Origin of the sequence: Kribbella catacumbae DSM 19601 (assembly GCF_000372465.1) — a bacterium.
Lineage (GTDB): Bacteria > Actinomycetota > Actinomycetes > Propionibacteriales > Kribbellaceae > Kribbella > Kribbella catacumbae.
Genome location: NZ_AQUZ01000012.1, coordinates 1 through 57,198 on the forward strand (window position 1 = coordinate 1; position 57,198 = coordinate 57,198).

Consider the following 57,198-nt stretch of genomic DNA (forward strand, 5'->3'; position numbering starts at 1 on the left):
GGGGCGTTGGTGCGGTCGGTGTCGGGGGTGCTGCTGCGGTTGGTGTCTGGGGCGGTGCCTGGGTTGCTGGTGCGTTGGTTGGGTGGGGTTAGGTGGGTGGCGAGGGTGAGGAGGAGTTCTTGGGTGAGGGTGGGGTCGNAGATGATGCCGACGGCCATGGCCATGCGTTGGCCGAGGGTGCCGGGGTGGCCCAGTTCGGCGAGGGCGTCGGCGAGTTGGCGCAGGGTGGCTTTGAAGCGGATCACGTCGCCGGTGGAGGCGCGGATGGTCAAGGTGGTGGAGCCGTGTTCGTCGACTCGGCCGGCCCAGACTCCGCGTTCTTTGGCGTTCTGTTCGGCGGTGGCGCGGGCGCCNTCGGGGTCGGCTTGCTGGATGGCGGCTTTGACGATCTTGTCGAGCTGGATTGGGGTGACGGTGTCGATGATGCGGGCGACGCGGCGGTCGACGATCGCGGCGGCCTCGACTGACAGGGCCAGGCAGGCGGTGGCGATGGTGCGGGCCTTCCAGGGCTCGCCGTGACCGGATCTGACCATGGCCAGGATCAGGGGGAGGCGGTGGCGCAGGGCCAGGGATTGGCCGATGAAGGCGGCTGCTGATCCGGCGGAGCGGCCGATCGCGGCACCGAATTCGGCGGCGGCGAACTCGGCGAAGCCGGGGCAGCCGGGGCCGCCGCAGACCCAGCCGCGTTCTCCGCCGGGGAGTGATACGTGGCCGGGGATGGTGGCGGGGTCGGGGTGGAGGTCGGCGAAGCGCAGGGACAGTTCGAGCAGGTCGAGGTCGGCGCGGGTCAGGTCGGCCTGCGCGTCGGTGGCCGCGGCGAGGGTCTCGGCCGCGTCCAGCTCATCAGCATCACGTTCGAACATGTCTTCGAATTTACGCCTCCAAGGGGCGGCAAGCAAATCGTGCGGTGGCTTGATTCGCCTTATCCACAAGGGGAAACGTCACAGTGGGCTCGGTGCAGGAAACGGATATGCAGTAGCCGCATCCGAACCGTCACCAGCGCCGTCCGCTGGGAGAGGATTGCTGGCAGCAGGTCTGCCGCGTGGGGCCTCGGCGAGTCCGGGGTTGGACGGAGTGGTCGCCGCGCTCCACCGGTGTGGTGAACCCGGACAAGCTCAGCCATCCGCAGCCGTCAGGGGACGCGGACCAGCAAGGCTGACGGATCCACCTTCGCGCTGAGCGTGGTTCCCTCGGAGATCTCGTCGCCGTCCAGCTGACGGCGTACGGTCGCTGCCGCTGTCACCTGGATGGTGCGGCCGGTGAAGCGTTCGATGTGGCGGCCTTCCTGCATCGACTTGATCACCAGGCTCAGCGCCAGCCGGGGCCAATGGCTGATCCGGCGCGGGGCGAGCACGACCACATCGATCACGCCGTCGTCCGGCCGCGCGTCGGGCAGCAGCGGGATGTTCGCCTGCAAGGTGCCGACGTTGCCGATCACCACGGTCCGCGCGCGGCGGCGTACCGGCGGGCGGTCGTCGACGGTTAGCTCGACCCGGACGAACGGGTGGTTCAGGTTCTTCAGCGCCGAGATCACGTACGCCGCCCAGCCGACGCGCTTCTTCAGCCCGTCGCGCGCGTCCGCGATGATCGCGGCGTCCAGCCCGAGCCCGGCCATCACCACGAACCGGTCGGTCTCGAGCTGGTCACCCTCGACCTGGACACTGTCGATCCGCTGCTCGTTGCCGGCCAGCAACTCGGTCAGGGCGATGTCGAGATCGAGGGAGATGCCGAGGTTGCGGGCGAGCAGGTTGCCGGTACCGGCCGGCAGTACGGCGACCGGGATGCCGGACCGGGCAAGCTCGGCGCACACCACCCGTACGGTCCCGTCGCCACCAGCCACCACGACCAGATCGACCGTCTCGTCGATCGCCCGCTTGGCCATCTCCGACCCCGCGTCGTCCTCGGTCGTCTCCAGCCACAAGGGCTCGCCGAACCCGTGTTCGGTCAGGGCGTCGGCGACCTTGCCGCGGAACTCGTCGAGGTCGGGAACCTTGATCGGATTGAGGATCACGGCAGCGCGGAGAAACACGGTGTCTTTTTGTCCGTTCGACGAGTTAGCGTGCTCGGGGTGAGCAGCCTTCCACGGAGTACCCCAGAAGCCCAGGACCTATCCGCCGCCGCGCTGGACGCTTTCGTCGCCGCACTCGACGCCTCCGAACAAGAGATCCACACGCTGATGCTGGTGCGGCACGGCCAGGTCGTGCTCGAGGAGGAGTGGGCGCCGTACCGGATCCAGGACCCGCACCTGCTGTTCTCGATCTCGAAGAGCTTGACCTCGATGGCCATCGGCCTGCTGATCGAGGACGGCAAGCTGTCGCTCGACGACAAGGTCGTGGCCTTCTTCGGCGACGACGACCTGCCGGACAAGCTCGGCGACAACCTGGCCGCGATGGAGGTCCGGCATCTGCTCACGATGACCACCGGCCATGCGAAGGACACCGTCGAGGCGCTCGGCCGGGACCGCCGGGCGATCCGGATCTTCCTCGGCCTCGAGGTGGAGCACGAGCCTGGCACAGAGTTCGTCTACAACACCGGCGCGACCTACATGCTGTCGGCGATCCTGCAGCGGATCACCGGCGAAACGCTGCTCGACTACCTGCGGCCGCGGCTGTTCGAGCCGCTCGGCGCCGATGAGGCGACTTGGCCGCTGTCGAAGGAAGGCGTCACTGTCGGCGGCTGGGGGCTGAGCATCAGTACGGAGTCGCTGGCGAAGTTCAGCAAGCTCCTGCTGCAGCGCGGTGAGTGGGACGGCAAGCAACTCGTGCCGGCCGCTTGGATCGACGAGGCGACGAAGAAGCAGGTGCCGAACGACAGCGAGGACAACCTCGACTGGAAGCAGGGTTACGGCTTCCAGTTCTGGCGCGGGCGGCACAACTCGTACCGGGGCGACGGTGCCTTCGGCCAGTTCTGCCTGGTCTTCCCCGACCACGACGCGACTCTCGTCGTCACCAGTGCCACGCCGGACATGCAAGCCGTCCTGGAAGTCGTCTGGGAGCACCTTCTCCCTGCCCTGCAAGGCGAATCAGGCAGCGGTACGCCGCGCCCGCCGAAGCTGGAGTTGCTGCCACTCACGGGTCCCGGGCCGCGGGGGAACGGACGGACGTACGAGTTCGAGCCCAACCACACCGGCATCACCGCGATCAAGCTGGCCGAGGACGGCGTGGTCACCCTGACCATGGTGGCCGGCGCAGAAGCGGAGTACCTGGGTGCCACGGCAGGAGCGACGATGGACATCGTCTGTACGCCCGGAGACTGGCACGAGCTCGCCGACGTCCTGCAGGATCCGCCGCAGCGGTTGGCGACCAGTGCGTACGGTGACGGCGACACCATCGTGGCGACGATCCGCTACCTCGAGACCCCGTTTGTCGTCACGCTGCGCTGCCGGCCTGAGGGTGACGGTCTCACCGTCGACATCGTTTTCAACGTCTCCTTCGGCCCGCTGCGGTCGACGCTGACATCGAAGTGACGCAGGTCACTGTCACGAATGCCGCCGGTCGAGGTGTCCCCCGGGATGAAGAACGAGACCACGGAGGATGACATGAAGGTATTGGTGGCAGGCGCGACCGGCGGGCTGGGACGTTCGCTGGTGCCGAAGCTGATCGCGGCCGGGCACGAGGTGACCGGGATGATCCGGTCCGAGTCGGGCGCGGCCGGAGTCCGGGCGCAGGGTGCCGGTGTGGTGTTCGCGGACGGACTGAACGCCGACGCGGTGAAGGCGGCCGTGGTCTCGGTGCAGCCCGAGGTGGTCGTGCACCAGATGACGGCGCTGAAGGCCGGGATCAACTTCAAGAAGTTCGACGAGAGCTTCGCGGTGACCAACCGGCTGCGCACCGAGGGCACGCAGAACCTGCTGGCCGCCTCGCACGCGGCCGGCGTACGGCGGATCGTCGCGCAGAGCTATGCCGGCTGGAACCTGCAGCAGGGTGGCTCGGCGACCAAGACCGAGGACGACCCGCTGATCGAGAACCCGATCCCGGCGAGTCGCGAGACGCTGAGCGCCATCCAAAAGCTCGAAGCAGACGTCACCGGCGACAAGACGATCGAAGGCCTCGTACTGCGGTATGCGAGCTTCTACGGCCCGACCGGCTCCATCGGCAAGGGCGGTGAGATGGTCGGGCTGGTCCAGAAGCGCAGGCTCCCCCTGGTCGGCGACGGAGCCGGTATCTGGTCGTTCATCCACTACGACGACGCGGCCGACGCGACGGTCCGGGCCATCACGACGGGCGACCCCGGGATCTACCAGATCGCCGACGACGACCCGGCCTCGGTTGCGGTCTGGCTCCCCGAGTTCGCCCGCATCCTCGGCGCGAAACCCCCTCGCCACCTCCCCGCCTGGCTGGCGAAGCTGGCCATCGGCGAGCTGGGTGTCTCAGCCTTTACCCAACAGCGCGGCGCTGACAACGCCAAGGCGAAGGACACCTTCAGCTGGCAGCCCGGGTACGCGAGCTGGCGCCAGGGTTTCCGGCACGGACTGTAGGTCAGCTCAGTCCCGGCGGGCGAACGTGAGGGTTTCGTCGCGGGCGCCGCCCATCCAGACGTCCTGGCAGGCGGCAGCCATCGCGTCGAAGCCCTCCACGATCGTGCCGAAGACATTGCCGGGGACCCAGCCCTGGTCGCCGTTGATGAGCAGGTTGTTGCGGCCGTAGAAGAGAGCGAGGTCGACGATGGCGCCCGTCGTACCGGTGCCGGTGGCGTTCTCGTAGCCGTACGCCGGGTTGCCCAGGTCGTCGGAGTCGAAGGAGAACCAGCACAGGTCGCCCGGGATCGGCGTGATGGTGGTGTTTTCCTTGCCGGGGGCAACAGACGCGAAAGCCGGCAACAGGGTGTAGATCTCGTTACGCGCGTACTTGCCGTGGAAGACCGGCGCCGACAGCGGCAACGCGTCCCAGACCGCCGCACAGGTTCTTGGCGCTTCGTCGTCGAGCAGCCGGGCGACGCAGCTGACGCCGCGCTTGTCGAGAGTGACGGTGACAAACCTGCTCATTAGACCTCCAGGGTCGGAGTATGAAGATGCCAGTCGGTCACGGATTGGTAGGCCTGGCCGACCCGCAGGACAAGCGCGTCTGCATGCCGAGCGCCGACTACCTGTAGCCCAACCGGCAGACCGGCCGAGGTCAGGCCGCACGGCACACTCAACGCCGGCTGCTGCGTGAGATTGAACGGGTACGTGTACGGCGTCCAGCTCGTCCACTCCGGCGACGGCCAGCCGTCCGGAACGTCCTGCCCGACCGGGAAGGCAGTCAGCGGCAATGTGGGCGTCACCAGTACGTCGTAGCGACGGTGGAACTCCCCCATCAACCGCCCCAGCTCCATCCGGACCGCGGTCGCGTCGAGATAGTCCGAGGCCGTGTACGCCGACCCGGCGGCCGCAGTACGCCGAAGCCCTGGATCAACCCGATCGTCGACAGCATCGCCATAAGCCGCGAGCACCTTGGCCGCACCCGAGAACCACAGCACGTTGAACGCCTCCAGCGGATCACTGAAGCCGGGATCCACCTCGGTCACCTCAGCGCCCGCGTCGGCCAACCTCTCGACAGCGGCGCGCACCAACGCATCCACTTCCCCGTCGTTGGAGACAAACCCCAGATCGGGCGAGTAGGCGATCCGCAGGCCCGCGACCCCATCGTCCAGCCCTTCGAGGAAGGATCGCGCAGGCGTCGGCATCGCCGACCAGTCGCGCGCGTCGAAACCGCTGATCACATCGAGCAGCGCCGCGTTGTCCCGCACGGTCCGCGTCATCGGTCCAGCGTGCGACAACGTCCCGAACGCACTCGCCGGGAACAGCGGAATCAGCCCGTACGTCGGCTTGAGCGCGACCGTCCCGGTGAAGGCCGCCGGGATCCGGACCGACCCGCCACCGTCGGTGCCGACAGACCACGCCCCCATCCCCAGGCCGACCGCCGTCGCCGAACCACCACTCGATCCACCCGACGTCTTCGACGCATCCCACGGATTGCCGGTGGCGCCGAACTTCGACGAGTCGGTGACGCCCTTCCACGAGTACTCCGGCGTCGTCGTCTTCCCGAGGATCACCGCCCCCGTCTCCCGCAGCCGCGCCACTGCCGGAGCGTCTTCCTCCCACGGCTGCGACTCGTCGATCAAGGTGCTGCCCCGCAAGGTCGGCCAGCCCCGCGTCCACAGCGCATCCTTGATCGAGGTCGGTACGCCGTCGCCAGGGCCCAGTGGCTCCCCTGTATGCCATCGGGCCTCCGACTCCTTCGCGGCGGCGAGCGCCCCTTCGGCATCCACCAGCACGAAGGCGTTCACCTTCTCGTCGTACCGCTCGATCGCGTCCAGCGCGGCCTGCGTCGCCTCGACCGGTGAGATCGCGCCGGTGCGGTAGCCCTCGACGAGTTCGACTGCCTGCGTGGTCATGCGTCTCCCCGGGGGACGTAGCCGAGCTTCTTGTCAACGACGTTCAGCAATGGCTCGCCCGTCAGCCAGAGCTGCACGTTGGTGGCGAACTGCCGAGCCAGCGTGTCGCGCCAGCCGACCACGTCGCCCGACATGTGCGCGGTGACCGTCACGCCCGGCGCGGTCCAGAGCGGATGGTCCGTCGGCAGTGGCTCGGTGGCGAAGACGTCCAGTGTGGCCGCGCCGATTCGTCTGTGCAGCAAGGCATCCAGCAATGCTGGCTCATCGACGATGGGGCCGCGGGCAACATTCACCAGGTGTGCATCCGACTTCATTGCCGACAGCACCCGTTCGTCCACCAGGCCACGCGTTGCCTCGGTCAACGGAGCGGCCAGCACGAGGTGATCCGCCCAGCCCACCTCCGACGCCAAATCCTTGCTAGCGGCAACAGCTCCGAAGTCCGGATCGTCCTCGCTGGCCACTCGACCGATACCACGCACCTCGAGTCCCGCGGCCCGGAGCAGGCGGGCGATCTCCCGCCCGATTCCCCCAGTGCCGACGACCAGGGCGGTGGCGCCGAGGATGCTGCGCGTCTCGCGATGCCGCCACTCGTGCTGACGCTGCAGGTCGAAGCTCACCTGCGAGTCCTTGGCGTGGGCGAGCACCGCACCGAGCACGTACTCAGCGATCGGCCGGTCGAACACCCCGCGGGCATTCGTGACGACCACATCGGAGTCACGAAGCTCATCGAAGAGCAGCGTGTCAACGCCGGCCGCCGTCACGTGGATCCACTCCAGCGATCCGGCTCGCGACCACACGTCCCGGACTGCCGTGGAGAAGAAGTCCCACAGCAGCAGCGCGCGGGCCCCGTCGACCGCGTCGGCCAGCCCGGTGGCATCGCAGTACCGGAACTCGACGTCCAGCCCGTCCAGTCCCGGCGGCCGATCGGTGGAACGCTCGCAGAGCACAGCGACCACTGGGCGTTCTCGGGGTTCCGGCACGTGTCGAGGCTAGGAACCGCTCAGTAGGATTGTCAACAATCAGGCCGAACCGCACACTGATCGCATGGCCAGTCCTCCGCTGCTGCAGACCGGTATCGGCATCGTCGCGCCCTACGACTTCGCCCTCGATCGCGAGCTGTGGCGCTGGACGCCCGACGACGTCAGCCTCTACCTCACCCGGATGCCCTACGTGCCGCTCGCGGCGACGATCGAGATGGCCATGCACATCTCGGAGCCTCCGCTGGTCGCCCGCAGCGCGATCGACGTGCTGGCCGTCTCTCCCTTGGTCACCGCCTACGCCTGTACGTCGGGCAGCTTCATCGGCGGACTCATCGGCGAGGCGGCTCTGGTCGCCGCGATGGAGGACGCCGGCGCGCCCGCGGCCGTGACGACCAGCGGGGCGCTGCTGATCGCACTCCGGGAACTCGGCATCACCCGGATCGCGGCCATAACGCCGTACACGGAGGATCTGACCAAAGGGCTCAGCTCCTTCCTCGGCGAGGCCGGCGTCGACGTAGTGGCGACGGCTGGGCTCGGGCTGACCTCGGAGATCTGGACGGTGCCGTACGAGACGACCGCCGACCTGGTCCGCGCCACCGACTCCCCCGACGCCGAGGCGGTCTTCATCAGCTGCACCAATCTGCCGACGTACGACCTGATCGCCCCGCTCGAGCAGGAACTCGGCAAACCGGTGCTGACCGCGAACCAGGTGACGATGTGGGCCGCGCTGACGATCGCGGGCCGGCCGACGGTGGGTCCAGGGCAACGGCTGCCGGCCTGAGCGGCCCCATCGCGGCTTTCGCTTGTGCTCGGTGGGTGGTGACGCTTACGCTCGCGGCATTGTCGACAATCTGCAATGGCTTGTGATGGAGGCGCCTTGTCCGACGTACTGGTGCAGGCAGTCGAACCGGACGAGTACGCCGGCCGGTTGCGCCGGGTCCAGTCGTCGATGGCCGATCGCGGGCTCGGCGCCCTCGTGGTCACCGACCCGGCGAACCTCTTCTATCTGACCGGGTACGACGCCTGGTCGTTCTACATGCCGCAGTGCCTCGTCGTACCGGCCGATGGCGAGCCGCAGTTCTTCGCGCGGGCCATGGATGCGGCCGGCGCCCAGTTCACCAGCAATCTGCCCGCCGAGCAGATCCACGGCTATCCCGAAGACCTCGTGCACCGCCCCGACGCGCATCCCTTCGACTGGATCGCCGCGCAGGCCCGCCCGCTTATTCCCAGCGATGCCGACGTCGGGTTCGAGGGCGACTCGCACTTCTTCTCCGCGCGCTCCTACCTGGCGCTCGCCGCCGGTTTACCAACCAACCGGTTGGTCAACGCCGAGCTGGTCAACTGGGTCCGGCTGGTCAAGTCGCCGTACGAGCTCGGCCAGCTGAGGATCGCCGGGCGGATCGCCGAGCAGACGATGCGGACCGCGCTCGACCAGCTCTGCCCGGGCCGGCGGCAATGCGATGTGGTCGCGGAGATCCTCGCGGCTCAGGCGATCGGTACGCCCGAGCACGGCGGCACTTACCCGGCCGTCGTACCGATGTTGCCCAGCGGTGACGCGGCCGGGACCCCGCATCTCACCTGGAGCGACCGGCCGTTCCAGTCCGGCGAAGCGACCACGATCGAACTGGCCGGTGTCTTCGGCCGATATCACGCACCGCTGGCCCGCACCGTGATGCTCGGCGAACCACCCCGCCGCTTGGCCGAGACGGCAAAGATAGTTGCCGAGGGCATGCAAGCCACGCTGGCCGCGATCCGACCGGGCGTCAGCGGTCATGCGGTCCACGCGGCCTTCAACGCTGTGATCACGGCGTACGGGCTGACCAAGGAATCGCGCATCGGGTATTCGATCGGCATCGGCTACCCACCCGACTGGGGCGAGCGCACGGTCAGCCTGCGGCCGGGCGAGCAGACCGAGCTGGCCGCCGGGATGGCCTTCCACGTGATCCTCGGGATGTGGATGGACGGCTGGGGTTACGAGCTGTCCGAGTCCGTGGTGGTCACCCCGACGGGCGCCGAACGCCTGACCGGACTGCCCCAGGAACTGACGATCAGGAGGTAACAGGATGCAGCTCCCGTACGCCGAACGCGCGGCCGGCCTGGTCGGCTCGGTGATCGACTCGAGCACCTCGCTGCTGCACAAGCAGACGCACGACATCGTCCGGTTCGCGATGGGCAGCCCCGCCGCCGAGGCCGTACCGGCCGCGATCCTGGCCGGCATCGCGGCGGTGGAACTCGGCCGGCCGGATGCCTACGACTACGCCGCGACCGAGGGTGATCCGCCGCTGCACGCCGCGCTGCTGGAGATGTTGCGGGGGACCAGTGACGAGACGACGGCCGACCGGCTGACGATTACGGCGGGCGGAATGCAGGGGCTCGACCTGTTCTGCAAGATCTTCGTGGACCCCGGCGATCTGGTCGTGGTCGAGTCGCCGACGTACACGAACGGCAGCGCGACCGCCCTCTCGTACGGCGCTCAGTTGCTGGAGGTTCCGGTCGACGCCGACGGGCTCGACACCGATGCGCTCGAAGAGCTGGTCGCCGCGACGGGCCGGACGCCGAAGGCGATCTACACGATCCCGACCTTCCAGAATCCTTCCGGTGCGACCTTGTCGCTGGCGCGGCGGCATCGGCTGCTCGAGCTGGCCAGGTCGTGGGGATCGATGGTGATCGACGACGATCCCTACGGGTTGCTTCGCTTCGCCGGCGATCCGCTGCCGACGCTGCGTGAGCTGGGTGCCGGCGATCCGTTGGTGTTTGCCGTCCGCACCTTTTCGAAGATCGTTGCCCCCGGCCTCCGGGTCGGCTGGGTCGACACCGCCCCGGAACTGCAGCCGTTGCTTATCAACGCCAAGCAGGCGATGGACACCTGCACGAATCTCCCGGCCCAGCGATTGCTGACGGGCTTCCTCACCGGGGGGCATCTGGAGGACCACCTGGTCGTGCAGCGGGCGGAGTACCGGCGGCGTAAGGAGGCGATGCATGCTGCGCTCGCAGAACACTTCGGGGACATCGCTCGCTGGACCGATCCCGAGGGCGGGTTCTTCCTTTGGATGACGCTGGAGAACGGGGTGAACACGGCGGACCTGTTCGAGGTGGCGCTGGCCGAGGGAGTTGCCTTCATCCCAGGGTCGGCCTTCTCGCCGTCCGGGCGCTTCACCGACGCGCTACGGCTGTGCTTCGCGTCGACCGCGCCGGACCGGATCCACGAAGGAATCGCCCGGCTGCGTCTGGCAGTTGCAAAACTGGGCTCATGATCACTGCCGCCGAACAAGCCGTCCTCGATCGCGTCGACGAAGAACTCCTCGTCCGGATCACCCAGAAATTGCTGCAGGCAACCGGCCAGAACCCGCCGGGTGAGGAAGCCGCTACGGTTGCCGCGTTGAGTGCCGCTGCGACGGACCTCGACCTGGACGTCGTCGCCACCTGGGTCGAGCCAGGCCGGGACAACGTCAGCATCACCCTTGCCGGCGGCAACGGACCGGGACTGCTCCTGCTCGGCCACACCGACGTCGTACCGATCGGTGACGGGTGGACGAAAGATCCGTTCGGCGGCGAACTCGTCGACGGCCGCATCTACGGACGTGGCGCTTCGGACATGAAAGGCGGACTCGCCGCCGGACTGGCCGCCCTGGCCGCCTTGCGTGGCGTCGAGCTGAGCGGCCCGGTCGAACTGGCCGCCTTGATGGACGAGGAGGAAACCGGCAAAGGCATCCGCGCGTACGTCGAAACGGCGGACAGCTCTTGGCTCGGCTGCATCACCGCCGAGCCGACGGATCTCCAGACCATCATCGGCGCGCGAGGCGACTCGTACCTCCGGGTCGCTGTGCACGGAAAGGCTTGCCACGCAGGCAACCCGGCCGATGGCGCGAACGCGATCTACGGCGCCGCCGCGGTAGTCGCCGAGATCGAGCGCCTTAACGCCGAGCTCGCCGCTGCCCCGCACCCGTTGCTGGGGGCGGCGACCTGGAGTGTCGGCCAGATCCAGGGCGGTACCGGCGGCTCGATCGTCCCGGCCGAGTGCGTCCTCGTCGCCGATCGTCGGCTGCTCCCGGGCGAGTCACCCGAAGGCGTGCTCGACGACCTCCGCGCTCGGGTCGCCGCGCTGAGGCTGGAGGATCGCGGACTCTCCGTCGAGCTGGAGATGCCGATGGAGATGCCCGCCTTCCTGACCTCCGCCGACACCGACCTGGTGACCGTGACCGATGCGGCCCTGACCGATGCGGGTGGACCGGGTCTCCCGTTGGGTGGCTGGACAGCGGCGTGCGACGGCGGCTTCGTCGCGCGCGACCTCGGCGTACCGGTGGTGGTGCTTGGTCCTGGCTCGGTGACGAACCAAGCTCACCGGGCCGACGAGTCGGTCGGCGTCAATGAACTGGTGATCGCCGCGAAGGCTTACGCACTGACCGCGTTGCGTCTGCTGGGATAGCGGCAAAGGCGACCAATCGGTGTGCTTCGCCCCTCCCCGCGGGCATCACCCACTGGTAGACCACTGGGCGAACCCCACACCGAGGGGCGAACCCCTCCGGAGCACGGCTAACCCCACTCAGCCCACGCACCGCAGACCTAGGCCCATGGAAAGAGGGGGCGAATGAACAGGTGGTGGGGGAGGGCGAGCGGTCGCGGACCGCCAGCACTACCGAACCCGGCCCTACGCCTCAACACGCCGAGGGAAACCGTTTGCTCGCGAGGTTCGGTAGTGCTGGCCGTCCGCCCACCCCGGCGCCTAGCGGGTGGTGCCGAAGAAGTCGGCGCCTTGGACGTACTCCATCGCCTTGGTGAACTCGGGGTCGGTCCAACGCTCCGCCAGCTCCTCCTCCGTCAGGTCCTCGATCCTGGTCATGATCCAGAAGAGGTTGCCGAACGGGTCTCGGACGCGGCCGATCAGGTCACCGAAGGCGAGATGGGTCACCTCGGTGACCGAAGTGCCGCCCGCCTCGACCGCCTGACGGTGCACGGCGCGCGCGTCCTCGACGTACAGGCGCAGGAAGGCCGGCGTCGGCGGCCAGTCGGGGCGGGCGTCGAACATCATCACCTTCGCGTCGCCGATCTGCATCTCGGCGTGGCCGATGACGCCGTTCTCGTCCGTTACGCGGAAGAGTTCCTCGGCACCGAAAGCGCGGGTCAGGTAGTCCATCAGCGCGTCCGTGTCCTTCGAGATCATCCACGGCGTGATGGTCGTGTAGCCCTCGGGGATCGCCTTGACGGTCATGTCGTTCCTCCTGCGTCGTGGTCTGATGACTCAGACGCTACGCGGAGTACCGGCCAGGTTTTGTCCTCTACTTCTTGGATTGGAGGGCAGCGGCCAAGACCTGGGCCAGGTGGAGTGGGTGACGCGAGGTGCCGTGGGTGATCTGGGTCCGGCAACTGAAGCCGTCGGCGAGGATTGCGGTCTCCGGGTCTGCCTCGCGGACGGCAGGCAGGAGAACGCGCTCTCCGACAGCCTTGGAGACCTCGTAGTGGTCCTGCTCGAAGCCGAAGTTGCCGGCCAGGCCGCAGCAGCCTGCGTCGGGGACGACGGCCTTGATGCCGGCGGCTGCCATCAGCGCCTTGTCGGCGTCGAAGCCGAGCACGGCGTGCTGGTGACAATGCGGTTGGACCAGCGCCTCTCCCCCGACCTGCGGCGGTTCCCAGCCTTGCTGGGTGAGGAATTCGGCCAGCGTGTACGTCGATGCTGCCGCGGCCGCGGCGAGGTGGTTGCCCGCCAAGAGGTCAGTGGCGTCCTGCCGTAGAGCGGCAGTGCAACTCGGCTCGAGTCCGACGATCGGCGTACCGGCTGCTAGAGCTGGGGCGAGTACGTTGAGAGAGCGCTCTACGACGCGCTTGGCGATGCCCAGTTGCCCGGTCGAGATCCAGGTGAGGCCGCAGCAGACGGGCTTGTCCGGGAGCACGACCTCGAACCCGGCCGCCTCCAGGACCTCGACCGCGGCCTTGCCGATCTCCGGCGCCAGGAAGTTCGTCAGCGTGTCCGGCCACAGCAGAACCTTGCCTCGTTCCGCACTGGTTCTCTCGCGGGCGTGGAACCACGCCTCGAAGCTCTGCGCGGCGAACTCGGGGATCTCACGCTCGGTCGCGATCCCACCGAGCCGCTTCACCAGCTTGCCCTTGGCAACGGCGTTGACGAGCTTGGGAGCCTTCGACGCCAGCCGCGACCACAGCGGCAGCCACCCCATCGACCAGTGCGACAACGGCCGCGCCCACGGGCGCCGCGCATAGTGGTGATGGGTGAACTCGGCCTTGTACGTCGCCATGTCCACGTTCACCGGACAGTCGGACAGACATCCCTTGCAGGACAGGCAGAGATCGAGCGCATCCCGCACTTCGGTCGAGCGCCAGCCCTCGGTGACGAGATCGCCTTCGAGCATCTCCCAGAGCAGATGGGCACGACCTCGGGTCGAGTGCAGTTCCTCGCGCGTCACCTGGTAGCTCGGGCACATCACGCCACCCGAGCTCTGCCGGCACTTGCCGATCCCGACGCACCGCCGCTGCGCCTGCGCGAAACTGTCCTCGTCGTTGCCATAGGCAAACACCGTCAGCAGCTCACGATCCTTGGCCGGACCGCTGTGCCTGATCTGCTCGTCCAGCGGCGGCGGGTCGACGATCATCCCCGGGTTCATCACCCGGGCCGGATCCCAGAGGTCCTTCAGCTCACCGAACAGCCGCACGCCATCGGCGCCGTACATGCGAGTCAGCAGTTCGGAGCGCGCGCGACCGTCGCCATGCTCACCGGAGACCGACCCGCCCAGCTCCACGACCAGGTCGGTGGCTTGCTCGACGAAAGCCCGGTACGTCGTGAGGCCGCTCGGGCTGAGCAGGTCGAAGTCGATCCGCATGTGCATGCAACCTTCACCGAAGTGGCCGTACGACGCTCCGGACAGTCCATGCCTGGCCAGGACCTCGTCGAGCCCGCGAAGGTAGGCGCCGAGTCGCTCGGGCGGGACGGCGGCGTCCTCCCAGCCACCCCAGGCTTCGGCGCCGTCGGCTCGACGGCTCGCGAGCCCGGCGGCGTCGGTACGGCAGCGCCAGAGGACGGCTTGAGCGCCGGGGTCGGTGACGAGCGAGGCGGTTGCCGGTGAACCCGAGTCGCGCAGTTCCTCGAGCATCTTCTCCGCTGCTGTCGCGGCGGACTGCTTATCGGGGCCGCCCATCTCCACCAGCAACCACGCACGTCCGGCGGGCAGTCCCGCTTGTACTGCCGCATTCCGCACCTCAGCTGGAAGCCGCTCCACCAGGTCGACGTTGATCGACTCCATCGTCAACGGACCATGCCGCAACACCACCGGCACACAATCCGCCGACGTCACCGAGTCCCCAAACCCCAACACACACAAAACCTTTGCCTTGGGCAACTTCGTCAGCGCAACGGTCGCCTGCAGAGTCGCCGCAAACCCACCCTCACTCCCACACAACAACCCCGCCACGTTGTACCCACGCTCAGGCAACAACTGCTGCAACGCATACCCAGAAATCTGCCTCCCGAACAACCCAAACCGCCGCCCGATCACCAGCTCATTCCGATCAACAAACCCTTGCAACCCCCGATACAACTCGCCCTCCCTTCCGGGGCGCGCAGCGTAGTACTCCCGCCTAGCAGCAGCCGCCGACAGCACGGCGATACCCACGCCAGCGGAGTCCCCGCCACGAGCGGCTCCGCCGGCATGCGCGCCACCACCCGCAGCCCAAGCACCTCCTGCCGCCGCCGCGCGCGCAGCATGTGCATCGCCGCCTGCAGCCCAAGCGGTTCCGGCGGCGGCTGCCGCCGCGCGCGCTGCGTGGGCGTCGCCGCCTGCGGCGCGCACGGCGTTGGCTGCAGCTGCGGCTGCAATCTCCGCAGCGCTCGCTTTCCCTCCCGCCCCCGCCCCCGCCGCTGCCGCCGCGCTAGCGGCGGGCGCGTCTACTGTCAGGTGGGTGCCGTCGGGGAGGATTACGTTGAGGGCCAGTACGTTGTCGGCGGTGGTGCCCCAGGCGACTGAGTGGGCGCCGCAGGCGTTGTTGGCGATCATGCCGCCGAGGGTGGCTCGGCTGGCTGAGGATGGGTCGGCGCCGAACGCCAGGCCGTGCGGCTTGGCGGCAGCTAGCAAGTCGGTCAGGACGACGCCGGGCTCGACGACCGCAGTACGGGCGTCCGGGTCGACGGACAGGATCCTGTTGACGTGCCGAGAGGCGTCAATGACCACCCCGCCGATCGCGTTGCCGGCCATCGACGTACCGCCGCCGCGCAGTACAACCGGCGCACCAGCCGCCGCAGTCAGGGCGACCGCAGCGGCCAGATCCTCCTGGTCCGCGGGCACCACCACGAGGTCCGGCACCGCGCGATAGTTGGAGCCGTCCGCCGCGTACAGCGCCCGGCTCCGCGCGTCGGCTCCGACCGTGCCGCGCAGCTGAGCACGCAACTCGGCCGCCAGCCGCGCCACGTCGTACCGGATCTGTCGCTCGCCGCTCTGGCCTGGGGTTAGCATTGTCGACAATCTACCCATTCGCGGTGAGGTTGAGCCAGGAGGATCGATGGTCACGGTGGGGCTGCTCTACCCGGGTCACAGCGCCGAGGACGACTACCCCGCGCTCGAGGCGCGGCTCGACGGCGAGATCCGGCTGCCGGTGGTGATCACCTCGGTCGGCGAGGACGCCCACCGGGTCGACGCCCTGCTCGACCTCGGCCGGGCGGAACGGCTCGCCGACGGCGCCTCCGAACTCGCCGCCGCCAAGCCCGACGCGGTGATGTGGGCGTGCACCTCCGGGAGTTTCGTGTTCGGCCCCGAAGGCGCCCGCAACCAGGCCTCGGGCGTCGCGGCAGCGCTCGGCGTACCGGCGTCGTCCACCTCGCTCGCCTTCGTCGACGCACTGAAAGCTCTGGGCATACGCCGGGTCGCGGTCGCGGCGTCGTACCCCGAGGACGTGGCGGTGCACTTCGTCCGGTTCCTCACCGCCGGCGGCGCCGACGTGGTGGCGATGGGCAGCCACGGGATCATCACCGCCGCCGAGGTCGGCACCCTGGCCAAGGACGAGGTGATCGCGATGGTCCGCGCCGCCGACCACCCCGACGCCGAGGCCGTGCTGGTGCCCGACACCGCGATGCACACGCTCGCGATCATCGACGACCTCGAGGCCGCGGTCGGCAAGCCCGTCCTCACCGCCAACCAGGTCACCGTCTGGAAAGGCCTGCAGCTGCTCGGCCCGGTCCCGGTTCTCGCCGGGCTCGGTTCACTTTTCGCAACCGGAGTAGGCAAGTGACGAACTACATCGAGCCGCTGGCCCAGGAGTCGACGCCGAGCATCATCGCCGACAAACTGCGCAAGGCCATCGGCCACGGGGAACTCAAGCCCGGCATGCAACTCGGCGAGGCCGACCTGGCCCGCAAGCTCGGCGTCAGCCGCGGTCCGCTGCGGGAAGGAATGCAGCGGCTGACCCAGGAAGGCCTGCTGATCGCGATCCGCAACCGCGGCCTGTTCGTGGTCGACATGACCCCCGACGACGTCCGCGACATGTACCTCGCCCGCGAGGCGATCGAGCGCGCGGCGGCCCGCAAGATCCTGGCCGGCGACCACGCGCCCGCGGGCGACGCCCTGCTCACGGTGGTCGCCCAGATGGCCAAGGCGACCGGCCCCGCCGAGGTGAGCGAGGCCGACATCGCCTTCCACGAACGCCTGGTGGAACTGGCCGCCAGCCCCCGCCTGTCCCGCATGCACCAGACGGTCATCACCGAAACCCGGATGTGCATCCACGCCCTGGAGGAGACCTACTCCGCTTCCGAAGTACGGGTCGAAGAGCACCGGGCCCTCGCCGAAGCGATCAAGTCCGGCGATCCAACCCTGGTCGACCAGCTCCTCACCGCCCACATGGACGACGCCATCGCCCGCCTGACCACGCGCTGACTGTCCCGACCGACAGGACATAGTCGCGCCCGCGTCGGAGGCTCACGCTCAGCGGCGGCCCGGAGTACGGGCGAAACCGCACTATGTCCTGTCGGTCGGGACGGGGTTCGGCGCGAAGAGTTCCAGTTGGATGTTGTCCTGGTCGCGGAAGACGAGGACCGAGGCGTACGGCTCGTCGGCGATGGGTGACTGAGTCAACGGCTTGTCGGCCTCGTCCGCGCGTACTACGCCGTGGGCCTCGAGGTGGTCCTGCCACTGCTCGAGGTCGGCGCGACTGCCGACGGTGAAGCCGGCGTGATCGAGTCCGGTCGTCGTCTCGGCGCTGAGCCGCCCGTCGTTGGTGTCATGCCGGTGCAGGGCGATCATCAGCCGATGATCCGCGTCAGCGAGGATCCGGCCGACGCCGCCCTTGTGCGGGATGTCCATCACCGGATGGACGTCGAAGACCTCCCCGTACCACGTGACGCTGGCCTCCAGATCGGTCACGGTGAGCGCCAGGTGGTGGAGCGTGGGCTGGGTGACTGTGGACATGATGTGCCCCCTTCAGGGACTGGTTTCCCCGCTCGCGTAGCGAGCGAGGAACATCTGCGTCACGTCGTCGACGAGCCGGGTCCACCGGTCGCCACCAGGCTCGTTGGAGACCTGCTGATCGACCAGACCGGTCGTGATGGCGGTCCAGATGTCGAGGTGCCGCTGATCGTGCACGCCGTTGCGTGCGAGGAGCTCGCGGGTAACCTCCAAGGCACCCACGGCGAGCTCATAGGACTCCGGCGACGGCGTGAAGCCGGGCACGGACCGCTGGAAGAGCAACTGGTAGCGCGGTACGTCATCGACACAGAACCGCACGAAGGCCTCAGCCTCGGTCAGCAGGTCCTTGCCCGGATCGTCCGTCACCGGCAACCCGGCCTTCAGGTCCACAAAGGCTTGCGCGGCCTCGGCGAACATGGCATCGAAGATCGCGTTCTTCGACTCGAAGTACGCATAGACGGTCGGCGTCGTGATCCCAGCCCGGCGAGCAAGCTCCCGCAGCGACAACGCCGCCAGCCCATCCTCCCGAACCAACCCCCACGCAGCCGCCAGCACCGAAGCCCGAGCCCCCTCCCGCCGAGCTTCCCGCCACCCCCCAGCGCCCTTCTTTAACATAGTCAGTATTATTTGCACGCTGTACAAATCTTGTCAATAGATCAGTCCCCCCACCCGTACTCATCTCGCGGGCCGGCGTCTTGAGCCCACCCGAACCACTGAGCCTGCTGCGCGCCCGACCAAGCAACTCGCGACACCTGGTCCGGCGAAGGTGTTGCCCCACCCGTGCTCGCGTCCCGCGCCAACGCGTCGAGCCCACCCGAGCCCCTGGCGACATACCGCTACCCGTGCCTGACCCGCAGCGGAAGGTATGGCTGGTGAGTTGCGCCGCGGCAAATCCCGGGGCCACGCGGTTAGGACAAACGTGCTGGCCACGGTCATCAGTGGTTGCCGGGGCCTGTGGGCGCGCCGCCACCCCAGCTCGGGCGGTGAACCTCCTCCCATCTAGTGGTACCATTTTTGGTACCACCACGCGGCAAGGGGAGCGAACTCCATGGCGATCAATGCATCCACAGCACGGCGGGATCTGTTCCCGCTGATTGAGCAAGTCAACGACGACCACACACCGATTGAAATCACGTCGAAGGCAGGCAGTGCGGTGCTCGTATCGCTGGCCGACTACACCGCCTTGGAGGAGACGGCGTACCTTCTGCGGTCGCCCGCGAACGCGCGGCGGCTACTGGAAAGCCTGAACCAGGCCAAGGCGGGCGAACGAGACGAACACCCGCTGTCGTGAGGCTCGTATTCACCCCCAATGCGTGGGAGGACTACACCTACTGGCAAACCACCGACCGAGCACAGGTCAAGCGGATCAACCGCCTGATCGAAGACGCTCTGCGGGACCCACAGAAGGGCATCGGGAAACCCGAACCGTTGAAGCACGTGCTTCAGGGTGCGTGGTCCCGGCGGATCGACCAGGAGCACCGGCTTGTGTACCTGGTCGACGGTGACGACCTGGTCGTGCTCCAGGCCCGATTCCACTACGGGAAGTAGACCCAACCACCGCAGTACGGCGGCCCCCGATCCCTCGAAGAACGGGGGCCGCTGGCCACCCGTGCGACGCATGTTCGAATCCTGCCAGGGGCAGCTCAAAATAGGTCCGGGCGAGCTCAACGGCCGACACGGACCACGAGCACTGGTGGGCAACACGTCCGCCCGTGCGGCGCGACGCGAATTGGCTATCGCATGCGCGTTACACCGGCAGAGGTTCGGGTGGGCTCAACGCGCCGGCCCGGAACACGAGCACGGGTGGGGGGACACGTCTGCGCGGATCAGTTGCTTCCGAGGGCGATGCCGATGTACTTCGTTTCGAGAAACTCGTCGATGCCTACGGTGCCGCCTTCGCGGCCCAGGCCGGATTGTTTTACGCCGCCGAAGGGGGCGGCGGTATTGGAGACGATGCCCTGATTTAGGCCTACCATGCCGGTTTCGATGGACTCGGCGACGCGGAGGGCGCGGCGTAGGTCGTTGGTGTAGACGTAGGCGACCAGGCCGTACTCCGTGTCGTTGGCGGCGGCAACCACTTCGGACTCGGTACGGAACGGGGTCAACGGAGCGACCGGGCCGAAGATTTCCTGGTCGGCCATCTTTGCGTCGCGGGGGACGCCGGTGAGGACCGTCGGTGGGTAGAAGTAGCCGTTGCCCGCGGCAACCTCTCCCCCGGTGAGCACGGTGGCGCCGCGAGTCACCGCGTCGGCGACCAAGGACTGCACCTTCGACAGGCCGGCCTCGTCGATCAGTGGGCCGACCTGTACGCCGGCGCGGGTGCCGCGGCCGACCGTGAGGGCGGACATCTTCGAAGCCAGCCGGTCGCCGAACTCGCCGATCACGGACTCGTGCACGAAGAGCCGGTTGGCCGCCGTACAGGCTTCGCCCATGTTGCGCATCTTCGCGGCGATCGCGCCGTCGACGGCCTCGTCGAGGTTCGCGTCCTCGAAGACGATGAAGGGGGCGTTGCCGCCGAGCTCGAGCGAAGTACGCAGTACCTTCTCGGCGCACTGCTCCAGCAGCACCTTGCCGACGCGGGTCGAGCCGGTGAAGGACAGTTTGCGCGCCAGGCCTGAGCGGATCAGCGGCTCCATCACGCCGCCCGCGTCCATCGCCGTGACGCAGTTGACCACGCCGTCCGGTACGCCGGCCTCGGCCAGGATCTCCATCAGGGCGAGCATCGACAGAGGTGTCTGGTGGGCGGGCTTGATCACACTCGTACACCCGGCCGCCAGCGCGGGACCGAGCTTGCGGGTCCCCATCGCCATCGGGAAGTTCCAGGGCGTGATCAGCAGGCACGGCCCGACCGGCTGGCGGGTGATCAGGAAGCGCGCGTTCCCGGCGGGAGCGGTCTGGTAGCCGCCGTCGATCCGGACCGCCTCGGCCGCGAAGTGCCGGAAGAACTCAGCCGCATAAGCGATCTCACCCCGAGCCTCGGCCAGCGGTTTGCCCATCTCCAGCGTCATCAGGAGCGCCAGGTCGTCGACCCGCTCGTGCAGCAGTTCGAAAGCGCCCATCAGTACGTCGGCACGCTGCCGCGGCGCGGTCGCCGCCCAACCGGCCTGCGCGGAGACGGCCGCGTCGAGCGCGGCTCTGCCATCCGCGGGCGTGGCGTCCGCCACCGAGCACAACGCCTCCCCGGTCGAAGGGTCCACGACCTCGAACGTCCCGCCGCCCGTCGCCTCGACCCACTGGCCGCCGACGAACAGCCGCTTCTGGACGGCGGCCACCACCTTCGCCTCCGCCGACTTGTCGACCTCGGTCATCGCGTCCTCCAGCCCGTTGACAGTCCACTCACCTGAGATACGCTGATTGTCGACAATCTACCAGCATCGAGGCAAGGGGTGGCCCGTGGCCGAGCTCTCGCAGATCCTGAAGCAGGCGACCGGAGTGGTCGCCGCCCGTGGTGAAGGGGTGCTGCTGTTCGACGAGCAGGATCGCCGCTACCTCGACTTCACGGCGGGCATCGGCGTGACCAGTACCGGGCACTGTCACCCGCGAGTGGTCGAGGCGGCGCAACGCCAGGTCGGCACGCTCATCCACGCGCAGTACACGACAGTCATGCACCGACCGCTCCTGACGCTGGTGGACCGGCTCGGCGAGGTCCTCCCCCAAGGGCTCGACCGGATGTTCTTCGCGAACTCCGGCAGCGAGGCGATCGAGGCGGCACTCCGCCTCAGCCGGCAGGCGACCGGTCGGCCGAACGTGATCGTCTTCCACGGCGGGTTCCACGGGCGGACCGTGGCCGCGGGCTCGATGACGACGTCCGGGACCAAGTTCCGCTCCGGCTTCAGCCCGCTGATGGCCGGCGTCTACGTCTCGCCGTTCCCGGACCCCGGGCACTTCGGCTGGCCGGTCGAGCAGGCGACCGACTTCGCTCTCGCCCAGCTCGACTACGTGCTCCAGACCCTCAGCGCTCCGGCCGACACCGCAGCCTTCTTCGTCGAGCCCGTGCTCGGCGAGGGTGGTTACGTCCCCGCCAACGAGCGCTTCCTCGCCGGACTGCGAGAGCGAGCCGACGCCCACGGGGTCCTGCTCGTGGTGGACGAAGTGCAGACCGGCTTCGGGCGGACCGGCAAGTTCTGGGGCGGCGACCACTTCAACGCCCGGCCCGACATCCTCGTCACCGCGAAGGGACTCGCCTCGGGCTTCCCGCTCTCGGGGATCGCCGCGTCGTCGGCCCTGATGGAGAAGGCCTGGCCGGGTTCGCAGGGCGGCACGTACGGCGCCAACGCAGTTGCTTGCGCGGCCGCGATTGCAACGCTCGACGTGATCCAGGACGAGCACCTGGTGGAGAACTCCGCGGAGCGTGGCGACCAACTGAAGCAGGCGCTTCAACTGGTCGCCAACAAGCACGAGCAGATCACCGACGTACGCGGCCTGGGGCTGATGATCGGCAACGAGTTCCGCGACGCCGACGGCAAGCCGGATCCCGTCACCGCCGCCGCGGCACAGCAGGAGGCCGCCCGGCGCGGACTCCTCCTGCTCACCTGCGGCGCCTGGGGTCAGGTCGTCCGCTTCATCCCTGCCCTGGTGGTGAACTCCGACGAGATCGACGAGGCCGCCGGCCTCTGGTCGGACGCGGTCGCAGCCGTCACGGGTTGAGCTTGCTGGATCTGCCGGCCACGCGGGCCGCGACCCTTGTCCACCGCGGACGGATCGACGAAGTACTGCCCGCCTGGCAGGCCTTGGCCCGCTGGGTCGACGACAACGGTCATCGCTCCAGCGGGCCGGCTCGCGAGCTCTATCTGGACTGCCCAGACGATCCAGCTGCGTGGGTCACTGAGCTACAGGAACCCCTTAAGTCTTAGCGGGTTCGAGGGCGACCGGGGGAAGAGCGTCGGCCGTGCCCGGCATAGCGGTGCCGTTCAGCGGGCAGCGGGTGGTCTCCGGCATCTTGAGCAATGCGATCGCGCCGATCACGCAGGCGGCCATCATGTAGAAGGCAGGAATCAGGGCGTTCCCGGTTCTCGCCGCCAGCCAGTCGTTGACCGCGGGCGCAGTACCACCGAAGAGCGAGGTCGAGACGTTGTACGCGATCGCGAATCCGGCGTACCGGACGTGGGTGGGGAACATCGCTGGGAACGTGGCCGAGATCGTCGCCAACTGCGGGACGTAGAGCAGACCCAGTACCGCGAAGCCCACCACGGCGCCGAGCATGTTCGAGCCCATCAGCATGAACATCGGCGTACCGGCGACGAACAGCCCGACCAGGGAGAACCACCACAACGGCTTGCGCCCGATCCGGTCGGACAAGCTCCCGGCGAATGGCAGGAAGATCATCATCGTCAGCATCCCGATGATCGGCACGATCAGTGACTCGTCCGACGACAGCCCGATCTCCTTCTCCAGATACGTGGGCATATAGGTCAGCAGCGTGTAGTTCACCACGTTCAGCGCGACGACCAGGCCACCGAGGCGAAGGATCGGCTGCCAGTAGCCGAGCAGCAGATCCTTGAACTGGGTCGTGGTCTGCTCCTCCTTCTCGCCCTTGGCCTCCAACTCCCGGAACACCGGAGTGTCCTCGAGCCGCGAGCGCAGGTACATCCCGACCAGACCGAGCGGCGCCGCCACCAGGAACGGCAGTCGCCAGCCCCAGGAGTGCATCGCTTCGTCACCGAGCAGCAGGGAGAAGCCGAGCATCAGCAGGGCGCCGAGCGAGAAGCCGGCCAGCGTGCCGAACTCGAGGAAGCTGCCGAGGAATCCGCGTTTGCGGCTGGGCGCGTACTCCGCCATGAAGGTCGCGGCGCCGCCGTACTCGCCGCCGGTCGAGAAGCCCTGGACCATCCGGAGCAGGACGAGCAGGATCGGTGCCCACAGCCCGATCGTGTCGTAGCTCGGCACCAGTCCGACGCACAGGGTCGCGCCAGACATCATCAGGATCGTCAGGGCGAGGACGTACTTGCGGCCGAGCCGGTCGCCCAGTGGGCCCCAGACCAGACCGCCCAGCGGCCGGATCAGGAACGACACCGCGAACGTCATCAGCGCGAGCAGCGTCTGTTCCTCGGTGTCGCCGGGGAAGATGGCGGCGGAGATGTAGGTCACGCCGTAGGCGTAGATGCCGTAGTCGAACCACTCAGTGGCATTGCCGATGGCGGACGCGCCTATCGCCCGTTTCAGCACCCCCGGGGGCGGATCGGTCTCGACCGTCGGGGGTTGCGGTTGTTCGGAGCCCACGGGTCCTCCTCGATGTCCAACGACCGGTCAACCCGGGAGTGCCCACCTCACGACTGCGGCACACCTCGATCGACAGTTCGTAGTTTTGTTGACAATCCGAAGATTAACCATGTGCATTCGTGAACGGCAAGCGATGACTCACCTTTCGGCGAGACTCGCCAATCCGGCCACGATCACCTGGATGCCGAACTCGAATCGCTCATCCCCCAGCGAGCCCGACGTGAGCGCCGTGGCGAGGGCGATGGTGATCGGAAACTTTTCCGGCGGCAGCCCCTCGAAGAACCCGCGCAACTGGGTGACGAAACCCTCGATGTCCTCGGTGGTCCAGGCCCAGGCGCCCTGGACGCTCTCCTCGAACGCCGTCGCGGTGACGTAGAGCGGGATCAGGTCGACTGCCCAGGCGGCAGCCTGGTCCGGGACCCCGCCGGCTTTGAGGATCGCGAGCATCTTCTCGGTGCTCTCCAGCGCCCGCTCACCGAGCGGTATCTGACCGATCGCCGCCCGCGCCACGCCCGGATAGGAGCGCATCACCTTGAGCATCGAGCGCATCGAGTCCTTGAGCTGCTCCTGCCAGTGCTCGGGATCGGGCTCCGGGAACTCCATCTCCTGCGCGGCGCGATCGACCAGCAACTGGTCGAGCTCCTTCTTGTTCGCCACGTGCGCATACAACGAGGCCGGGCCGGTGTTCAGCGCCTGAGCGACCTTCCGCATCGAGACGGCCTCGTAGCCCTGCTCGACGAGTAGCGCCATCGCCGCGTCGACGATCCGCTCCCGGGTGAGCGGCTCACGGACCGGACGGGCCGGCTTCTCGGGGCTGATCGGCTGCCACGGCGACTGGTTCATGGGTCCACTGTAGCGAACGGCGTACTTGACGAGAACGGCGTTCGTCTGTAGAACAGTGTTCGTCAACGAACACCGTTCCATTCGAAAGGGCGCCAGCGATGAGCACCTCAACCACCACCAGCGCGGAACAGGCCGGCAGCGCACCGGCGTACAGATGGTGTTCGCCCCGCTGTTCGACATCATCCTGGCCTCGATCGACGACCAGGCGGCGGGCTCGGCGTCCGGCGTACTGACCGCGATGCAGCAGTTCGGCGGCGCGATCGGCGTTGCGGTGATCGGCACGATCTTCTTCCAACTGCTGCCGACGCAGCAGTTCCTGGGCGCGACCAAGTCAGCGACGCTGGTGGCGGTCGGCTTGTTCGTCGTCAGCCTGCTGGTCACCTTCGCCCTGCCGCAGCGGGCCCGCGCAGAGCACTGAACGCACTTCAAAGCCCCGCTCACCGATGAGGGTGAGCGGGGCTTCGGAGGTGGATCAGTTGAACGAGTCGCCGCAGGCGCAGGAGCCGGTCGCGTTCGGGTTGTCGATCGTGAAGCCCTGCTTCTCGATCGTGTCCACGAAGTCGATCGACGCACCCTTGAGGTACGGCGCGCTCATCCGGTCGGTGACCACGCTGACGCCACCGAAGTCGGTCACCACGTCACCGTCGAGCTGACGCTCGTCGAAGAACAGCTGGTACCGCAGGCCGGAGCACCCGCCTGGCTGCACCGCGACCCGCAGGGCGAGGTCATCGCGACCTTCCTGGTCCAGCAGCGCCTTCACCTTGGCGGCGGCGCCATCGGTCAGCAGGAGGCCGCTGGCCGTCGTGGTGCCCTCCGCAGTCTGCACTGCCTCGGTCTGCGCTTCAGTCATTCCTGACTCCAGTCATCTGATGAGCGCCCGGCCGCCTTGGGCATGCGGCCACGCGCGGAAAGTCCGCTGTCATTCGGGCCAACATCCGCCGGTCCCGAACCATTCCCATGGTCGCACACCAATTTCAGGGATCAACCACACGCCTCACCCGGTGGAACGGCCCGGTACGCCGTACCGGCCGGTTTCAGCGGGCCCAGGTCCTGGCGACCCGCTCGGCGACGGCGGCCAGCGAGCCGTGCGGGTCGGCGAAGGCCCGCTCCTCGCCCACGGCGTCGACCAGCGAGTACGCCGACTCGACCCCCATCGTGCGCATCTCGCGAGCGCCGATCTGGACCTTGCCGGCCAGTACGACGCAGGGCCGCATCGCGTCGTTCGCGACCTTCGCCACGCCGGAGATCACCTTGCCGTCGCGGGACTGGAAGTCGAACGCCCCCTCCCCCGTCAGCACCAGATCGACCTGCCCGGCCTTCGCCTCCAGCCCGGTCAGCGCCGCGACCAGGTCGATCCCGGAGACCCGCTCGGCACCGAGCAGCAGCAACGCGTACCCGAGCCCGCCGGCGGCACCCGCGCCCTTCTGGTCGGCCGTCTTCCGCCCGGCCAGCTCCGCGAACTTGGTCAGATAGCCGTCGACCGCGGGCTTCCGGTCGTCGGTGATGCCCTTCTGGCTTCCGAAGATGTTGGTAGCGCCGCGCAGCCCGAGCATCGGGTTCTCGACGTCACTCGCCGCGACGAACTCGACCCCGGCCAGCCGGGTCCGGGCAGGCTCCAGATCCACCTCGGTCAGCTCGGCCAGCCCTTTGGCGCCGGCGTCGAGGCTGCCGCCTTGTGAGGTCGCCCCGAGCGCGGCGAGGAGCCCGGCGCCCGCGTCGTTCGTCCCCGATCCGCCGAGGCCGAGGATGATCCGTTTCGCCCCGGCATCCACGGCCGCGGCGATCAACTGGCCAACGCCGTACGTCGTCGCGTCCTCCGGCCGCCGATCGGCCGGCTCGACGAGATGGAGTCCACACGCCTGCGCGGTCTCGATGTACGCCGTCTCCCCCGCGACCAGCACGGCCGCCGGGGTCTCCGCACCGAGCGGCCCACGTACGGTCACCGCGAGCAACCGGCCGTCGACAACCGCCGACAACACGTCGATGAACCCGGGCCCGCCATCAGCCATCGGCGCCACCAGTACTACGGCCTCCGGGTCCCGTCGCCGCCAGCCTTCCTCAATGGCCGCCGCGGCCTCGACAGCGGTCAACGTCCCAGCAAACTTGTCCGGAGCAATTAGCACGCGCATGCGCACATCCTCCCCTACCCAGTTGCGCCCGTGCCGCACCGCGGCCATCCCCCGGACAGGTCGGCCTTCAGCGGCGGAGTAGGCGGCGGAGGACCAGCGCCAGCATGGCGCCGATGAGGTACGGTGCCAGGCGTCTCGCCAGCGCCGGCACCAAGGTCGAGCCGAGGTCGAGCGCCGCCTCTCCGGACGAAGCAGAACCAGACGACGTCGGCCCGGACGAAGTCGGGGCCCCAGCGGAGGCGGCGGACGGTTCGGCCGGGGTCTGCGTGGCCTCAGCGGGGGTGCCGAGTTCCTTGGTGAGGCAGGCGACGAACTGGTCGAGGAGTTTGTCGGAGACCTCCTGGATCAGGCCGCGGCCGAACTGTGCCGGTCTGCCCGTCACCGTGAGGTCGGTTTCCACCGTGACCGCGGTCGCGGAGTCGCCGGATGCGGTCAGTTGCGCCGTCACGTGTACCGTCGCCGTGCCGTTGCCGCGGCGATCCTTGCCCTTGGCCTCGACCACCGCGCGGTGGGTCGCCTCGTCGCGCTCGGTGAAAGTGCCGTTCCCGTTGTACTGCAGCGAGACCGGGCCCAGCTTCACCTTGCAGGACCCGACGAACTCGTCTCCGTCGTACGACGTCAGGGTGGCGCCGGGGAAACACGGCACCACCCGTTCGAGGTCGTTGAACGCGGCCCAGGCCTGCTCGACCGGAGCCGGTACGACGAACTGGTGCTCGAGCTTCATCCGGTACCCGCCGCGGCCAGCACCGCCCGCCGGGTGAGTACCGACGCGAGGTGTCTGCGGTAGTCGGCATCACCGTTGAGGTCGGTCGGCGGTGAGGTCCCGTCTGCAGCGTGAGCCGCGGCTGCCCGCACCGCTTCGGCTGTCGCCGGTTGACCAACCAGGGCCTGCTCGACCGCGGTTGCCCGGATCGGAGTCGACCCCATGTTGGTCAGCCCCACCCGCGCTTCGGTGATGGTGCCACCGTCCAGGCGCACGGTCGCGGCGACCGCCACGATCGACCACTGCTGCGCGACCCGGTTGAACTTCTCGTAGTGCGCACCCCAGCCGGTGTACTTCGGTACCCGGATCTCGACCAGCAGTTCGTCCTCACCAATGGCGGTGCTGAACACGCCCTCGAAGAAGTCCGCCGCACCGACCGTACGCCGGCTGTTGGCGCCGGCGATCACGAAGAATGCGTCGAGGGCGACCGCCACGGCCGGTAAGTCACCGGCCGGATCGGCATGGGCAAGCGAGCCCCCGAACGTACCCCGGTGACGCACCTGAGGATCGGCGATCGTCGCGGTCGCCAGCGAGATCAGACTCGCGTGCTCGGCGATCAACGGGTCGGCCTGGACCACGCTGTGCGGCGTCATCGCACCGATCACCAGCGCGTCGCCGTCCTCGCGGATCCCGTTCAGCTCCTCGATCCGGCCGAGGTCGACGATCACCTCGGGCGCTGCCAGGCGCAACCGCAGTACCGGCATCAGGCTCTGTCCGCCGGCCAGCACCTTGGCGTCATCGTGCTCGCGGAGCAGGGCCACCGCCTCGTCCACCGACGTGGGCGCGTAGTAGTCGAACGCCACCGGGATCATGACCTTCCCCCTTCCTGCTGTGCCCCTTCTTGCTGTGCCGACTTCAGGGCCTTCCAGACCCGGTACGGCGTACAGGGCATCGCGATGTCGGACACCCCGAGGTGGCGGACCGCATCGATCACCGCGTTGACCACAGCCGGTGTCGACGCGATCGTGCCGGCCTCGCCGACGCCTTTCACGCCGAGCTGGTTCGTGGTCGCCGGTGTCTCGGTGCGCGCGGTCACGAACGGCGGCAGGTCTGGCGGCGACGGCACCAGGTAGTCGACGAACGAGCCGGTCAGCAGGGTGCCCGATTCGTCGTGCACGGCTTCCTCGTAGAGCGCCTGCGCGATGCCCTGCGCCAGGCCGCCATGTACTTGCCCCTCGACGATCAGCGGATTGACCACGGTGCCGACGTCGTCGACGCTCACGTACGAACGGATCTTCGCGGCCCCGGTCTCGGTGTCGACCTCGACCGCGCACAGATGGGTGCCGTGCGGGAAGGAGAAGTCGTCTGGATCCAGCGTCGCGTCGGCGTCCAGCGACCGCTCCGCACCGGCATCCAGCTTGTGTCCCTGGAAGACCGCGAAGGCGAGGTCGCCGAGGCTCATTCCCGTCTCGGTGCCCCGGACGCCGAACCTGCCGCCGGAGAACTCGAGGTCGTCGACATTCGCCTCGAGCAGCTGCGCGGCGATCGGCTTGGCCTTCTCGATCACCTTGTCGGCCGCGGCCAGGACCGCCATCCCGCCAACCGCCAGCGATCTCGAGCCGTAGGTGTCCAGCCCTCTGGCGGCAACCTGGGTGTCGCCGTGCAGCACCTCGATGTCCTCGAAGGCCACCCCCAGCCGGTCCGCCACGATCTGACTCCAGGCGGTCTCATGTCCCTGGCCGTGCGGACTGGTTCCGGTGATGACCTCCACCTTTCCGGTCGGCAGCATCCGGATCGACGCGTGCTCCCAGCCGCCGCCGACGTACCCCATCGACCCGAGCCACCGGGACGGCGCCAGCCCACACATCTCCGTGTACGTCGAGATGCCGATCCCGAGCTGGACCGGATCCTCCGACTCACGGCGTTTCTGCTGCTCGGCCCGAAGGTCGTCGTAGCCGAACAGGTCCTTGGCCTTGGCCGTCGCGGCCTCGTAGTTGCCGGAGTCGTACGTCAATCCCGACACGGTGGCGAAGGGGAACTCCTCGTGCTTGATCCAGTTCCGCTCGCGGATCTCGAGCGGGTCGACGCCGACCTCGACGGCCAGCTCGTCCATCAGCCGCTCGATCGCGAAGGTCGCCTCCGGCCGGCCTGCGCCGCGGTACGCATCGGTCCAGGTCTTGTTGGTGAAGACGTTGGTGCAGCTCAGGTGGTACGCCGGGAACTTGTAGATGCCGTTGTACATGAAGGCGCCCAGCAGTGGGATCGCCGACGTGACGAGACCGAGGTACGCACCCATGTCGGCCAGCAGCTCAACCTTGAGCCCGGTCACCGTGCCGTCCTTCGTAGCGGCGAGCGTGAGCTGCTGCCACTGGTCCCGGCCGTGATGAGCCGCCATCAGCGACTCCGACCTGGTCTCGCTGTACTTGCACGGTTTGCCGGTGTGCCGGGCAGCGATGACGGTGAGCACCTCCTCCGGGGTGAACTGCAGCTTGCCGCCGAAGCCACCGCCGACGTCCGGCGCGATCACCCGGATCTTGTGCTCGGGGATACCCAGGACCAGCGCGATGAAGATTTTCACGAAGTGCGGGACCTGGGTCGACGACCAGACCGTGAGCTGCTCGCCGGTCGGGTCGACGGCGATCGACCGCGGCTCCATGAACGCCGGGATCAGCCGCTGCTGGCGGATCTCCCGTTCGATCAGGATTCCGCCGTCGCGAGCGGCCGAGATCGCCGCCTCGACGTCTTGGCCGGTGCCGGCCTCGGCCGAGTCGAACGTCCAGACCGCTGAAACGTTGGTGCCGAGGTCCGGGTGCGCCAGCGCCTCGTCGGTAGCGGCCGTCTTCAGGTCAAGAACCGGCGGCAGTTCCTCGTAGTCGACGTCGACCAGGTCGGCGGCGTCGTTCGCCTCCGCGGCGGTCCGGGCCACGACCATGGCGACGATCTCGCCGGCGAAGGCCACGTGCTCGACCGCGATCGACGGGTGCACGGGCGCCTTCTGCTCAGGCGTGATCGCCCAAGCGTTGGGCAGTGCTCCCTGCTCGTCGGCCAGGTCGGCTCCGGTCAGCACCGTCACGACGCCGGACGCGGCCTTCGCCGCCTCGGTGCCGATCGCGGTGATCCGGGCGTGCGCGAACGGGCTGCGCACCATTGCCAGGTGCAACATGCCGGGCAGGGCGATGTTGTCGGTCCACCGGGTCCGGCCGGTGATCAGGCGGGCGTCCTCCTTGCGGCGGCGCGGGCTGCCGACCTCGGTGGCCGGGCGGTCCTCGGTGGTAGTCATCGCGCACCTCCCGCGGCGGCGGCGCGGACGGCCTTGACGATGTTCTGGTACCCCGTGCAGCGGCAGAGGTTGCCCTCCAGACCGAGCCGGATCTCGTCGTCGGTCGGGTCGGCTTTGCCGGCCAGCAGATCGATCGCCTGCATGATCATGCCGGGGGTGCAGAATCCGCACTGCAGAGCGTGGTTCTCGTGGAAGGCCTGCTGCATCGGGTGCAACTGGCCGTCAGTGGCGAGTCCCTCGATCGTGGTGACCTCGTGCCCGTCGGCCTGAACCGCCAGCAGCGAACACGACTTCACGCTCTGCCCGTCCAGGTGCACGGTGCAAGCGCCGCAGTTGCCGGTGTCACAGCCGACCACAGTGCCGGTCTTTCCCAACTGTTCGCGCAGGTAGTGCACGAGCAGCGTGCGGGGCTCCACGTCATCCGTGTAGCCGCTTCCGTCGACCTTCACCGTGATCCGGGTCATCCCCGCCTCCAGAAGTGAGCAGTGCCGATGTTTCCGATCCTGCGCCGGTGTGATGCACACCACAAGGGACGATCAATGATGACTGTGCTGATGGTGGATGGGGCCGGCCTGGTTCGAGAGGCGATCGCCGACGCCTCCCCAGCGCACCGCGATGATCTCGGCGGCGATGCTGACCGCGGTCTCCTCTGGTGTCCGGGCGCCCAGGTCCAGCCCGATCGGGCTGGCCAACCGGGCCAGCTCGGGCTCCGTCAGCCCTGCCTCGCGGAGCCGCTTCAGCCGGTCGTCGTGGGTCCGGCGCGAGCCCATCGCACCTACGTACGCGATCTCCGGTAGCCGCAACGCGACCTCGAGCAGCGGTACGTCGAACTTCGGGTCGTGCGTGAGCACACACAGGACGGTCCGCGCGTCGATCCGGCCGGCCTCCGCCTCTGCGGCCAGGTACCGATGCGGCCAGTCGACCACCACCTCGGCCGACGGGAACCGCGACGCGGTCGCGAAGACTCCTCTCGCATCGCAGACCGTCACCCGGTAACCGAGGAACGAGCCAAGCTTCGCGACCGCGGCGGCGAAGTCGATGGCGCCGAAGACCAGCAGCCGCGGCACCGGCGCGTACGACGACACGAAGACCCGCATCCCCTCGCCTCGTCGCTGCCCGTCCCGGCCGTACTCCAGCGTCTCGGTCCGGCCGGCCGCGAGCAGCCCGCGGGCATCATCGGCCACAGCGTCATCCGCCCGCTCGGATCCAAGACTGCCGGCCGTCGGCTGATCCACCGGACGCACAACCAGCCGGCGGCCGATCCGGTCGGCGTCTGGATGGGCAACCACCGTCGCCACCGCCACCGGCCGGCCCTCGGCGACATCGGCTGCCACCTCTCCCAGTTCGGGGTACGACGCCTGGTCGACGCGCTCGACGAACACGTCCAGGATGCCGCCGCACGTGAGTCCCACTGCGAACGCGGATTCGTCGCTGACGCCGTACCGCTGGAGTACTGGTTCACCGGACTCGAGGATCTCTTCGCCGAGCTGGTAGACCGCGCCTTCGACGCAGCCGCCCGACACGCTGCCAACAGCCTCCCCTTCCGGGCCGACCAGCATCACCGCACCCGGTGGCCGCGGCGCCGACTCGAACGTCGCGACAACGGTGCCGACGGCAACCGACTGCCCCGCACTCCACCACCCCATCAGCCGCTCGAGCACGTCACGCATCGGCCACCACCTCCAGAAGATCCGCAAAGCTGGCCAGGCTGTGCCCTGCGATCAGGTCGTCCAGGTAGGGCAACACGGCCACGATCCCCGCCTGGACGGGCAGATAGCCGGGCTTGCCGCGATGAGGGTTGAGCCAGACGACCCGATGGGCAAGTGCGGCCAGCCGGCGCAGCTGCGCCCCGAGCAGTGCGGTGTCGCCGCGTTCCCAGCCATCGCTGCACACCACCACGACCGCCCGGCGGGCCGTCCCCCGCTGGCCCCACCTGTCCAGGAACACCTTGAGTACCTCGCCCAGCCGAGTGCCGCCCGACCAGTCCGGTACGACGTCACCGGCCAGCCGCAGGGCGTACTCCGGGTCGCGGTGCCGCAGCGCCGGCGTCACTCGGGTCAACCGGGTCCCGATGGTGAAGACCTCCACCTGGCGTGGGGCCACCCGGACCAGGGTGTGGGCCAACCTCAACAGGCTGTCGGCGTAGGGTCTCATCGAACCGGACACATCGACGAGAAGCACGACCCGGCGAGGTCTGGTGCCACGGCGCCGATACAGCACGCGCGCCGGTTCGCCGACCTGGCGCAGCTGGGCCCGCATCGTCCTCCGCGGGTCGATCTCGCCCATGTGCGCGGGGCGCCGCCGTGTACCGCGGCGTACTGGTGCTCGAGGCTTGAGGCTCGCGAACATCCGGACCAGCTCGGCCCGGTCGGTAGCGGACAGCTCGGCGACATCCCGATGGCGAAGTACCTCGGTGTCGCTCGCGGACACGGTGAGCGACCGGTCGTCGTCGCCATCACCATTGCCCTCGGCATCGAGTCCGGCCTGGAGGATGGTCGGCGCCGATTGGGTACGCCGGAGCGACCCGCTCGGGAGATCGCCGGAAAACCAGGCGGCGAACACTTCGTCGTACCGGGCAGTGTCGTCCGGACCGCTACACAAAGCCGCCCGACCGGACCAGTAGACGTCAGCGGCAACGGCGGCATCGAGTGCGACAACGGCCTGCAGGAACACCTGCACCCGATCGGCGGTCACCGCCAGACCCGCGTGCCGCAGCGCGGAGGCGAAACCAACCAAGGCAAAGTCGGGCGACTGATTCAGGGTCATCTGTACCTCAACTCGCCAGCAGCCGGTCCAGCGACTCACGGACCCGGTCGGTGTCCTCGCGGTACTTGAGCACCGCTCCCAGGGTGGCGGCCGCGGTCTGTACGTCGAGGACGGCTGCGCCGAGCGCGTCGATTGCCCGGGCCCAGTCGAGGGTTTCCGCCACCCCCGGCGGCTTGAGCAGGTCGAGCTCGCGCATCCGCTGGACCGACCGCGTCACCTGCTCGGCCAGCCGCTCGGAGACCTCCGGCAGCCGGGTCCGGACGATCTCGACCTCGCGCTCCAGTCCCGGATGGTCGATCCAGTGGTAGAGACAGCGCCGCTTCAGCGCGTCGTGTATCTCGCGGGTCCGGTTCGAGGTGAGGACGACGATCGGCGGCACCTTCGCGGTGATCGTGCCCAGCTCGGGGATGGTCACCTCGTGGGTCGACAGCACCTCCAGCAGGAACGCCTCGAACTCGTCGTCGGAGCGGTCGATCTCGTCCACCAGCAAGACGGCCGGGCTCTCGCGCAGCGCCCGCAGTACGGGCCGGGCGAGCAGGAAACGCTCGTCGAACAAGGATTTCTCGACCTCCTCAGCCGCGATCCCACTGCTGGTCGCCTCGACCGTGCGCAGGTACAGGATCTGGCGGGGGAAGTCCCAGTCATAGAGCGCTTGCGTCGAGTCGATGCCCTCGTAGCACTGCAGCCGGATCAGTGGCAGGTCGAGCGCCTCGGCGATGGCTTCGGCGAGCGAGGTCTTGCCTGTGCCCGGCTCCCCCTCCAGCAACAGGGGCCGGCCAAGGGCGAGGGCAAGATAGCCGACCGTGGCCAGGCCGTCGTCGGCGAGGTAACCAGTCCCGCGCAGACGCTCGGCGAGCTCTGCGGCGGAGCCGACAACGTTCATCTGTTCAGCATCGCCCCAGCCGACTGGGATGCCAAGGATCAGCTTGGCCGATGACCGGCCGGCAGTTGGTCGGGGGTGTCCACATCCGCACCGTCGGCGAGGTCCGAGCACTCGATCTCGCGTGGCGGGTGCTGCCTGAGGTAGGACCGGGCGCCCTGGTCTCCGACCGCCGTCGCGATAACCCCGGCCCAGTGGTCACGGCCGAGTAGTACCGGATGACCGGGGCTGCCACCGAAGACGGCTCGGGTCAGCGCGCCGGGATCCGCATCAGCCGCGATACGGCGTACGACGTATGTCTCCAGGCTTGGTACATCGACCGGTACGACGAGGGCGGCGACCGGCTCGGCGTGGTTCGCCAGCGCGGCCAGTCCGGCTCGAAGGGTCGCGCCCATGCCTTCCTGCCAGTCGACCGCCTCGATCACCTCGACGGGCTCATCGACCAACTCGGTCATCACCTGCTTCGCGGCGGCTCCAACAACGACCACAACCGGGACACACCCGGCCTCGGCGAGAACGCGAGCCGTCCGGACCACCCAGGCGATGCCTTCCGCGTCTCGTGCCAGTGCTTTCGGTCCACCCATCCGGCGCCCCGCCCCCGCTGCCAGCACCAATCCCGCGATCTCCACACTTCGGAGGGTAGCCACCGGTTCGCGGCGGCGAGAACCGGCGTTAATTTCGCATCCTGAGCAGTGACGTGCACCACGCGGGTGGACACGTGCGGCGTGGCACGATGGTTGCTGTGACGACCATTGCAGAGGGTTCGAAGTCTCTCCCGTTGCTCTTTCTGGGCCGGGACACCGACCCGCACTCGGAGCGTGGGGTGGAGTGCCCGGGCGCTCTTCCGCCGGCCTCCGACCCCAACCTGGTCGAGCGCGCGCTGAAGGCGAAGGCCGCGCTCGGTGACCAGGTGTTCGTGCTCGGCCACCACTACCAGCGCGACGAGGTGATCCAGTTCGCCGATGTCACGGGCGACTCGTTCAAGCTCGCGCGCGACGCGGCGGCCCGGCCGGACGCGCCGTACATCGTCTTCTGCGGTGTGCACTTCATGGCCGAGTCCGCCGACATCCTCACCAACGAGAACCAGACGGTCATCCTGCCCGACCTCGCGGCCGGCTGCTCGATGGCCGACATGGCCCGGATCCAGCAGGTCGAGGCGGCCTGGGACGCGCTCGCCGACGCCGGCGTCGCGGACGTCACCGTGCCGGTCACCTACATGAACTCCAGCGCCGACATCAAGGCGTTCTGCGGCCGCAACGGCGGAGCAGTCTGTACTTCGAGCAACGCCGACGTCGCGCTCGACTGGGCATTTCAACAGGGCGAGAAGGTGCTGTTCCTTCCCGACCAGCACCTCGGCCGCAACACCGCCGTACTGAAGATGGGCATCAGCCTCGACGAGTGCGTCGTCTACGACCCGCACAAGCCGGGCGGCGGTCTCACCGCCGAGCAGCTCGCGAAGGCCAAGATGATCCTGTGGCGCGGGCACTGCTCGGTGCACGGCCGCTTCACCACCGCTTCCGTGGACGACGTCCGCAGCCGGGTCCCCGGCGTCAACGTGATCGTGCACCCCGAGTGCCAGCACGAGGTCGTGCTCAAGGCAGACCTGGTCGGCTCGACGGAGTACATCATCGACACCATCGGCAAAGCCGAGCCCGGTACTTCGTGGGCCGTCGGCACCGAGCTCAACCTGGTGCAGCGACTGGCCAAGCAGCACACCGACAAGAACATCGTCTTCCTCGACAAGACGGTCTGCTACTGCGCCACGATGAACCGCATCGACCTCCCGCACTTCGTCTGGGCCCTGGAAAACCTCGTCGCCGGCCACGTCGTCAACCCGATCAAGGTCGACCCCGACACCGAGAAGTACGCCAAGATCGCCCTCGACCGCATGCTCGCCCTCCCCGGCAAAACCGCCCGCGACTAACCGCTCAGATGGCGGGCGTCGGCGGTGGCGTACCAGGTGGTGAGGATTTCGGGGAGGCGGTCGGGGGCCCAGCGGTTGACTGGGTCGATGCGGCCGCGGAGGGAGGCCAGGCCTTTGGCTAGTTCGCCTACTACGTCGCCTTGCCAGGGGACGACGGCGCCGTCTTCGGGGGCGACGATGACCGAGGGGCCGGCGCGGTCGATGCAGACGACTGGGCAGCCGCTGGCCAAGGCTTCTGCTACTGCCCAGCCGGCGGCTTCGCGCATGGCGGGGGCCAGCAGGGCATCGGCGCGGAGCAGGGCGGTCAGGACCTCTTCACGCGGAAGCTGGCCTACGAATTCAACCCGATCCCGTACGCCGAGCTGCTCGGCCAGTCGCTCGGCGCGGCGCCAGTCGGGGCCGTCGCCGATGACGCGGAGCTCCCAGTTCGCGGCCTCCGGGCGGGCCAGGGTGCTGATTGCCATCAGCAACCCTTTCCACGGGATCAGGCGACCGACGAACAAGGCGGTCTTGATGCCGGGGGCACCGTACGGCTCCCGCGGACCGCAGGCGGTGGCGAAACGGCTGATCGCGACATTGGGCTGGACCACGACCTCGCGCGCGTACTTGCCGAAGTACTCGGCGACATCCTTGTTCTGGGCAACGACCAGATCGGCGCTCTGGGCAAGCTTCCGGCCGACCAGCCGGCGGACGATGCCGGTGTAGGCACGGCGGACCAGCTCGTTCAGCAGGCCTTTCGAGCCGAGCCAGTGCGCCATCGACAGCGGCGCTGTCGTCGAGCCACCGACCGGACCCCAGATCACCTTGGCCGTCGACTCCTGGACGACGCCCGCGGGCATCCAGTCGGTCGCGAAAGTCAGATGGTGGATGACGTCGAAGGAGTGCTCGGCGTGCAGCCGCTGAGCGGTCCTACCGGCCAGCCGCTGCCAGAGCGGGTAGTACCAGTAGACGTCCGCGTGCCGGCGCCGGAGCTTGAGCAACCACTTCGGCAGCTCGAGCGGTACGACGGTCAGCGACGGAATCGGCCGGGCGGCCAGCTCCTCGGTGATCTCGTGCGCGAACTTGCCGCGGGTGAGCAGCCAGACGTCGTGGTCGCGCGCCGCAGCCTTCGCCCAGGCCCAGCCGGCACCCGGCTCGGACCCGCCCTTCGGCCGGCACGCGTAGGCACTGAGCAGGATCTTCGGCCGGGTCGACATCACAGCGTCCCCTCCAGGAGCCTCCGTAGATCCGTGCTCGAGGTGGAGGCCGTGTACGGGAAGTAGTGCACGCTCGCACCGACCTCGCCGAGCAGCTTCTCCAGCCGGGTCCCCTTCTCGGTGCCTTTCCAGTCGTCACCTTTGAAGAGCACGTCGTAGCGCAACTGCTTCCACATCTCGAACTTGTCGCTGGACCAGTCGCTGACCACCTCGTCGACCAGGCCGATGGCCCGGACGACCTCCATCCGCTCGTCGTGCGGAACGACCGGCGGACGGCCCTTGATCTTGGTCACCACGTCGTCCTCGACGACGCCGGCGATCAGGTAGTCGCAGTGCTCGCCGGCCCGGCGCAGGATGTTCAGGTGACCGATGTGGAACATGTCGTAGACCCCGGGGGCATAGCCGATCACACCCATCAGCTCTTCACCTCCGTACTCCGCGGCGCCGGCTGCAGGGCCGCCATCTCCTTGTACCACTTGGCGATCGCGGCCAGCAGGAAGAGCAGGTTCGCCGCCAGCAGTACGCCGTACAGGCTGGTGAACAGCGCCGGCCAGCCGAAGGTGAGGAAGACCAGGCACAGCACGCCGTAGTCGGTCGGTGCTATCAGCAACGACTTCACGACCGAGTCGCCGCGCACGTTGGCCGTGCTGGCGCCATGCCGCCGGCGGAGCTGATCGATCAGGATCAGGCCGAAGAACAGCACGGCCGACACGCACAGATAGGCCAGCGGGATGAGCAGTACCAATTCGTTGCTGAAGGCATCGAAGCGGTAGAGCGAGATCAGTACCGCGCTGTGCAGCAAGGCGATCTTGACGCAGTCGATCATGTGGTCGAGCCACTCGCCCAACGGCGAACCTCCTCCGCGCAGCCGGGCCAGCTGGCCGTCGGCGGAGTCGAAGGCGTAGCCGAGCACCAGCATCGCGGTGACCGCCAGCGCGAGCGGGAGGCTCGGCTCGACGGTGGCTATGAGAACGATGCCGACCAGCGAGCAGAAGCCACTGGTCAGGCTGATCTGGTTCGGCGTCCGGCCGGCCAGGAAGGCGCCGGCGGCCAGGTACCGGCCGATCCGCCGGTTGACGAACCGGGAGTACGCCGGTGTTCCGGCCGAAGGCTTCTGCGCGCGCGACAACTCGGCGACGATGTCGCCGAAGGAGCGCCCGCTCATGCGACCGAGCTGCGCGACTGCCGCTGGTCGATAGCGGCGCGCAGGATCTGGCTGCGGGAACCGCGTCCGGATGCCAGGACACTGACCAGGCCGGCGGGCACCCCGTCCAGCTCGTCAGGACCCAGTACTCCGTCGGTACCGTCGGCGGCGAACACGGTTGCGGCCTTGAGCTGACCGGTCAGCCAGTCTGCCTCGACGCCGTCGACCACGACGACCTCGTCGACACAGCGCAGCTGCTCGAGGATCTGCGTGCGTTCGACGATCGGGACGAACGGACGAGCACCCCAGGCGTCAGCGGCCCAGTCGTCGGTCAGCACGCCGACGACCAGCCGGTCGCACTGCTGTTTAGCTCGTTCCAGCACATCCAGATGACCGACGTGGAACAAGTCGAAGACCCCGGTCAGATAGCCGATGCGTTGCGGCATCTTGTACTCCCCCACTGAGCTCTCACGAGCCCTGCCCCGTCGCCCCCCGGGCGAGTTGAAAAACGAACTCTTGGCGAACATCCCGACAACCGGACCCCACCAAAGACCGACGTGACCCCCCACGTCTGCGCTGACCTTACACCGGGTAATCACGGCTCGCCTAGCTACTCGCGTCACCGCGTGCCTGGCCTTGCCGGCCGGTCCGGTGGTCGGCCGCGTGCCGGGCGATCGCATCGGCGTAGATCCTCTCCGTGGCCGCCAGATCACGCTCCGGGGTGAAGCGGTCGAGATATACCTGGCGTGCTCGTTGGCCGAAGGCTATCGAAGTCGCCTCGGCTGTGAGCAACCCCACTGCCTTTCGGAGTGCCTCCGTGTCGCCCGGAGTGACCAAGGCACCGGTTTCCCCGTCGTCGACCAGCTCCGCGAGCGCCCCGATCCTGGACGCCACCACCGGTACTCCGTGCGCGAACGCCTCGATCACCACGAGCCCGAACGTCTCATAGGACCGCGCCGGTACGACGAGGGCGCGCGCGGACCGCAGTACGTCCATGCACTCGGCCCAGGGCAGCGCTCCCAGCACCTTCACCGACGGATCCAGCCTGGCGCGCTCGTCGGCCTCGGCCCGCAACGGCCCGTCGCCGACCACGACGAGCTGACCGAGCGCCGCGTCCCAGGCTTTGAGGAGATCAGCGAAACCCTTCTCCTCAGTCAGCCGCCCGAGAAAGACAACGGGCTCCCCCGCGCCCTCGCGTACCGCGCCCGAGTGGGCGACGGCGTGTGGCTTCACGACGATCTGGTCGGGGTCGAACCCGCCGGCGACGTACCGGGAGCGGACGAACTCCGACGGCGCGATCAGGGTCGTGACGTACCGCTGCCAGGTATGGAGTGCTTTGTGCACGGTGATGCCGGCGACCAGCGGGAGGCTCTGCACCTTGGAGTCGCGATAACAGCCATGCACCGCGCCACGCCACGGAATCCGCCCCACGCAGGATTCGCAGGGACCACCGTTTCGCTGCAGTACGCCGTTGGCACACATCAGCCGGAAATTGTGCAGAGTGGCGACGACCGGCAGGTCCTGGCGGGCCGCTGCACGCAGTACAGAAGGACTGAAGAGCGGGAAGGTGTTGTGCACATGCACGATGTCCGGACGCGCCGTCTGCAATCGGAATGTTAAATCGCGTTCGTCGGCGAATGACCATACGGAGCGGAACGGTAACAGCGCGCGATCTTTTCGGCTCATTTGCGCAATGTCGTCACTGTTCTGTGCGTAAAGGTCAACAACATGTCCTGATGTACGCAAAAGATCAGCCGTTTGATCGACGACGGTGTTTTCGCCACTGGGTTGACCCGAACGGTAACGGTTGTGCAACATGGCGACCCGCATGACACCACCTTAAGTCTCGCGGTGGTGACAACTGGTACGTGACAGGCCGCACCTGGGGACGAACTACCGCGCGCCGAGACACCCGGAGGGTGCTTTGAGGAGTATTGGTTCGAGAAGGGTGTTGCTTGCAGCCCTTATCGCCATGGCGTTGGCTGTCGTTACAGCTTTCCCCGTCATCTCTCATTACAAGAACGCGGCTTCCGCGGAGAAGTCACGCGACACGGCCCAGAACGGCCCGTCCGGTCCAGCGGTGCTCCCCTCGAAACGCCCGGCCGCACAGCCGACGCAGCCGCCTGGCACCGTCTCGACCAAGCCCCCGACGGTCGCGCCGTCGAAGAAGCCGGTGGCCCCCACCAAGAAGCCCACCAGTACGGCGACCAAGTCCGAGCCCACCGCCACCACCCCGCCGGCCAAGACCGAGCCGGCCATCGGCGAGACCGACGCCGGCCCAGCGGTCGCGGGTCCCTGCAGTGGAGTGGTGATCAAGCCCGGCCAGAACGCCCAGGCCGTGGTCAACTCCCAGCCGGCCGGCTCGACCGTCTGCTTCGCCTCCGGTGTGCACCGGATCAGCCAGACCATCCGGCCGAAGGCGAACATGACGATCGCCAGCTCGGCTCGCGCAGTCCTGACCGGCTCGGTGCCCCTCACCAGCTGGGCCAAGTCGGGCACGCGCTGGGTCACCCGCGGCGCGCTGCCGTCGGCGTACGGGATGAGTGGGCAGTGCGAGGACAACAAGGCGAACATCTGCCACCTGCGCGAGCAGGTCTTCCTGGACAGCAGCCACCTGACCCGGGTCGCGTCGCTCGCCGCGGTCAAGGCCGGCACCTTCTACGCCGACTACGCCGCTGACGCGATCTACCTGGGCAGCAACCCGGCCGGACACGCGGTCGAGATGTCGAAGACGCCGACCGCGATCGAGTCGAACCAGCCCGGCGTCACCGTCCGCGGCCTGACCATCGAGCACTTCGCCAGCCCGGCCCAGGCCGGCGCGCTGGTCTCCGGCCCCGGCTGGACCGTCAAGGCGAACGAGGTCCGCTGGAACAAGTCGGTCGGGCTGATGCTGGTGAAGGCGAACAACGCCCGGATCGAGCGCAACCTGGTGCACCACAACGGCCAGCTCGGCCTCGGCCAGTACAACTCGCTCAAGGCGAACGTCACCCGCAACGTCATCACCTACAACAACACCGACGGCTTCTGGATCGCCGACTGGGAATCCGGCGGGATGAAGTCGACGCGTTCGTCGGGCACCGTCAGCAGCAACCTGATCCGGTCCAACAAGGGCGTCGGGCTGTGGGCCGACGTCGCCGACGACGGCCGGGTGATCAGCTCGAACAAGATCACCGGTAACGCCGCCGACGGGATCCGCTTCGAGATCAGCCGCAACGGCGTGATCGAGAACAACACGATCACCGGCAACGGATTCGGTACCGGCCGTGGCTCCGGTACGTCGCTGTGGGACGGCGGCGGTATCAACGTCAACACCTCGTCGAACGTGACGGTCCGGAACAACACCGTGTCCGGCAACGTCAACGGCATCTCGATCCAGTCCCGGACCCGGGGCGACGGACCGTGGGGCCGCTACCTGCTCCGCAACGTCCATGTCACCGGCAACACGATCGGGATGACGGGCGGCACCCAGGCGACCGGCATGGTGCAGAACTCCGGAGCCGAGGTGCCAGCCGGACAGCTGACCTTCAGCGGCAACCGGTACCTGCTGGACAAGCTGGCCGCGCAGCGGTTCGCCAAGTTCGGCACCAAGCTGACCGCCATTGGCTGGCGCAGTGCCGGCCTTGATACCGCTGGGAGCTTCCTGACCAGCTGAGGAGCCGGCCTTCCCGAGCGAGCCCGATGCCGCGGGGCTTGCATCACGCAGCGCAACTTTGATGACAGAGCGCAATTGATGCACCCGGCAACAACAAACATGCCTGGGGCAACCGACTCGGAAGAATTGTTGGCCGACGCAACGACAATGCGTATTGCCACGACTACCTCAAGTAGTAGTCTTCTGGAGAAGGCCGCACCAGGGGGGTGCAGAAAGAAGTACCAATCCCCGGAGGGTCGTCAGTGAAGAAGTCAGTGACCATCATCTGTGTCGCGGCAGCCGGTGCGGTCGCCTTGACCGGGATCGTCGCCGGAACGCGAAGCAGCATCGCCTCCGCATTCGGTGAGGACAACAAGTCCGGCGGCATCCTGCCGGGTGAGCATCCACGCAAGCCCTGGCCGCGCCCGACGCCGACTCCGACCGTCAGTGTGCCCAGCACGCCCGCCCCGACCCCTGCGCCGACGCCCACCCCGACCACCACCAAGCCGACCGCCACGCCAACTCCGACGCCAACGCCCTCCCCGACACCGGAGCCCACGCCGACGCTGCTCCCCCCGGGCACCTTCCCGGCCGGCCCTTCGCTGGCGCCGGCCTGCAACGGCACCACGATCAGGACCGACCAGAACGCGGCCGACCTGATCGACAAGTCCGCGACCGGTACGACGTTCTGCTTCGCCGCCGGCCTGCATCGGATCGACCGCCCGTTGCGCCCGAAGGCGAACTCGACCCTGGGCAGCGACGAGGGCGCGGTGCTGACCGGCTCGGTCCCGCTGACCGGCTGGGCGGCCGACAACGGCGACTGGGTGACTCGCGGCGCGCTGCCGGCGGCGTACGGGATGACCGGGCAGTGCGAGGACAACGTCGCCAACATCTGCTACCTGCGCGAGCAGGTCTTCCTGAACGGCAAGCACCTGTTGCGGGTGAAGACCCGGGACAAGGTTGCTCCCGGCACCTTCTACGCCGACTACGCCGGCAACGCGGTGTACGTCGGTGACAACCCGCAGGGCCGGTCGGTGGAGATGTCCAAGACGAAGACCGCGATCGAGCCGGGCGGGACCAACGTCGCCATCCACGGGCTGACGGTCGAGCACTTCGCCAGCGCACCGCAGGCCGGTGCAGTGGTGCTCGGCGGCGGCTGGCGGGTGTTCGCCAACGACATCCGCTGGAACCACGCGGTCGGCGCGATGCTCGTCAACGCCGACGGCGCGACGCTGGACAAGAACCTGATCCAGTACAACGGGCAGCTCGGCGTCGGCCAGTACAGCACCAGCAACGGCAAGATCGTCGGCAACCAGGTCAGCAACAACAACACCGACGGCTTCTGGATCGCCGACTGGGAGTCCGGCGGGATCAAGACCACCTGGTCCATCAACGGGTCCGTGGCCGGCAACCTGATCAAGGAGAACCTCGGCGTCGGGCTGTGGAGCGACGCGTACGACGACAGCCGGGTGTTCCGCGACAACCAGATCGTCGACAACGCCGCTGACGGCATCCGCTACGAGATCGGCCGCAATGGCGTGATCGAGGACAACGTCATCACGGGCAACGGCCTGGGGACCGGTCGCGGGTCGGGCCGGTCGCTGTGGGACGGCGGCGGTATCAACGTGAACACGTCGACGAACGTGACGGTTCGCAACAACGTGCTGGCCGGCAACGTGAACGGCATCTCGATCCAGTCCCGGACCAGGGGCAACGGCCCGTGGGGGCTGAACGTGCTGCGCGACGTGATCGTCACCGGCAACAAGGTGACGATGCGCGGCGGGACGACGTCGACGGGCATGGTGCAGAACTCCGGCGCCGCGATCCCGACCGGCGAGGTCGTGCTGAAGGACAACAGCTACGTGCTCGACAGCCTGAGCGCGGACCGGTTCCAGAAGTTCGGCCAGTGGTTCAGCGCGGCCGAGTGGCAAGCCGCCGGCCTCGACACCGGCAGCCACTTCACCACCGGCTGACCGAAACGTCCAGGTGAGCATCCCCAGAGCTCACCCGGACCCACAAGAGGCAGCCGCCGCGAGCAGCATCTCGCGGCGGCTGCTGCCATTTCAGCCGGTCATGCCGCACGCGTGTCTTCCAGCCGGTCGATGCGCTGACGCGCCTTTCAGGCGGTCAGTGCGCTGACGTGGTCGATCAGCAGGTCTTTGAAGACTGTGTTTGCGGGGAGGTCGGTGCCGAAGACGGATTCGACGCCCAGGAGCGCGTCCACCGTCGCGGCCGGGCCGGGGGTCGTGGTTGCGAGTGCCTCCTGCAGTTTGCCGGCTTGGGGATCGTCGAGCGGCAGATCCTTGCCGTTGGCATCCACTCCGGTGGAGACGTAGACCATCCAGGCGGCGACGGCGAGGGAAGCCAGGCGCGGCTCGGTGTTGGCGGCCAGGCGGTCGCGGATGGTGCCGAGCAGGCGGACGGGCAGCTTCACCGAACCGTCCATCGCGACCTGCGCCGTCCGGTGCTTCAGCGCGGGGTTGGCGAACCGTTCCAGCACACTCTGCCCGTACGCCGTCAGGTCGAGCCCGTCCGGCGGCGTCAGCGTGGGGATCACGTCGGCCGTCATCAGCTCGCTGGCGAAACCGGCCAGCTCTTCGTCGCGAACTGCCTCGGCAATCGTCTCGTAGCCGCGCAACGCACCCAGATACGCGAGCATCGAGTGCGTCGCGTTGAGCATCCGCAGTTTCGCCTGCTCCCACGGCGCAACGTCACCGGTGAAGATCGCGCCCGCCTTCTCCCAGTCCGGGCGCCCGCCGGCGAAGTCGTCCTCGATCACCCACTGCAGGAACGGCTCCGCAACCACAACAGCCTCATCCCGTACTCCGAGCAGCGCCGCGGCCCCAGCACGGTCGGCATCCGTGGTCGCCGGCACGATCCGGTCAACCATGCTGGCCGGGAAGCGCGCGACCTCCAACTGCTGGATCAGCTGCTTGGCATCCGGTGAGGCGGCGGCGTAGTCCTCCATCAGGCGACGGAGAAAGGGGCCATTGGCCACCAAGTTGTCACAGGAGAGCACCGTCAGCGGACCGGCGCCGTTCTCAGCACGCCGAGCCAGTCCGGCGGCCAGTTGACCCGCCACGGTCCGGGGTGGGCGGCCAGCGAGGTCGGCCTGGATCTCCGGATCGGTCAGGTCGAGACCGCCTTCAGCGGCGGCTCGATATCCCTTCTCGGTCACGGTCAGCGTCACCACCGCCACCGCCGGATCCGCGATCCGGGCGACCACCGACTCCGGGTCCTCCGGCGCGGTCAGGACGTCGCGGATGCTGCCGATCACGCGGATGCTGGGGTCGCCCAGGCCACGGGTCAGTACGGAGTACAGGCCGTCCTGTGGTGCGAGCTGATCGCGAACGGTCGCTGAGCGCTGGCTGATGCCGCAGATCCCCCACCGGGTGTCGCCGGTGAGGATCGCGGCCTGCTCGGTGAAGACGGCTTGATGCGCGCGGTGGAAGGCCCCGAGGCCGAGATGGACGATCCCGACAGTGAGCTCCCGCGGGTCCACGCCCGGCCTATGAACAGCCGGAATGCTGCTGAGGCTCAGTCGCTCGATCATGCAGATACCTCCGCTGCTCCGTTGGCCGCGTGGGCCCGGGTTTCTTCGAGTGTGGCTACGTGGCCGGTGCCGCCGAGGCCTCCGACTGATAGCGAGGCGGCCGCCACGCCGAGTCGTACCGCCTCTTCCAGGCCATCGCCGAGCGCGAGTCGCGCCGTCACCGTGCCGGCGAACGAGTCGCCCGCACCGGTCTGGTCGACAACCATCGGCGCCGGGATCACCGGGATCTCGACGATCCGTCCGGCGTCGTCCAAGAGCACGCCTTCGGATCCGCGAGTCAGTGCGACGGCCTCGACGCCGAGCCCTCTGATCGCAGTACAGGCTGCGACTGGATCGTCTCCTTCGCTGACCAGCTGTGCTTCGCGTGGCCAGGCTGGGGTGACGAGTCGCGTGTACTGCGCCAGCGTGCGGAGGTGATCCCCTGCTCCAGCGGCGCTCACCAACCGCGGTCGCCAGTTGGGGTCATAGACGAAGCAGCGAGCACTCGACGCGGCGACCCGCACCGCCTGGGCCGACAGCGGCGAGATGGCGCAGGCGATCCCGCTCGCCAGCACCGCACCGGTCCGCGCAACCAGATCGAGGGGTACGTCGCCCGGGCCGAGTCCTGAGCCTGCGCTCCCCCGGCGTACGTAGGTGAACTCCCGTGCGCCCGACGGGTCGGCGTGCTGAAGGTAGACGCCGTGCTGCCCGGGCACCCGGATCACCTGCGACGTGTCGATGCCCAGGGCAACCACTCGGTCGAGCAGCCGGTCGCCGAGCTCATCGTCGGGCACCCTGGCGAGGAGAGCCGTGTGCGCACCCGCGGCGGCCGCCGCGGCCGCCGAGTTGAGCGCGTCGCCGGAGAAGTTGAGCGTGAGCGCAGTACCGGCGTCGAGCGGTTCCGTGGAGCTGAACTCCACCAGGATCTCGCCGATCACCAGTACGTCGGGGATCACCATGCGTGCACCGTTCCATCCTCCAGGCGGTTCACCGGCAGGTACGCCGGGCGGTACGGATAGGCGTGGGGTTGACGAGGCGCATCGGGATCTCTCCTCTGGATCAGGGGCGTGCCGGGTCAGGAGCCACGCCGGTGGAGTCCCGCACTATCAGCTCGCCGTGCAACTTGCCGCGGGTGGCGATGATGGTGTCTGGATCCGGGTCGTCGAGGACGGCCAGCAGCAACTCGACCGCGATCTCGCCGGCCTTCTGCTTGGGCAGCCGCACCGTCGTCAACGCGGGCCGGGACATCCTGGCCATGGCGATTCCATCGATGCCGACCACACTCAGGTCGCCCGGCACTGAGATTCCCCGGGTGTGCAACCGGGCCAGCAGCCCGATCGCGATCAGGTCGTTGTAGGCCACCACGGCGGTCGCACCGGTGGCGACCACCTGGTCGGCGGCCGCCATGCCACCCTCGTAGGTCGGGGCGAAGTCGCCGACGTCGACCAGCTTCACCCCGTGGTCGCGGGCCGCGGCGTACAGGCCGATGATGCGGTGCGCGCTGGACCACGAGGCCTTCGGTCCGCCGACCCAGGCGATCCGCCGATGCCCGAGGGCCACCAGGTGCGCGATCGCTTGCCGCATCCCGCCCTCGTTGTCGAAGGTGACGGCGGGAACGCCTTCGACCAGCCGGTTCACCAGCACGACGTTCGTCTCCCGCGCCACGGCGGCCAGCTCTTCTTCGGTGGCTCGAGGTGAGCACAGGATCAGCCCGTCGACCTGTTTGGCCAGCGCCCGCACCAGGCCGGCCTCGGCCGCGGCGTCCTCGTCGGTGTCCGCCAGGAACACGGCCACGTCGTGCAGCCGGGCGCGGGCCTGGACACCCTTCACGACGCTGGGGAAGAACGGGTTCGCCAGATCGGGGACGACCAGGCCGATGTTGCCGGTGCGGCCGGTGATCAGGCCGCGGGCGGCTCGGTTGGGCTCGTAACCCAGCTGCTCCGCCGCTGCCCGCACGCGGGCCCGGGTGGCCGGGTTGACGACGTCGGGCAGCGAGAGCGCGCGGGAAACGGTCGACGGTGACACGCCCGCCAGCCGGGCGACGTCGCGAATAGTCGCTGGCATCTCCCACCTCCGGGTCGTCTGGTCTGGCCGTTGGCTGAGTTTGCAATCGGTTGCACTCTTGTGTCAAGTCCTCGTCGGCGAGCTGTGGACGACACGCTGGATTTCCTTTATTTGCAGGGCTTGTGTGAGGCTGTGCTGGCTGCAATGCTTTCCGCAGCTGTTGCAGCCGAACCCCACGGAGGACTTATGCCGAAGGCCCTGCAGGCTCACCCGGACCGTGCGCTGCCCGCGGGCGAAGCGCGCGACGTGGCCCGCCGGATCCACGCGTCCACGAAGGATCTGCCGCTGCTCTGTTTCCACGGGCACGTCGACATCTCGCTCTTCGCGACCGACCAGGCCTTCGGCAACCCGGCCGACCTCCTGGTCGTGCCGGACCACTACGTGACCCGGATGCTGGTCTCCCAGGGTGTCTCCCCCGACCTGCTCGGGCTGCCCCGCCTCGACGGCGTGAAGACCGCCGAGCCCCGCGACATCTGGCGTGAGTTCTGCTCGCGCTGGCACCTGTTCCTGGGCACGCCGAGCCGGTACTGGCTGGAGCACGAGTTCGCCGAGGTGCTCGGCCTCGACGTCGCGCCGTCAGCGGAGACCGCCGACGAGCTGTACGACGAGATCTCCGCGCGACTGGCCGAGCCCGAGTTCCGGCCGCGCGCGTTGCTCGACCGGTTCGGCATCGAGGTCATCTCCACCACCGATGCCGCGACGGACGATCTGGCGCAACACGCGAAGGTCGCGGCCGATCTGCCCGGCCGGGTGATCCCCACCTTCCGCCCGGACGCGGTCGTCCACCTCGACCGGCCGGGCTGGAGCGAACTGGCCGGCCAACTCGGCGTACGGGCTGACGTGGACACTTCGTCGTACGCGGGCTATCTGGAGGCTTTGCGGCAGCGACGGCAGGCGTTCCTGGCAGCCGGTGCGCTGGCGACCGACCACGGGCACCTGACCGCGGCGGCGATCCCGCTCGACGATGCGGCGGCCGAGCGGATCTATGGGAACGCGTTGCGGGGTGAGGTCTCGGCCGAGGACGCGGCGGCGTTCGCGGGGCACATGCTTTTCCAGATGGCGTCGATGTCCGTCGAGGACGGGCTGGTGATGCAGCTCCACCCGGGCGTACTGCGCGATCACCACCCGGAGATCCACGCCGTCTACGGGCCGGACCAAGGTCATGACATCCCGGTGGCGACGGAGTTCACCCGGTCGCTGCGGCCGGTGCTGGAGCGATTCGGCCATGCCGAGGGTTTCCGGATGGTGCTGTTCACCGTCGACGAGACCACCTACTCCCGTGAGCTCGCGCCGATCGCCGGCGTCTACCCGACAGTGCGGCTGGGCGCACCCTGGTGGTTCCTGGATAGCCCGGACGGCATGCGGCGATTCCGCGAACTGGTGACCGAGACGGCCGGTTTCTACAACACCTCCGGCTTCGTCGACGACACCCGCGCCTTCCTCTCCATCCCCGCCCGCCACGACCTGGCCCGCCGAATCGACGCCGGCTACCTCGCCAAACTCGTCGTCGAACACCGCCTGGACGAAGACGACGCGTTCCGAGTAGCCCAAGACCTCGCCTACAACCTCGCCCGCGACACCTACGTGCGCTGAAACCGTTGGCCACTGACAGCCTGGCGCTCGACGGTACGAGGGTCCGCGGGGTGAGTGTCGTGGCGGAGGGCTGACCTATAGTTGGGCAACTTTCCGGGGTCGGCTTGGTGTGGGGGCATTGATGGGACGCGGGTTCACGTCGGTTGGCGCTGGCTTGCTTGCCGTCTTCTTGCTGGGTGGATGCACCGACGATCAAGGCGCGCCGCTGCCGAGTGAGCCGACGTTGGGGTCGCCGACGTTGGGGGTGCCGACCGCTGCTCCGCCGGCGGCTAGCGTCAAGCTTGGGGCGACGGGGCCCGCTACTGCGGCCAAGTGTGTTGGGGTGGCGATTGCGGTTGGGGCCGATCCGCAGAAGGTGATCGACGCCAATCCGACCGCCAAGACGTTCTGCTTCGCCAAGGGACTGCATCGGATCAGCCACGCGATCCGGCCTGGGGCTGGCTCGACACTGGGGAGCAGCGAGGGCGCGGTACTGACCGGCTCGGTGCCGCTCAAGGGGTGGCGGGCTGAGGGCGGTCGTTGGGTGGTCCGCGACGTGCTGCCATCGGCGTACAAGCTGAAGGGGAAGTGCGAGGACGAGAAGACCAACCCGTGTCAGCTCGCCGAGCAGCTCTTCGTCGACGGCCTGCACCTCACGCGGGTGATGAGTCTCGATCAGCTGAAGCCCGGCACGTTCTTCGGTGACTACCAGGCCAACGCCGTCTACGTCGCCGACGATCCGGCCGGCAAGGTCGTCGAGATGTCGCGCACGCGGACGGCGATCGAGGCCTCGGCGCAGGACGTCACGATCTCCGGGCTGACCATCGAGCACTTCGCGAGCATTCCGCAGGGCGGCGCGTTGCAGGTCGGTACAGGTTGGAAGGTGCTGGCGAACGAGGTTCGCTGGAACCACGCGGTCGGCGTGATGGTGCTCCAAGGTGACCGGGCGACGGTCAGCGGGAACACGGTCGCCGACAACGGGCAGCTCGGCATCGGCCAGTACCGCTCCGCCGACGTGAAGCTCACCGGGAACCTGGTCACCCGCAACAACACCGACGGCTTCTGGATCGCCGACTGGGAGTCGGGCGGGATCAAGTCGACCCGCTCGTCCGGTGAGGTGTCGGGCAACGACATCGTCGCGAACCGCGGGATCGGGATGTGGAGCGACATCGCGGAGTACGACCGCAAGATCGTCGGGAACCGGATCCGGGACAACGCGGCCGACGGGATCCGGTACGAGATCAGCTACCAGGCGGTGATCGAGCAGAACGTTGTCGAGGGCAACGGGTTCGGCACCGGGCGCGGGTCGGGGCCGAGTCTGTGGGACGGCGGTGGGATCAATGTGAACACGTCGTCGGATGTGACCGTGGCGGGCAACCTGATCAAGGGCAACCGCAACGGCATCGCGATCCAGTCGCGGACCCGGGGTGACGGGCCGCGCGGGGTGTACGTGCTGAACGGCGTCGTGATCGAGGCGAACCAGGTCGTGATGGACGACAAGACCGCGAGCACCGGGGTGGTGGAGAACAAGGAGTCACCGGCCAAGGACGGGGCGATCCGCTTCAGCCGGAACAGCTACCGGATCGGCGACCGCGCGGCCGAACGCTTCGCCTACCGCGGCAAGACGATGACCTGGACCCAGTGGCAAGCCGCCGGCTTCGACAAGGACAGCATCAGCAACTGACGCTGCGGCGCAGCTAGCCCCCGCAGTACAGGCGAAGCGCTAGATGTACTTCTGGGGGCGGGGTTTGGGCGGAGGTGGATGAGCCTTGGCTCGGAGGCGGTCGGCGTCGCAGACTGCGGCCGCGACCAGCAGGTGGAGCGTCATCGAGCTCAGGTCTGACAGGCCGCTCTCGTTCAGCGAGGCGACCGAGACGTAGCCGAGCAGGAGTGCGCCGCTGGCCTTGACGAAGGGCGTGGGTGCGCGCAGTACCGAGATCCAGGCGACGATGAAGGCGATCCCGACGATGGTGACAGCCAGCAGACCCGTCTCCCAGTAGAGACTCAGCCAGCTGTTGTCGATGGCCATCACGTCGATATCGCCCTCGCCGCGGCGGAGCAGCACGCGTTTGTTGCCCAGCCCATGGCCGATGATCGCGGTCTGCAGCGAGACCTCCTCGTCCAGCACGTACTGCCAACTCGTGGTCCGGCCGCTCAGCGAGCTGATCTGCTTGGTGCCCTGGCCGCGCAGAAGCCAGGTTTGCAGCGAGGGGATGACGGTGAAGGCCAGCCCCATCAACGCCGGCACCGAGATCGACGCTATCCGGCCGAACCAGGTCTTCCGCGTCAGCAGCAGAGCAAGCACCAGACCGACGGCCACAGCCGCGGCGGCCGTCCGGGTGCGGCTCAGCGCGACCAGCACCAGACCGAGGCCGACCAGAGCGCCGGCGGGCACGAACGCAAGCTTGCGGTAGACGAACGCGATGATCGCCAACCCGAGCAGGATGGCCCCGACCTCGCCGACCCGCGGCGGCAGCATCGGGATGAGCACACCCTGCAGGCGATAGCCGGTGCCGAACGTGCTCAGCGGCCGCCACGCCACCGTGGGACGCCAGATGACGCTGAGGACCACCGTGAGCGCCAGCAGAAGATGCGCGAGCAGATGCGCGCGGATCAACCGCTCCGGCACCCGGATCAGCGGCCGCCAAAGCATGAACAGGAGCAGCAGCCCGATCAACAGCCGCGCCAGCCGGAGCAACGGGCCACCCGGATCCGCGAGCAAGAACGCCGTGGCCGTAGCGAACATCGCGTAGACGACGTACAAGGTGGTGGCGGGGCTCGATCGCGTCCGGAACCCCGGCTTCGTCGCCGCCAGGCAGATCAGGAAGATCGCCCCGAGCAGGACGCCCTTCATCAGGCTGTTGTTCGAGCCGGTCGATCCCTGCGGCGCGGCGGCCCGCGAAGACCAGGGCTGCACGCCCAGCACCAGCAGGCTCCACATCGCCAGCCAGAGCCAGCTCGCCTTGGTGCTGTTGGACGCGTCAGTGGTCCCCGGCACCGGCGGTGCCGTCAGCGTCATCCCGTCCCCATCAACACAGCCTCATCGTCGCAGCCCTGTCAGCGCAGCGGCGGTGTGGTCTCGGCCGGGGTGAAGTTCAACGGAATGCCCAGCGTCTCATCGTGCTTGGAAGCGCCGATCAGTACGACGCCCAGCACCGGCGCACCAGCAAACCTCAGCGCGGCCGTGAGCCGGGTGAGGTCGGTCTCCTTGTCCTGGCCGACCTGCACCACCAGCACCGACGCGTCGACCGCAGCGGCCAGCGGCGTGATCCCATGCCGGCCAACCGAAGCCGGTCCGTGGATGACGACCGAGTACCCCGGGGGCAGGTCGGCCACGATGCCCGGTACGAGTGACGGGCCGATGGCCAGCGCGCTCTCGTCGCTGCTCAGCCCAGGCGGCAGCACGTACAGATCAGCCACCGTGCCAGGACGGAACAGCTTGCGAGCCCGTACTGCGCGGGTCGGGGCCGGCTCGTTGACGAGATCGGTGAGGCCTTCGTGGTCGGTCACGTGCGACAACACCGGCGTACCGCGCAGGTCGGCGAGGACCAGCAACGTCTCGCGGCCATCGCGGGCACTCGCCTCGGCCATTGCCAGCGCGACACCTGCCGAGTTCCGGTTGGGTGAGGCGGAGACGACCAGCAGCGCGCCGGCACCGCTGGCTCCAATGCCTCTTGGGTTCAGCTCGCGCCGGGCGAGCGCACCGCTCGCTTCGGTGCCCAGCCCGGTGATCTCCGACGGCGGCAACTGCGGCGAGGCGCGAAGCCAGAAGCGCCAGCGGAAGCCGAGCCGGAAACGACGGTGGCCGATCGAGGCGGCGATCACCGGCGAAGCGGCCGCGCGGGCCGCCTGGTCGCGAGTCAGGATGAACGGGCTCAGATGGGTGCTGATCAGCGCCAGGCCGAAACCGAGCACCAGGCCGAGGATCGCGCCAACGGTGATGTCGCGTGACACCAGCGGCGACGAGGTCGCGGTGTCCTTCGTGGCCGGCGTGACCAACTGGCTGCTCGCGCCGACGCCCGAAAGGGCCTTGTTCATCGCGGCTGCCTGGTCGGCGGCCTGCCGGGCCTCTGTGGCCAGGCCGACTCGCTGGTCGCGCAGGGCGGCCGCGTACTGCGTGTCGTTGCGCTGGATCGCCTCGTTGATCAGGCTGACCAGGCTCTTCGACTGAGCGTTGGCGGTCTTGGCCCGGTCGGACGCCTGGCTGGCGAGCGTGACCAGCAGGGCTTTGGCCTCCCGGCTGCGCTGGGCCAGGTAGATCTGGGCGATCGCGTTGGCCCGGCGTACCGCTTCGTCGGCGGTCGGGCCGTCGATGGTGATCAGGTAGGCGTTGTCGGTGACCGCCTTGACCCGGGTCACACCGGACAGCGACTGGACCGAGTCGTCCGTGGTCGGCATCTGCAGGAACTTGGCGACCTCACGCAGGATCGCCGGGCTGGCCATCACCCGGGCCTGCGTCTCGGCCGGCAGGTCGAGCCCGAGCGGGCCGGTCTTGTCCGCGCCGGTGGGCAGGTCGCCGACCAGGGCCGGCGGTACGGCCGGCCCGATCACGACCTGGCTGGACGCGGTCCAGCGCTCGGTCTGCGACAACGAGAAGACGGCGGCGCCGCCGATGCCCAGCAAGACGCAGCCGATGATCAGCCACCTGTGCCGCAGGAGTGACTGCGCAGTGTCCCGCCAGACCACAGTGCCCGGTTCCATCCGTCCCCCAATTTCATCAGTCAGCGCTTTCCGTAAAGACCAGGATTGCGCCGCCCTCCGGGTGACCCCACCATGATCGGCTCCAGCCTTGCCGGGCCCCAGGATATAGGCATCGCGTGGCCTTCGAAACCGAACTCAGGTCACGGTCCGTACCGCTGCCGTCCCGCTCGCGGCAGGAAGTTGAAGCTGCAATCGCCTGTAACGTTCACGGGCTGTCACCAACCCCTGCGGCTCGCCGATTCCAGCCGTTTGCAGACTGGTCAAAGCTCACTTTCTGTGGCCTACTCTGTCTCGGGGGAAAACGGGGAAAGCAAGAAACACGGGAAGCACTTGTACGGCGCCTGGGTAGGCGCCTGTCCGAGGGGGGACACCGCAGGATGAAGAAGAGATGGCTATTCGCGCGCCTTGGCACGGTCGGCGCACTGGTAGCGGCAGCCGGAGTCATGGTGCTGGCACCGCCGGCCCAGAGCATCGAGGCCTCGCTCTCGGCGCAGAACAGCCCGGTCTGGCAGACCAACGCGAGTGTGCAGGGAATCGCCGTAGCGGCCGGGAAGGCCTACGCCGGTGGGCGCTTCACCAGCGTCCGTCCGCCGGGTTCACCGCTCGGCACCAACGAGGTCGGCCAGGCGTACCTGGCGGCCTTCGACTCGACCACCGGCGAACTCGTGGCCGGCTTCAACCCGGTCCTCGACGGCCAGGTGTACGCCGTGGCCGCGTCACCCGACGGCTCGCGGATCTTCATCGGCGGTGACTTCACCACCGTCAACGGCGTGACCCGCAACCGGATCGCCGCCTTCGACACCGCCACCGGCGCGCTGGTGACGAACTGGAAGCCCTCCGTCTCGTACCGGGTCAAGTCGATCGCCGTCTCCGGCGACGGCGACACCGTGTACTTCGGCGGCTCGTTCGGCCTCGTGAACGGCGTCGACCGGCTCCGGCTCGCCGCGGTCACCGCCGACCTCGGCACCTTGTTGCCCTGGGCCCCTTCCGCCAACGGCGACGTGTACGCCGTGGACATCGCCGACGACGGCTCCAAGGCCTACGCCGGTGGCCAGTTCAGCACCGTCAACGGCACCAACCAGAACACCGTCTCGAGCCTCGACCCGGTGACCGGTGCGGTACTGCCCTTCCCGGGCGCCACCGCGGTCCCGCCGCCGAACGGCTCCTGCACCACCCGGGTCAAGTCGATCGACGCCAGCGGCGACACCGTGTACTTCGGCAACGGTGGCGACGGCGGCGGCTGCTTCGACGGCACCTGGGCGGTCGACCTCGCGACCAACGCGCTGAAGTGGAAGAACCAGTGCCTCGGCGCGACCGAGACGGTCAAGGTGGTGAACGGCTGGCTCTACAAGGGTTCGCACGCTCACGACTGCGCCTACCAGGGCGCCGGTGCCTTCCCGCAGGGCTTCGGCTACCGCTTCCTGCTCACCCAGAGTCTGGCCGACGGCAAGATCGGCCCCTGGTTCCCGAACACTAACGCCGGTCCGCCCACCGAGGTCGGCCCGCTGGCGTTCGCCACCGGCGGCTCAGATCTGTGGGTCGGTGGAGACTTCACCACGACCAACGGCGCCGGTCAGCAGGGTCTGACCCGCTTCACCAACGCGAGCCCGGGTGCTGCTCCGGCCAAGCCGGCCAAGCTGCTCCCGTACTCCGTCCAGCCGGGTGTCGTCCAGATCCACTTCCCCACGGTCGTGGACAACGACGACAGCACGTTGACCTACCGGCTGCTGAAGGGCTTCAGCAACACCACCATCGCGACCTGGACCGCCAAGTCGACTCCGTGGGACAAGCCGTGGCTGCACTACACGGACACCGACGTGACGCCGGGCGAGGTGACCAACTACCGCGTCGAGGTCACGGACGGCACTACGACGATCCGGGGCAACTACTCCGACCCGCTCACGGTGGCGAGCACCGCGAGTACGGCGTACGAGCAGATCATCGCCTCTGACGGCCCGCAGGCGTACTGGCGGCTTGGTGAGGCGTCCGGCTCGACCACGTCGGTGGACGCCTCCGGCCAGAGCAACAACGGCACGTTCACCGGTATGACGCTCGGCAGCGCCGGCAAGGTCAGCGGGAACACGGCGGCGACGGTCAGCTCGAGCAACGGCCGGATGGTCGGCGAGAAGGCCTACAGCATGCCGCAGCAGTTCACCGTGGAGGCCTGGTTCAAGCAGAGCATCTTCCGCGGCGGCCGGATCATCGGCTTCGGCAACTCGAAGACCGGCAGCAGCAGCGTGAGCGACCGGATGCTCTACCTGCGGTCCAACGGCCAGGTCACCTTCGGCATCAACGACGGCACCCAGCGGACCATCAACAGCACGTCGAACAAGAACAACAGCGCCTGGCACCACGCGGTCGGCACCTACGACAACGGGACCATGAAGCTGTACGTCGACGGCGTGCTGGCCGGCAGCCAGACCGTCGGATCGGCGGCCTTGTACTACGGCTGGTGGCGGGTCGGCTACGACAACATCAACAGCTGGTCGGGTGGCGGCGCGACGCAGACGGGCATGGTGATCGATGAGCCGGCTGTCTACCCGTACGCGCTCACCGCGGACCAGGTCCAGGCGCACTTCAACGCTGGCTGACCAGCACTCACGCAAAGCTGCACGCTGAGCGGACGGTCTCAGTGCCATAGCACAAAGTCATAACGCCGGTGGGAGCCCACCTTCCTGTTGGTCTCCCACCAGCGTTAGATTTCGCCTGCTAACGGCACCGCCCTCGCCCAGCTTAAGGAAGTTGATGAAGAAGCTAGTTCTGGCAGTTGTGACCGCTGCCGCCGTGCTTGCCGCGGCACTGATCCCCTCCGGCCCGCCGGTGGAGGCTGCCACGGCCGGATTCGCCTCCGCCGTGTCAGCG

Annotated in this window: 52 protein-coding genes (1 of these 52 only partly in view); 20 read left to right on the forward strand and 32 right to left on the reverse strand. The window is 68.3% G+C overall.

What is annotated here, in order from left to right; translation table 11 throughout:
- Together A3ES_RS0114485 and A3ES_RS0114490 are read right to left on the reverse strand one after the other, a co-directional pair.
- On the reverse strand, positions 1–863 hold an 863-nt coding region (locus A3ES_RS0114485; RefSeq protein WP_020387548.1), incomplete at its 3' end, for a DUF222 domain-containing protein.
- Between the two features lie 269 nt (positions 864–1,132).
- The gene (locus tag A3ES_RS0114490) at positions 1,133–2,029 is read right to left on the reverse strand and encodes a diacylglycerol/lipid kinase family protein (protein ID WP_020387549.1); all 897 of its coding nucleotides are present in this window, start codon (positions 2,027–2,029) and stop codon (positions 1,133–1,135) included.
- Positions 2,030–2,068: 39 nt separating this feature from the next.
- Between A3ES_RS0114490 and A3ES_RS47190 the strand changes: the two genes are divergently transcribed.
- Together A3ES_RS47190 and A3ES_RS0114500 are read left to right on the forward strand one after the other, a co-directional pair.
- A complete protein-coding gene (locus tag A3ES_RS47190; RefSeq protein WP_237744957.1) occupies positions 2,069–3,466 on the forward strand; it encodes a serine hydrolase domain-containing protein in 1,398 nt (465 codons plus the stop codon).
- Positions 3,467–3,511: 45 nt separating this feature from the next.
- On the forward strand, positions 3,512–4,477 hold the full coding sequence (locus A3ES_RS0114500) for an NAD-dependent epimerase/dehydratase family protein (protein ID WP_237744958.1): 966 nt from the start codon (positions 3,512–3,514) through the stop codon (positions 4,475–4,477).
- Between the two features lie 6 nt (positions 4,478–4,483).
- Here the strand turns inward: A3ES_RS0114500 and A3ES_RS0114505 are convergent, their stop codons facing one another.
- The 3 genes from A3ES_RS0114505 to A3ES_RS0114515 are packed head-to-tail and all read right to left on the reverse strand — an operon-like array spanning position 4,484 to position 7,355.
- On the reverse strand, positions 4,484–4,984 hold the full coding sequence (locus tag A3ES_RS0114505; protein ID WP_020387552.1) for a DUF3830 family protein: 501 nt from the start codon (positions 4,982–4,984) through the stop codon (positions 4,484–4,486).
- Positions 4,984–6,375 (reverse strand): amidase, encoded by a 1,392-nt coding sequence (locus A3ES_RS0114510; protein WP_020387553.1) that lies wholly within the window; start codon positions 6,373–6,375, stop codon positions 4,984–4,986. The genes A3ES_RS0114505 and A3ES_RS0114510 overlap by 1 nt, the downstream gene beginning before the upstream one ends.
- Positions 6,372–7,355, reverse strand: a complete 984-nt coding sequence (locus tag A3ES_RS0114515; RefSeq protein WP_051084719.1) for a D-2-hydroxyacid dehydrogenase — start codon at positions 7,353–7,355, stop codon at positions 6,372–6,374. The genes A3ES_RS0114510 and A3ES_RS0114515 overlap by 4 nt, the downstream gene beginning before the upstream one ends.
- Before the next feature lie 64 nt (positions 7,356–7,419).
- Here A3ES_RS0114515 and A3ES_RS0114520 point away from each other — a divergent pair, with 64 nt between their 5' ends.
- The 4 genes from A3ES_RS0114520 to A3ES_RS0114535 all read left to right on the forward strand — a co-directional run bounded on the left by A3ES_RS0114520 (position 7,420) and on the right by A3ES_RS0114535 (position 11,781).
- Complete coding sequence (locus tag A3ES_RS0114520; protein ID WP_020387555.1) at positions 7,420–8,136, forward strand: maleate cis-trans isomerase family protein; 717 nt, start codon at positions 7,420–7,422, stop codon at positions 8,134–8,136.
- 96 nt (positions 8,137–8,232) lie between these two features.
- On the forward strand, positions 8,233–9,414 hold the full coding sequence (locus A3ES_RS0114525; RefSeq protein WP_020387556.1) for a M24 family metallopeptidase: 1,182 nt from the start codon (positions 8,233–8,235) through the stop codon (positions 9,412–9,414).
- A gap of 4 nt (positions 9,415–9,418) precedes the next feature.
- Positions 9,419–10,609: an aminotransferase-like domain-containing protein gene (locus tag A3ES_RS0114530; protein WP_020387557.1), complete on the forward strand. Its 1,191-nt coding sequence runs from the start codon at positions 9,419–9,421 to the stop codon at positions 10,607–10,609.
- On the forward strand, positions 10,606–11,781 hold the full coding sequence (locus A3ES_RS0114535) for a M20 family metallopeptidase (RefSeq protein ID WP_020387558.1): 1,176 nt from the start codon (positions 10,606–10,608) through the stop codon (positions 11,779–11,781). The genes A3ES_RS0114530 and A3ES_RS0114535 overlap by 4 nt, the downstream gene beginning before the upstream one ends.
- Before the next feature lie 297 nt (positions 11,782–12,078).
- Here A3ES_RS0114535 and A3ES_RS0114540 read toward each other — a convergent pair whose 3' ends face one another.
- The gene (locus A3ES_RS0114540; RefSeq protein ID WP_020387559.1) at positions 12,079–12,564 is read right to left on the reverse strand and encodes a VOC family protein; all 486 of its coding nucleotides are present in this window, start codon (positions 12,562–12,564) and stop codon (positions 12,079–12,081) included.
- Positions 12,565–12,631: 67 nt separating this feature from the next.
- The gene (locus A3ES_RS0114545; RefSeq protein WP_020387560.1) at positions 12,632–15,811 is read right to left on the reverse strand and encodes an FAD-binding and (Fe-S)-binding domain-containing protein; all 3,180 of its coding nucleotides are present in this window, start codon (positions 15,809–15,811) and stop codon (positions 12,632–12,634) included.
- A 46-nt stretch (positions 15,812–15,857) separates the two neighbouring features.
- On the opposite strand from A3ES_RS0114545, the gene A3ES_RS0114550 reads away from it, so the two are divergent.
- Both A3ES_RS0114550 and A3ES_RS0114555 read left to right on the forward strand, forming a co-directional pair.
- Positions 15,858–16,583, forward strand: coding sequence for a maleate cis-trans isomerase family protein (locus A3ES_RS0114550; RefSeq protein ID WP_020387561.1), 726 nt, complete (start codon positions 15,858–15,860; stop codon positions 16,581–16,583).
- Entirely contained in the window at positions 16,580–17,224 is a 645-nt protein-coding gene (locus A3ES_RS0114555; protein WP_020387562.1) for a GntR family transcriptional regulator, read from the forward strand. The genes A3ES_RS0114550 and A3ES_RS0114555 overlap by 4 nt, the downstream gene beginning before the upstream one ends.
- Positions 17,225–17,305: 81 nt before the next feature.
- Here the strand turns inward: A3ES_RS0114555 and A3ES_RS0114560 are convergent, their stop codons facing one another.
- Positions 17,306–17,755 carry a VOC family protein gene (locus tag A3ES_RS0114560; protein WP_020387563.1) on the reverse strand — a complete coding sequence of 150 codons (450 nt, stop codon included), beginning with the start codon at positions 17,753–17,755 and terminating at the stop codon, positions 17,306–17,308.
- 12 nt (positions 17,756–17,767) lie between these two features.
- Positions 17,768–18,307 carry a TetR/AcrR family transcriptional regulator gene (locus tag A3ES_RS0114565; protein WP_157630516.1) on the reverse strand — a complete coding sequence of 180 codons (540 nt, stop codon included), beginning with the start codon at positions 18,305–18,307 and terminating at the stop codon, positions 17,768–17,770.
- 493 nt (positions 18,308–18,800) lie between these two features.
- Here A3ES_RS0114565 and A3ES_RS0114570 point away from each other — a divergent pair, with 493 nt between their 5' ends.
- Positions 18,801–19,043, forward strand: coding sequence for a type II toxin-antitoxin system Phd/YefM family antitoxin (locus A3ES_RS0114570; RefSeq protein WP_020387565.1), 243 nt, complete (start codon positions 18,801–18,803; stop codon positions 19,041–19,043).
- Positions 19,040–19,300, forward strand: coding sequence for a Txe/YoeB family addiction module toxin (locus tag A3ES_RS0114575; protein ID WP_020387566.1), 261 nt, complete (start codon positions 19,040–19,042; stop codon positions 19,298–19,300). Before A3ES_RS0114570 ends, A3ES_RS0114575 begins: the two co-directional genes overlap by 4 nt.
- 278 nt (positions 19,301–19,578) lie before the next feature.
- Here A3ES_RS0114575 and A3ES_RS0114580 read toward each other — a convergent pair whose 3' ends face one another.
- Entirely contained in the window at positions 19,579–21,060 is a 1,482-nt protein-coding gene (locus tag A3ES_RS0114580) for an NAD-dependent succinate-semialdehyde dehydrogenase (protein ID WP_020387567.1), read from the reverse strand.
- Positions 21,061–21,145: 85 nt separating this feature from the next.
- Here A3ES_RS0114580 and A3ES_RS0114585 point away from each other — a divergent pair, with 85 nt between their 5' ends.
- The gene (locus A3ES_RS0114585) at positions 21,146–22,399 is read left to right on the forward strand and encodes an aspartate aminotransferase family protein (protein WP_020387568.1); all 1,254 of its coding nucleotides are present in this window, start codon (positions 21,146–21,148) and stop codon (positions 22,397–22,399) included.
- A 2-nt stretch (positions 22,400–22,401) separates the two neighbouring features.
- Complete coding sequence (locus A3ES_RS57055) at positions 22,402–22,605, forward strand: GyrI-like domain-containing protein (RefSeq protein WP_420323145.1); 204 nt, start codon at positions 22,402–22,404, stop codon at positions 22,603–22,605.
- On the opposite strand, the gene A3ES_RS0114590 is transcribed toward A3ES_RS57055, so the two are convergent.
- Both A3ES_RS0114590 and A3ES_RS0114595 read right to left on the reverse strand, forming a co-directional pair.
- A complete protein-coding gene (locus tag A3ES_RS0114590) occupies positions 22,595–23,971 on the reverse strand; it encodes an MFS transporter (protein WP_020387569.1) in 1,377 nt (458 codons plus the stop codon). The two genes, A3ES_RS57055 and A3ES_RS0114590, sit on opposite strands and share 11 nt — an antisense overlap.
- A gap of 138 nt (positions 23,972–24,109) precedes the next feature.
- Positions 24,110–24,814, reverse strand: coding sequence for a TetR/AcrR family transcriptional regulator (locus A3ES_RS0114595; protein ID WP_026162871.1), 705 nt, complete (start codon positions 24,812–24,814; stop codon positions 24,110–24,112).
- A gap of 55 nt (positions 24,815–24,869) precedes the next feature.
- Here A3ES_RS0114595 and A3ES_RS52575 point away from each other — a divergent pair, with 55 nt between their 5' ends.
- Positions 24,870–25,232, forward strand: a complete 363-nt coding sequence (locus A3ES_RS52575) for an MFS transporter (RefSeq protein WP_020387571.1) — start codon at positions 24,870–24,872, stop codon at positions 25,230–25,232.
- Between the two features lie 54 nt (positions 25,233–25,286).
- Here A3ES_RS52575 and A3ES_RS0114605 read toward each other — a convergent pair whose 3' ends face one another.
- The 10 genes from A3ES_RS0114605 to A3ES_RS0114650 form a co-directional block, all read right to left on the reverse strand.
- Positions 25,287–25,664 (reverse strand): HesB/IscA family protein, encoded by a 378-nt coding sequence (locus A3ES_RS0114605; protein ID WP_020387572.1) that lies wholly within the window; start codon positions 25,662–25,664, stop codon positions 25,287–25,289.
- A gap of 184 nt (positions 25,665–25,848) precedes the next feature.
- Positions 25,849–26,943, reverse strand: coding sequence for a glycerate kinase family protein (locus A3ES_RS0114610; protein WP_020387573.1), 1,095 nt, complete (start codon positions 26,941–26,943; stop codon positions 25,849–25,851).
- A gap of 67 nt (positions 26,944–27,010) precedes the next feature.
- Entirely contained in the window at positions 27,011–27,667 is a 657-nt protein-coding gene (locus A3ES_RS0114615; protein ID WP_020387574.1) for an SRPBCC family protein, read from the reverse strand.
- Positions 27,664–28,518, reverse strand: coding sequence for an FAD binding domain-containing protein (locus A3ES_RS0114620; RefSeq protein WP_020387575.1), 855 nt, complete (start codon positions 28,516–28,518; stop codon positions 27,664–27,666). The genes A3ES_RS0114615 and A3ES_RS0114620 overlap by 4 nt, the downstream gene beginning before the upstream one ends.
- Positions 28,515–30,926: a xanthine dehydrogenase family protein molybdopterin-binding subunit gene (locus A3ES_RS0114625; protein ID WP_020387576.1), complete on the reverse strand. Its 2,412-nt coding sequence runs from the start codon at positions 30,924–30,926 to the stop codon at positions 28,515–28,517. Before A3ES_RS0114625 ends, A3ES_RS0114620 begins: the two co-directional genes overlap by 4 nt.
- Positions 30,923–31,390: a (2Fe-2S)-binding protein gene (locus A3ES_RS0114630; protein ID WP_020387577.1), complete on the reverse strand. Its 468-nt coding sequence runs from the start codon at positions 31,388–31,390 to the stop codon at positions 30,923–30,925. Before A3ES_RS0114630 ends, A3ES_RS0114625 begins: the two co-directional genes overlap by 4 nt.
- 72 nt (positions 31,391–31,462) lie before the next feature.
- Positions 31,463–32,596 (reverse strand): XdhC family protein, encoded by a 1,134-nt coding sequence (locus tag A3ES_RS0114635; protein WP_020387578.1) that lies wholly within the window; start codon positions 32,594–32,596, stop codon positions 31,463–31,465.
- Positions 32,589–33,692 (reverse strand): vWA domain-containing protein, encoded by a 1,104-nt coding sequence (locus tag A3ES_RS0114640; protein ID WP_020387579.1) that lies wholly within the window; start codon positions 33,690–33,692, stop codon positions 32,589–32,591. The genes A3ES_RS0114635 and A3ES_RS0114640 overlap by 8 nt, the downstream gene beginning before the upstream one ends.
- A gap of 7 nt (positions 33,693–33,699) precedes the next feature.
- The gene (locus tag A3ES_RS0114645; protein WP_020387580.1) at positions 33,700–34,575 is read right to left on the reverse strand and encodes an AAA family ATPase; all 876 of its coding nucleotides are present in this window, start codon (positions 34,573–34,575) and stop codon (positions 33,700–33,702) included.
- A 38-nt stretch (positions 34,576–34,613) separates the two neighbouring features.
- Positions 34,614–35,201: a nucleotidyltransferase family protein gene (locus A3ES_RS0114650; RefSeq protein ID WP_040454733.1), complete on the reverse strand. Its 588-nt coding sequence runs from the start codon at positions 35,199–35,201 to the stop codon at positions 34,614–34,616.
- Between the two features lie 104 nt (positions 35,202–35,305).
- On the opposite strand from A3ES_RS0114650, the gene nadA reads away from it, so the two are divergent.
- Entirely contained in the window at positions 35,306–36,496 is a 1,191-nt protein-coding gene (gene nadA, locus A3ES_RS0114655; protein WP_237744959.1) for a quinolinate synthase NadA, read from the forward strand.
- Here the strand turns inward: nadA and A3ES_RS0114660 are convergent.
- The 5 genes from A3ES_RS0114660 to A3ES_RS47195 form a co-directional block, all read right to left on the reverse strand.
- Entirely contained in the window at positions 36,493–37,692 is a 1,200-nt protein-coding gene (locus A3ES_RS0114660) for a glycosyltransferase (RefSeq protein WP_020387583.1), read from the reverse strand. The genes nadA and A3ES_RS0114660 overlap by 4 nt on opposite strands.
- Entirely contained in the window at positions 37,692–38,108 is a 417-nt protein-coding gene (locus tag A3ES_RS0114665) for an FAD synthase family protein (RefSeq protein ID WP_020387584.1), read from the reverse strand. Before A3ES_RS0114665 ends, A3ES_RS0114660 begins: the two co-directional genes overlap by 1 nt.
- Complete coding sequence (locus A3ES_RS0114670) at positions 38,108–38,857, reverse strand: CDP-alcohol phosphatidyltransferase family protein (protein ID WP_020387585.1); 750 nt, start codon at positions 38,855–38,857, stop codon at positions 38,108–38,110. The genes A3ES_RS0114665 and A3ES_RS0114670 overlap by 1 nt, the downstream gene beginning before the upstream one ends.
- The gene (locus tag A3ES_RS0114675; RefSeq protein WP_040454745.1) at positions 38,854–39,282 is read right to left on the reverse strand and encodes an adenylyltransferase/cytidyltransferase family protein; all 429 of its coding nucleotides are present in this window, start codon (positions 39,280–39,282) and stop codon (positions 38,854–38,856) included. The genes A3ES_RS0114670 and A3ES_RS0114675 overlap by 4 nt, the downstream gene beginning before the upstream one ends.
- 160 nt (positions 39,283–39,442) lie before the next feature.
- Positions 39,443–40,666: a glycosyltransferase family 4 protein gene (locus A3ES_RS47195; protein WP_063745961.1), complete on the reverse strand. Its 1,224-nt coding sequence runs from the start codon at positions 40,664–40,666 to the stop codon at positions 39,443–39,445.
- A 142-nt stretch (positions 40,667–40,808) separates the two neighbouring features.
- On the opposite strand from A3ES_RS47195, the gene A3ES_RS47200 reads away from it, so the two are divergent.
- Both A3ES_RS47200 and A3ES_RS0114690 read left to right on the forward strand, forming a co-directional pair.
- Positions 40,809–42,488: a right-handed parallel beta-helix repeat-containing protein gene (locus tag A3ES_RS47200; protein WP_083933459.1), complete on the forward strand. Its 1,680-nt coding sequence runs from the start codon at positions 40,809–40,811 to the stop codon at positions 42,486–42,488.
- A 242-nt stretch (positions 42,489–42,730) separates the two neighbouring features.
- On the forward strand, positions 42,731–44,440 hold the full coding sequence (locus tag A3ES_RS0114690; RefSeq protein ID WP_020387590.1) for a right-handed parallel beta-helix repeat-containing protein: 1,710 nt from the start codon (positions 42,731–42,733) through the stop codon (positions 44,438–44,440).
- A 146-nt stretch (positions 44,441–44,586) separates the two neighbouring features.
- Here the strand turns inward: A3ES_RS0114690 and A3ES_RS0114695 are convergent, their stop codons facing one another.
- From A3ES_RS0114695 to A3ES_RS0114705, 3 genes are all read right to left on the reverse strand, one after another.
- Positions 44,587–46,020, reverse strand: coding sequence for a mannitol dehydrogenase family protein (locus tag A3ES_RS0114695; protein ID WP_040454734.1), 1,434 nt, complete (start codon positions 46,018–46,020; stop codon positions 44,587–44,589).
- Complete coding sequence (locus A3ES_RS0114700) at positions 46,017–46,958, reverse strand: sugar kinase (RefSeq protein ID WP_020387592.1); 942 nt, start codon at positions 46,956–46,958, stop codon at positions 46,017–46,019. The genes A3ES_RS0114695 and A3ES_RS0114700 overlap by 4 nt, the downstream gene beginning before the upstream one ends.
- Before the next feature lie 100 nt (positions 46,959–47,058).
- Positions 47,059–48,063, reverse strand: a complete 1,005-nt coding sequence (locus A3ES_RS0114705) for a LacI family DNA-binding transcriptional regulator (protein ID WP_020387593.1) — start codon at positions 48,061–48,063, stop codon at positions 47,059–47,061.
- A gap of 186 nt (positions 48,064–48,249) precedes the next feature.
- On the opposite strand from A3ES_RS0114705, the gene uxaC reads away from it, so the two are divergent.
- Both uxaC and A3ES_RS0114715 read left to right on the forward strand, forming a co-directional pair.
- Positions 48,250–49,656, forward strand: coding sequence for a glucuronate isomerase (gene uxaC / locus A3ES_RS0114710; RefSeq protein WP_020387594.1), 1,407 nt, complete (start codon positions 48,250–48,252; stop codon positions 49,654–49,656).
- A 322-nt stretch (positions 49,657–49,978) separates the two neighbouring features.
- Positions 49,979–51,319, forward strand: a complete 1,341-nt coding sequence (locus A3ES_RS0114715) for a right-handed parallel beta-helix repeat-containing protein (protein ID WP_020387595.1) — start codon at positions 49,979–49,981, stop codon at positions 51,317–51,319.
- A gap of 39 nt (positions 51,320–51,358) precedes the next feature.
- On the opposite strand, the gene A3ES_RS0114720 is transcribed toward A3ES_RS0114715, so the two are convergent.
- Both A3ES_RS0114720 and A3ES_RS0114725 read right to left on the reverse strand, forming a co-directional pair.
- A complete protein-coding gene (locus A3ES_RS0114720; RefSeq protein ID WP_020387596.1) occupies positions 51,359–52,654 on the reverse strand; it encodes an O-antigen ligase family protein in 1,296 nt (431 codons plus the stop codon).
- Positions 52,655–52,692: 38 nt separating this feature from the next.
- Positions 52,693–54,336, reverse strand: a complete 1,644-nt coding sequence (locus tag A3ES_RS0114725) for a Wzz/FepE/Etk N-terminal domain-containing protein (RefSeq protein WP_020387597.1) — start codon at positions 54,334–54,336, stop codon at positions 52,693–52,695.
- 377 nt (positions 54,337–54,713) lie between these two features.
- Here A3ES_RS0114725 and A3ES_RS0114730 point away from each other — a divergent pair, with 377 nt between their 5' ends.
- Both A3ES_RS0114730 and A3ES_RS0114735 read left to right on the forward strand, forming a co-directional pair.
- Positions 54,714–56,927, forward strand: a complete 2,214-nt coding sequence (locus A3ES_RS0114730; protein ID WP_026162876.1) for a LamG-like jellyroll fold domain-containing protein — start codon at positions 54,714–54,716, stop codon at positions 56,925–56,927.
- A gap of 154 nt (positions 56,928–57,081) precedes the next feature.
- On the forward strand, positions 57,082–57,198 hold the start of the coding sequence (locus A3ES_RS0114735; RefSeq protein ID WP_020387599.1) for a WD40 repeat domain-containing protein. Its footprint extends 1,407 nt past the window's final position; 117 of the gene's 1,524 nt are visible here — the first part of the coding sequence; the start codon lies at positions 57,082–57,084; the stop codon falls past the right edge of the window.

Coding starts and splice junctions, on each gene's coding strand:
- A3ES_RS0114620 (WP_020387575.1), bottom strand. CDS start 28,518: ATGATCCCGGTGGCGTTCGACTACTACGCGCCCACGTCGGTGGACGAG.
- A3ES_RS47200 (WP_083933459.1), top strand. CDS start 40,809: ATGGCGTTGGCTGTCGTTACAGCTTTCCCCGTCATCTCTCATTACAAG.
- A3ES_RS0114695 (WP_040454734.1), bottom strand. CDS start 46,020: ATGATCGAGCGACTGAGCCTCAGCAGCATTCCGGCTGTTCATAGGCCG.
- A3ES_RS0114530 (WP_020387557.1), top strand. CDS start 9,419: ATGCAGCTCCCGTACGCCGAACGCGCGGCCGGCCTGGTCGGCTCGGTG.
- A3ES_RS0114535 (WP_020387558.1), top strand. CDS start 10,606: ATGATCACTGCCGCCGAACAAGCCGTCCTCGATCGCGTCGACGAAGAA.
- A3ES_RS0114675 (WP_040454745.1), bottom strand. CDS start 39,282: ATGCCGCAACGCATCGGCTATCTGACCGGGGTCTTCGACTTGTTCCAC.
- A3ES_RS0114640 (WP_020387579.1), bottom strand. CDS start 33,692: ATGACCCTGAATCAGTCGCCCGACTTTGCCTTGGTTGGTTTCGCCTCC.
- nadA (WP_237744959.1), top strand. CDS start 35,306: ATGGTTGCTGTGACGACCATTGCAGAGGGTTCGAAGTCTCTCCCGTTG.
- A3ES_RS0114660 (WP_020387583.1), bottom strand. CDS start 37,692: ATGTCGACCCGGCCGAAGATCCTGCTCAGTGCCTACGCGTGCCGGCCG.
- A3ES_RS0114520 (WP_020387555.1), top strand. CDS start 7,420: ATGGCCAGTCCTCCGCTGCTGCAGACCGGTATCGGCATCGTCGCGCCC.
- A3ES_RS0114545 (WP_020387560.1), bottom strand. CDS start 15,811: ATGCTAACCCCAGGCCAGAGCGGCGAGCGACAGATCCGGTACGACGTG.
- A3ES_RS0114510 (WP_020387553.1), bottom strand. CDS start 6,375: ATGACCACGCAGGCAGTCGAACTCGTCGAGGGCTACCGCACCGGCGCG.
- uxaC (WP_020387594.1), top strand. CDS start 48,250: ATGCCGAAGGCCCTGCAGGCTCACCCGGACCGTGCGCTGCCCGCGGGC.
- A3ES_RS0114670 (WP_020387585.1), bottom strand. CDS start 38,857: ATGAGCGGGCGCTCCTTCGGCGACATCGTCGCCGAGTTGTCGCGCGCG.
- A3ES_RS0114700 (WP_020387592.1), bottom strand. CDS start 46,958: ATGGTGATCCCCGACGTACTGGTGATCGGCGAGATCCTGGTGGAGTTC.
- A3ES_RS0114605 (WP_020387572.1), bottom strand. CDS start 25,664: ATGACTGAAGCGCAGACCGAGGCAGTGCAGACTGCGGAGGGCACCACG.
- A3ES_RS0114725 (WP_020387597.1), bottom strand. CDS start 54,336: ATGGAACCGGGCACTGTGGTCTGGCGGGACACTGCGCAGTCACTCCTG.
- A3ES_RS0114625 (WP_020387576.1), bottom strand. CDS start 30,926: ATGACTACCACCGAGGACCGCCCGGCCACCGAGGTCGGCAGCCCGCGC.
- A3ES_RS0114570 (WP_020387565.1), top strand. CDS start 18,801: ATGGCGATCAATGCATCCACAGCACGGCGGGATCTGTTCCCGCTGATT.
- A3ES_RS0114705 (WP_020387593.1), bottom strand. CDS start 48,063: ATGCCAGCGACTATTCGCGACGTCGCCCGGCTGGCGGGCGTGTCACCG.
- A3ES_RS0114615 (WP_020387574.1), bottom strand. CDS start 27,667: ATGAAGCTCGAGCACCAGTTCGTCGTACCGGCTCCGGTCGAGCAGGCC.
- A3ES_RS0114550 (WP_020387561.1), top strand. CDS start 15,858: ATGGTCACGGTGGGGCTGCTCTACCCGGGTCACAGCGCCGAGGACGAC.
- A3ES_RS0114500 (WP_237744958.1), top strand. CDS start 3,512: ATGAAGAACGAGACCACGGAGGATGACATGAAGGTATTGGTGGCAGGC.
- A3ES_RS0114665 (WP_020387584.1), bottom strand. CDS start 38,108: ATGGGTGTGATCGGCTATGCCCCCGGGGTCTACGACATGTTCCACATC.
- A3ES_RS0114595 (WP_026162871.1), bottom strand. CDS start 24,814: ATGAACCAGTCGCCGTGGCAGCCGATCAGCCCCGAGAAGCCGGCCCGT.
- A3ES_RS0114540 (WP_020387559.1), bottom strand. CDS start 12,564: ATGACCGTCAAGGCGATCCCCGAGGGCTACACGACCATCACGCCGTGG.
- A3ES_RS0114630 (WP_020387577.1), bottom strand. CDS start 31,390: ATGACCCGGATCACGGTGAAGGTCGACGGAAGCGGCTACACGGATGAC.
- A3ES_RS0114560 (WP_020387563.1), bottom strand. CDS start 17,755: ATGTCCACAGTCACCCAGCCCACGCTCCACCACCTGGCGCTCACCGTG.
- A3ES_RS0114730 (WP_026162876.1), top strand. CDS start 54,714: ATGAAGAAGAGATGGCTATTCGCGCGCCTTGGCACGGTCGGCGCACTG.
- A3ES_RS0114505 (WP_020387552.1), bottom strand. CDS start 4,984: ATGAGCAGGTTTGTCACCGTCACTCTCGACAAGCGCGGCGTCAGCTGC.
- A3ES_RS0114720 (WP_020387596.1), bottom strand. CDS start 52,654: ATGACGCTGACGGCACCGCCGGTGCCGGGGACCACTGACGCGTCCAAC.
- A3ES_RS0114610 (WP_020387573.1), bottom strand. CDS start 26,943: ATGCGCGTGCTAATTGCTCCGGACAAGTTTGCTGGGACGTTGACCGCT.
- A3ES_RS0114635 (WP_020387578.1), bottom strand. CDS start 32,596: ATGCGTGACGTGCTCGAGCGGCTGATGGGGTGGTGGAGTGCGGGGCAG.
- A3ES_RS0114580 (WP_020387567.1), bottom strand. CDS start 21,060: ATGACCGAGGTCGACAAGTCGGCGGAGGCGAAGGTGGTGGCCGCCGTC.
- A3ES_RS0114645 (WP_020387580.1), bottom strand. CDS start 34,575: ATGAACGTTGTCGGCTCCGCCGCAGAGCTCGCCGAGCGTCTGCGCGGG.
- A3ES_RS47195 (WP_063745961.1), bottom strand. CDS start 40,666: ATGCGGGTCGCCATGTTGCACAACCGTTACCGTTCGGGTCAACCCAGT.